Raw genomic sequence first — 57331 nt, 5'->3', positions numbered from 1 at the left:
CCCTCCACCTTGCTGTTTGCACTCACGGCCGGGGTGCTGATCGGTGCGGCCCAGGCCGGCACCACCTATGCGGTGATCTATGGCGTGCTGGGGCGGCAGATTCCACCCGACCGCCGCAGCTGGGCCATGGGCGTAACGGCCGCAGCCGGTTCGTTCGGCCAGTTCTTCATGGTGCCGGTGGAAGGCGGGCTGATTGCACAGTTCGGCTGGTCCAACGCGCTGCTGATCCTGGCCGTGATCGCCCTGGTGATTGCCGCCCTGGCCTTTGGCCTGCGCGAGCCCGGCTTTGGCGGCACGGCAGGCGCTGCACCCCAGCGCGACCAGACCATTGGCCAGGCCCTGGCCGAAGCCTGGACCAACCCCAGCTTTGTGCTGCTGCTGTCGGGCTACTTTGTCTGCGGCTTCCAGGTGATGTTCATCGGCGTGCACATGCCCAGCTACCTGAAAGACTTTGGCATTGCGCCCCAGGTGGCCAGCTATTCCCTGGCGTTGGTGGGCCTGTTCAACATCTTCGGCACCTACATCGCCGGGAATCTGGGCCAGAAAATGCCCAAGCGCTACCTGCTGTCGGGCATCTACGGGCTGCGCTCGGTGGTCATCATTGCCTTCCTTCTGGCCCCGCTGTCGCCCTGGTCCGTCTACCTCTTCTCGGCCGCCATGGGCTTTCTGTGGCTGTCAACCGTACCACTGACCAATGCCACCATCGCCCAGATCTTCGGTGTGCAGCATCTGTCCATGCTGGGCGGTTTTGTGTTCTGCAGCCACCAGGTGGGCAGCTTCCTGGGTGTGTGGCTGGGCGGCTACCTGTATGACCGTAATGGCAATTACGACATGGTCTGGTATCTGGCGATTGCGCTGGGCATCTTTGCCGCCGTCGTCAACCTGCCGGTGCGCGAGCAGGCCCTGGTCCGCAAGTCGGCCGCCGCCTGACCGGTCTCCCACCACCGTTCAGCGCTACCATCGCAGCCATGCACACCCCCGGCACCGCACCGCACTCTGTCCCGCCCCGGCTGCACGGCTGGCGGCGGGCGCTGGTCTGGGCGGCCATTGCCGCGGTGCTGGCAGCAGTGTTTGCCCTGTATCTGCAGCCGGACTTCATGGTCACACTCGCCAACCAGGTCTGGGCCTGCTTCTGAGCCTGGGGGCAGCCCGCCCCGGCGGCATGGCCGGGAGGTCTCATGCCCCGCATCCTCATCACCGGTGCCTCTGACGGCATCGGCGCCGAAATGGCACTCCAGCTGGCACGGCACCACCAGCAGTCGCTGCAGCTGACCCTGGCCGCGCGCAACCTCGACAAACTGCAGTCCGTGGCGGACCAGTGCCAGGCCCATGGCGCCCAGTTGCTGGCCGTGCCCACCGATGTGTCCGACGAGGCGGCCTGCCGCGCCCTGGTGGCACAGAGCGCGCAGCAGTTTGGCGGCCTGGACGTGCTGGTCAACAACGCCGGCGTATCGGCCCACGCCCTGTTCGAAGAAGTGAGTGCCGAGCACCTGGCCTGGTACGAGCAGCTGATGCGCACCAACTTCTGGGGCAGCGTGTGGTGCACCCATGCCGCCTTGCCGCACCTGAAAGCCTCGCACGGCAGCATCGTGGCCGTGTCCTCGCTGGCCGGACTGGTGGGCGTGCCCGGGCGTACGGCCTACAGCGCCAGCAAGTTCGCCCAGGCCGGCTTTTTCGAAGCGCTGCGCGCCGAATTGAAACCGGCCGGCGTCAGCGTGACCACGGCCTACCCCGGCGTGGTGGACACCCGCATCCGTTACCACGGCTACAACGCCCAGGGCCAGGCCGCCGGCGTCAGCAGCCTGAAGGAGGAACATGCCATGCCCGTGGCCGAATGTGCGCGGCTGATCCTGCAAGGCATGGAACGCCGCCAACGCGAGGTGGTCATGACACGCCAAGGAAAACTGGGCCGCTGGGTCAAGCTCATTGCCCCCGGCGTGGTGGAACGCATGGCACTGGCGGCCCTGCAGCGCCCGCTCGGCAGCCATTGACCCTGGTCATCCCAGGCCGTCTGCACCACCTGCCCTCCAGGTACAGGCTGCTATAGTTTTCTACATGATCCACGCCACGCCACCAGCCTCCACACTCCCGCAAGCCCAGCCAGCGCCTTCCCCCTGGATCGAGCGCTGGCGCCATCTGCTGCCGGCCAGCTGCAGCGTGCTGGATGTGGCCTGCGGCAGTGGCCGCCACCTGCGCTGGCTGGCCGCCAATGGACACACCATGACCGGGGTGGACCGCGATGCAGCCGCGCTGGCCGCCCTGCCCGGTCTGGGCGAACTGGTCTGTGCCGATATCGAAAACGGCCCCTGGCCGCTGCCGGGGCGCCGGTTCGGCGCGGTGGTGGTCACCAACTACCTGTGGCGCCCCCTGTGGCCGCAGATCCTGGACAGCGTGGCGCCCGGCGGCGTGCTGCTGTATGAGACCTTCGGCCAGGGCAACGAGGCTTTTGGCAAGCCCTCACGCCCGGACTTTCTGCTGGCCCCCGGCGAGCTGCTGCAGGTCTGCACCGGCTGGCAGGTGGTGGCCTATGAATGCGGCCAGCTGCGCCAGCCCGACCGCGTGGTACAGCGCATCGCCGCCATCCGCCCAGCGGGCAGCGCGCTCCCTGCCCGGCTGACGCCTTAACCCGGTCGCCCGGCCTTCCACCGGTTCGGCGCCTTCAGCACGGGCGGCCTGCGGTCGCCTTGGAACCAGAACCCCACCCCCGCTCGGTCTGCCAAGGTCTGTGGCGCAGGCACACCGCACGCCATAGCAAGGCGTCCCGGCAACACCAGCCCGTCCCCGGGGTTGCTCCTGCGGCCTTTCAAACCCGTCTATCCCGACACTCTCTCTGAACTTCTGCACTCCATGCCCACCTACGCCCTGCTGCTGGCCCACGACGACTACCCCAGTTCCACCACCGCATGGCCGGCCCGCCCGGATGCATCGGGCAGCCCCTGCGACGGCTGGGCCGAATGGTTCGACCACACGCCGCTGCTGTTCAGCCTGCTGATGGGCGATGCCCGGCACCTGCCCACGCTGGTGCCTTGCAGCGCCTACGGGGACAACGAAGGCCTGTCCTCCCTGGCCGCCCCCATGGACGGCGTGAAAGCCCGCTGGCAATGGCTGAAGGCCCAGATGGAGCCACTGCCCGCGCATTGGCCTGAGGCCCAGCGCCGGCAATGGCAGGACATCGACCAGGCCATCACCACCAGCACGCGCCGCTGGCTGCTGCTGGACTGCGCCACGCTGTGCCCACATGACTTTGACGAGCCCGTGTACACCGCCTTTTTGCAGGCCCAGCGCGATCAATGCCTGTTGTGGGACTGCAGCACCGCGGGCCTGCCGGAGGCACTGCACAGCCTGCTGCAATCGCCCGCTGCCCAGCTGGGCTGGTGGAGCCCCTCGGTGGTGGCACGCACCGAACCCGTGGAGCGCGACATCTCCGACGACTGGCCCGCCTGGCTCTCCGAGCACTACGAAGAGCGCTACCACGGGGCCTGGGAGGAAGAACTCGAGGCCTACGTGGTGATGCCTAAATTGCACCCGCACACCGGCCAGGCCTGCCAGTCAGAGCAGGAGCGTGAACACTGGCCCGTGGGCCTGGTCACGCCCTACGGCCGCTGGCTGCTGCATCCGGATGCCGGCGCCAACGGCGCGTTTGCCAGCGGCAACTGCATCAACCTGGTCTACCCGCCGGAGCAACCGGGACAGGCCGAGCGCCATGGCATCCAGGACGCCAATGGACTGTGGCTGCTCACCCCAGACCAGGGCTATGCCGAAGCCTGGGCGCTGACACCGCACCTGATCAAGTCGCAAGCGGCCGACGGCAGCGATGCGCTGCTGCGCCTGTCCGATCTGGCGGTGCTGTACAGCGGCCTGAAAGAGATCGAACTCTCCCACGATGACGGGCTCGTTCGTGCACGCCGCAGCGACGACATCATGCTGCTGCTGGACGCCACCGGCCAGCCGCTGTTCGACAGCACCTTCAGCCACGTGCAGAACTTCAACCCCAAGAATGGCCTGGCGGTGGCCTTCCAGCGCCAGCGCCCAGGCGACCGCAGCAGCCCGTTGCTAGCAGGCGTGGTCCACCGCAGCGGCGTGCTGCGCGTGCCCTGCGCCTTTGCCCAGATCGAGCGCGGCTTCAACGATTCGCCCCCCAAGGTCTTCCCCGGCGGCAAACTGCTGGCCTACAGCCCCGAAGACCAGCCCCATGTCTTCAGCACCAAAGGCCAACTGCTGAGCGCACCCGCGCTGTGGTGCCCGCCGCTGGCCCGCGTCGTCCAGAAGAACGCGCTGCTGGCCTGCATGGGCAGCGGCCCTGAAGCGGAGATGGGCTGGTTTTCCTTGAAAGACTTCAGTTTCACGCCCACCGGCGAAACCTGGGGCGAAGTCACCGAGGCCCTGCGCCGCAACCTGGAAGGTGCCACCAACCCCGAAGTGCGCGTCCTGCGCCGCAGCGATCTGGTGGATGCCGAAGACACGGACTGGATGCAGGACGTGGTCCGCATGCTGTGCCTGGGCGATACCGGCGCGGGCGATGCCCTGGCCGAGCGCTGGCGCGACGCGGTCGCCCACCCGGACCCGGACGACTTTGGCTGGGACACCGAGGACCCGGATTTCGACCCCGACACCCTGGAGCTCTACGGCGACGACAACGACCTGACGCTGTACTGGCAGCATCTGCTGGCCATCGCGCCACAGTTTGCCCAACTGGACTGGAAGGATGCCGACGGCCTGGCCGGCAGCCAGTGGCTGCCCGGCACCCGGGATTGGCAGTGGGACCGCGCCACCCAGGGCGATGGCATGCAGGATGGACTGGACAGCCTGGCCCGGCACCTGGGCACGCAGCAGCTGGCCTTGCTGCAGCTGCGCACCGACAGCGACTGCCTGCGCTTTACCGTGGTACGCCAGGACGATGCAGCCCCTTTGCTGGAGCGGCTGTCCCAGGCCGCTGTCGGCGCCTGGGTCCACGAGGAGTGAAGGTGGAGCGGCCCTGCCGGGGGATGCCTGCAGCGGCCGCACCGCCCGCTCCCCCTGTTCCGCGGGCCGCCCAAGCCCGTGCCGCCTCACGCGCCCACCCCGTGGCACCGGCACGGACGCAACACATTCGACGAAACAAAAAATAATTTATCGTCACATCGGCGAATAATTGCATCAAAATGGCAAAAACAGCGTCATGAGCGTTGCCACCCTGTCTGCCCAGTGCCCTTCACCAGATCCGCTGGGTAGAATGAATTTTTCCCGTTTCACTTTGCGGACATGACCACTTCTTCCGTCGCCCTGCGGGGCAGCATTGTTGCCCTTGTCACTCCCATGCATGAGGACGGTAGCGTCGACTACCCCAGCCTGCGCAAACTCATCGACTGGCATGTGGCCGAAGGCACCAACTGCATCGGCGTGGTCGGCACCACAGGCGAATCGCCCACGGTGAGCGTGGAAGAACACTGCGAAATCATCCGCGTGTCCGTGGAACAGGCCGCAGGCCGTGTGCCCGTGATGGCCGGCTGCGGCGCCAACAGCACGCACGAAGCCATCGAGCTGGCCCGTTACGCCAAGAAGGTCGGCGCCGACAGCCAGCTGCAGGTCGTGCCCTACTACAACAAGCCCACGCAAGAAGGCCAGTACCAGCACTTCAAGGCGATTGCCGAAGCCGTGGGCGATCTGCCCATGATGCTCTACAACGTGCCCGGCCGCTCCGTGGCCGATATGCAGCACGACACCGTGCTGCGCCTGGCGCAGATCGACAGCATCTTCGGCATCAAGGAGGCCACCGGCAACATCGAGCGCGCACAGTGGCTGATCCGCGATGTGCCCGAGGATTTTGGCGTGTACTCCGGCGATGACCCCACTGCCGTCGCGTTGATGCTGCTGGGCGGCCACGGCAATGTGTCCGTCACCGCCAACGTGGCCCCGCGCCTGATGAGCGATCTGTGCAAGGCCGCGCTGGCCGGTGATGTCAAGCGCGCCATGGACATCCAGTTCAAGCTGATGCCCCTGCACAAAAACCTGTTTGTGGAAGCCAACCCCATCCCTGTGAAATGGGCTGTTGCACGCATGGGTCTGTGTGGCGCTACCATGCGCCTTCCCATGACACCGCTGTCCGCAAACAACCACGCCGTAGTGGAAACTTCTTTGCGCGACGCGGGTCTGCTCTAATAGCGGTTTGCGCCGGGTGTTGCCCGGCGCTTTCCCATGTCTTGACCCTCAAGGATTTCCTGCGTGAAAAACATCACACGACTGAGCCTGTTGGGCATTGCCGTCGCTCTGTCGGCTTGCTCTGTGCTGGAGAACGACAAGATCGACTATAAGAGTGCCAAAAAGGGCGTGACCCTGGACGTGCCTCCCGATCTGAACCAGCTCTCTCGCGACACACGCTACAACGTGCCCGGCTCCAGCGTCTCGGCCCGCGAGCTGCAGGCCGGCCAGGCCTCGGTGACACCGCCGCTGGAAAAGGCTGCCGCCCTGACCGTGGGTGACGTCACCATCGAGCGTGACGGCAACCAGCGTTGGCTGGTGGTCAACCGCCCTGCCGACAAGATCTGGGATCCGGTGCGCGATTTCTGGCTGGAAAGTGGCTTCAATATGGCCATTGAAAAGCCCGAACTGGGCATTCTGGAAACCGACTGGGCCGAAAACCGCGCCAAGCTGCCCCAGGACGTGATCCGCTCCACCCTGGGCAAGGTGTTCGACTCGCTGTACTCCACCAGCGAACGTGACCGCTTCCGCACCCGCCTGGAACGCCGCGCCGACGGCAAGACCGAAATCTACGTGACGCACCGCGGCATGCAGGAGGTCTACGCCAACCAGCAGAAGGACAGCACCATCTGGCAGCCACGCGCCGCCGATCCCGAGCTGGAAACCGAATTCCTGCGCCGCATCATGGTGCGCCTGGGCAGCACCGAAGAGCAGTCCAAGGCCGTGATCGCCGCGGGCGGCACCAAGCCCACCGTGGCCCAGTCGGCCCGCGTGACCACGCTCAACGGCCAACCCGCTGTGGAAATCGACGAAGCCTTCGACCGCGCCTGGCGCCGTGTCGGTGTGGCCCTGGACCGCACCGGCTTCACCGTGGAAGACCGTGACCGCAGCAAGGGCCTGTACTTCGTGCGCTACGTGCCGGCCAATCCCGACACGGAAGAAAAGAAGAAGGGCTTCTTCGGCAGCCTGTTCGGCTCCAAGGCCGAAGCCAAGCCCGCCAAGTACCAGATCGCCGTGCGCAGCGAAGGCGCCAAGTCGAGCGTGGTGGTGCTGGGCGAAAACGGCCAGCCCGAGAGCGACGTCAATGCCCAGCGCATCGTGCGCGTCATTGCCGACGACCTGCGCTAATCCCCTCGGGATTCCCCGCCCAAAGGCTGCTTCGGCAGCCTTTTTTCATGGCCTTTTCAGCCCGCAGCGCGGACGGGCCCTCTACTGGCACACCGTGCTCCCCTGCGCCCGTAGCGGCGTGGCCCGGGGCAGAAGCATCCACGCGGCCCTGCTGCCGAACCTGTTCAGCCCTGAACCCCTGATCCTGGCGCTTGCGAGATGGCGCTCCCCCTCTGCGCACGACCGCCATGCAGTGCTGCGCCCGGCGCGCACCGCACTCCGTCCAGCCCCCTGCGGTACGGAGCAGCGCGATGCCATCTTCACCTCGGCCCGGTCCTAGTGTGCAACCTCTTATGGCCTAGAGTACCCACACGGAGTCGGCAGCACTAACGCCGTGAACCGCAGGCGCAGAACCCCTGCCCACCTCAGTCGAGGCTTGCTGACCAGCCACACAGGCTTGCAAGCCACGCGGCGGCCATGACGACGAAGCCCTACCCACAAACAAAAAGCCCGCCAGAGGCGGGCTTTTGGGTGCATTCACCACCACGGTTGTCAGGCCTGGGCCCGCAAGGTGGAGGAGGAGTGCAAATTACTTGGCTGCGGGTTCAGCAGCTTGCTTGGCAGCGTCGGCAGCAGCGTCAGCGGCTTGCTTGGCGGCATCAGCAGCAGCGTCAGCGGCGGGAGCAGCAGCGTCAGCAGCAGGAGCGGCGGGAGCAGCAGCGTCAGCGGCAGGAGCGGCAGGAGCTTCAGCAGCAGGAGCGGGAGCTTCCACAGCAGGAGCGGCGGGAGCAGCAGGAGCTTCTTCCTTCTTGCCGCAAGCAGCCAGAGCAGCAGCAGCGATCACGGTAGCCAGAACGAGAGACTTCTTCATGACAATTTCCTCTTGAGGATGAGTTATTCGGTATGCCGCACCGGCTGACCCCCTCCGGGCCCTGTTGGCTGGTGCTACGCACATGCCCGCCAGGGGCACGCATGCACAGGCATGTACCGTCTCAACGCGTGCCACTCGCAGTCGGTTTACAGGGTTTGCATATTTTTTGAAAAAAACTTTGCCTCCCCTGTAAAACCGCTGCCACCCAGTGGCGCACGCTTTGTCAGCCGGCCAGCAACTGCCGCAGCACATAGGGCAGGATGCCGCCGTGGCGGTAGTAATCCACCTCGATGGGGGTGTCGATGCGAAGCTTCACCACCACGGTCTGCTGGCTGCCATCCGCGCGTGTGATCACCAACTTCGCATCACTTTGCGGTGCCAGATTCGCGGCAGGGATGACGTCGATCCACTCGTCCCCCTTCAGCCCCAGCGTCTGCCAGCTGTCATTGCCCTTGAACTGCAGCGGCAGCACGCCCATGCCCACCAGGTTGGAGCGGTGGATGCGCTCGAAGCTGCGCGCGACCACCGCCTTGATGCCCAGCAGCTGCGTGCCCTTGGCCGCCCAGTCGCGGCTGGAGCCGGTACCGTACTCCTCGCCTGCCAGCACCACCGTGGCCCGACCAGCCGACTGCCACTTCATCGCGGCATCGTAGATGGACATTTTTTCGACCTTGCCGTTGTCGTCGCGGTAGAGCGTCACCCCGCCCTCCTCGCGCGAGCCATCGATCGCCGCCGGAATCATCAGGTTCTTGATGCGCACATTCGCAAACGTGCCGCGCATCATCACCTCGTGGTTGCCACGGCGCGAACCATAGCTGTTGAAGTCGGCCTTTTGCACGCCATGGGCCAGCAGCCATTGGCCGGCAGGAGAGCTTTCCTTGATGGAGCCTGCCGGCGAGATGTGGTCGGTGGTGATGGAGTCGCCAAACAAGGCCATGATGCGCGCACCGCGCACGTCGTAGTCGGGAGCCGACGCGCCCCCCGCGGCAACCCCTAGCTCCAGCGTGAAGTCCTGGAAGAAAGGAGGCTCGGCAATGTAGGTGCTTTGCGGCCAGGTGTAGGTGGAGCCGGTCACGCCCTTGATCTTTTCCCACAGCTTGCCGGGCTCGGTCTTCACTTTTTCATAGTTGGCGCGGAAAGCCTTGCCGTTCATGGCGTACTTCAGCAGCGCATGGATCTCCTCGCTGCTGGGCCAGATATCGCCCAGGTAGATGTCCTTGCCGCCCTTGCCCTTGCCCACCGGTTCGGTCATCAGGTCCTTGCGCACCGTGCCGGCAATCGCATAGGCCACCACCAAGGGCGGGCTGGCCAGGAAGTTGGCCTTGATATTGGGGTGGATGCGCGCCTCGAAGTTGCGGTTGCCCGACAGCACGGCCGCGCACACCAGATTGTTGCGGGTGATGGCGTCGTTCAGCTCCGGCGTCAGATCGCCCGCGTTGCCGATGCAGGTCGTGCAGCCATAGCCCGCCAGCGCAAAACCCAGCTTTTCCAGGTAGGGCAGCAGACCGGTTTCGGTCAGGTACTCCGTCACCACACGGGAGCCGGGCGCCAGCGAGGTCTTGATGTGCGGCTTGACCTTGAGCCCGGCCTGCACCGCCTTCTTGGCCAGCAGGCCGGCCGCCAGCAGCACGCTGGGGTTGGAGGTGTTGGTGCAGCTGGTAATGGCGGCAATCAGCACATCGCCGTTGCCGATGCGAAGCACCTTGTCGTCGCTGCCGGGCAGTGCACACACCGCCGTGGTCACGGCATTGTCATGCGTGGTTTCCAGCGTGGGGCGGTTGCCAACCATCTCCACCACGGCACGCGGCGCACCCGGCTTGGGCGGCGGCGCATCGGTGGCCAGCTCTCCTTCACCACAGCCTACGCGGTAGCGCAGCCCCAGCTGATCGGCCGGCTGGTTGAAGCCGTTGGCCGCCACCGAGGCCGTGAACAAGGCATCGAACTTGCCGGCCACATCGCCGATTTCGATACGGTCCTGCGGGCGCTTGGGACCGGCCAGGCTGGGTGCCACCGTGCTCAGGTCCAGGGAGACCACGCGCGAATAGTCGATGTCCCCCGCCCGGGGCACGCCGAACAGCCCCTGGGCGCGGAAATAGGCTTCGAACGCCTCGATCTCGCTTTTCTTACGGCCCGTACCCTGGAAGTAGTCCAGCGTCTTTTCATCCACCGGGAAGAAGCCCATGGTGGCGCCGTATTCCGGCGCCATATTGCCGATGGTGGCGCGGTCCGGCAGCGTCAGGCTGGCCGTGCCTTCGCCAAAGAACTCCACAAACTGGCCCACCACCTTTTCCTTGCGCAACATTTCGGTGACGGTGAGCACCAGATCGGTGGCGGTCACGCCTTCACGCAGCCGCCCCGTGAGCTCGAAGCCCACCACATCGGGCGTCAGAAAGTACACCGGCTGGCCCAGCATGGCGGCCTCGGCTTCGATACCGCCCACGCCCCAACCCACCACGCCAATGCCGTTGATCATGGTGGTGTGGCTGTCCGTGCCCACCAGGGTGTCGGGGTAGTAGACCCCATCGCCCGTGCGGTGCACACCGCGCGCCAGGTATTCCAGATTCACCTGGTGGACGATGCCGAAGCCCGGTGGCACCACGCCAAAGGTGTCAAAGGCCTGCATGCCCCATTTCATGAACTGGTAGCGCTCCTGGTTGCGCTGGAATTCCAGTTTCATGTTCAGGTCCAGCGCCTTGGGGGTGCCGAAATAGTCGACCATGATGGAGTGGTCGACCACCAGATCCACCGGCACCAGAGGCTCGATGGACTTGGGCTTCTTGCCCAGCTGGGCGGCGGTGGAGCGCATGGCCGCCAGATCGGCCAGCAATGGCACGCCGGTGAAATCCTGCAGCACCACCCGCGAGACCACAAAGGGAATCTCATCGGTGCGGACGGCCTGGGGCTTCCACTGCGCCAGCTGGGCCACATGTTCGGACGTGACCTTGTTGCCGTCGCAGTTGCGCAGCACCGATTCCAGCACGATGCGGATGGACACCGGCAGGCGTTGCACGCTGGGGTATTTCTGCGCCAGCGCTGGCAGTGAGAAGAATTTCCCTTCCTTGCCCGAGGCGGTGCGGAAGTTGTGGAGGGTGGAAGCGAATGCGTGTTTCATCGGGGGTTCTCCGTCCATACAAAAGCCATTTCCCCTGCATTCTGCGTCGCACCCTCTGACGCGTCTATCGGACAAAGACCACGCGGCAGGCCATCGGGCACAAAAAAACCCGCCGAAGCGGGTTTTGGGGCAAGGGCCGGCGCATGTCCGGCCTGTGCGCGGTGCATTACACCTTTTCAGCGACTGCCGCGTACTCGGCGATTTCGTTGAAGTTCATGTAGCGGTAGACGGAGGCCTTGTCGGCATCGATCACGCCCATTTCCTTCAGGTACTCTTCCTTCGAAGGCAGCTTGCCCAGGCGCGATGCGATCGCAGCCAGCTCGGCCGAGCCCAGGAACACATTGGTGTTCTTGCCCAGACGGTTGGGGAAGTTGCGGGTCGACGTGGAGATCACGGTAGCGCCTTCGCGCACCTGGGCCTGGTTGCCCATGCACAGCGAGCAGCCCGGCATTTCGGTGCGTGCACCGGCCGTGCCGAATGCGGCGTAGTGGCCTTCCTTGATCAGCTCGCTCTGGTCCATCTTGGTGGGAGGAGCCACCCACAGCTTGACGGGAATGTCGCGCTGGCCGCCCAGCAGCTTGGCTGCGGCGCGGAAGTGACCGATGTTGGTCATGCAGGAACCGATGAAGGCTTCATCGATCTTGGTGCCGGCCACGTCGGACAGGGTCTTGGCGTCATCGGGATCGTTCGGGCAGCAAACAATGGGTTCCTTGATGTCGGCCAGATCGATTTCAATGATGTGGGCGTACTCGGCGTCCTTGTCGGCTTCCAGCAGATCGGGCTTGGCCAGCCAGGCTTCGACCTTCTCGATACGGCGTTGCAGCGTGTTGGCGTCGGCGTAACCGTCGGCGATCATGTTCTTCATCAGAACGATGTTCGAGGTCAGGTATTCCTTGATCGGCTCGGGGTTCAGCTTGATCGTGCAACCTGCGGCAGAACGCTCTGCGGAGGCGTCGGACAGCTCGAACGCTTGCTCGACCTTCAGGTTGGGCAGGCCTTCGATCTCCAGGATACGACCCGAGAATTCGTTGATCTTGCCAGCCTTGGCCACGGTCAGCAGACCTTGCTTGATGGCGTACAGGGGGATCGCATGCACCAGATCACGCAGGGTCACGCCGGGCTGCATTTCGCCCTTGAAGCGCACCAGCACCGACTCAGGCATGTCCAGGGGCATCACGCCGGTTGCCGCACCGAAGGCCACCAGGCCGGAACCTGCCGGGAAGGAGATGCCGATGGGGAAGCGGGTGTGCGAGTCGCCACCGGTGCCGACGGTGTCAGGCAGCAGCAGGCGGTTGAGCCAGCTGTGGATCACGCCGTCACCAGGACGCAGGGCCACGCCACCGCGGTTGCTGATGAACTGGGGCAGTTCGCGGTGGGTCTTCACGTCCACGGGCTTGGGGTACGCGGCGGTGTGGCAGAAGGACTGCATCACCATGTCGGCCGAGAAGCCCAGGCAGGCCAGGTCCTTCAGCTCGTCACGGGTCATGGGGCCGGTGGTGTCTTGCGAGCCCACGGTGGTCATGCGGGGTTCGCAGTAGGTACCGGGACGCACGCCCTGGCCTTCCGGCAGACCCACGGCGCGACCCACCATCTTCTGGGCCAGCGTGAAGCCGGCGTTCGAAGCAGCAGGAGCCTGGGGCAGGCGGAACACCGTGGAGGCGGTCAGGCCCAGGAACTCACGGGCCTTGGCCGTCAGCGAACGGCCGATGATCAGGTTGATACGGCCGCCGGCGCGCACTTCGTCGAACAGCACGTCGCTCTTGAGCTGGAACTCGGCCACCGTGTCGCCGTTCTTGGTGATCTTGCCGTCGTAGGGCAGCACGTCGATCACGTCACCCATTTCCAGCTTGGAAACGTCCACTTCGATCGGCAGCGAGCCCGAGTCTTCCTGCGTATTGAAGAAGATGGGGGCGATCTTGCCGCCCAGCGTCACGCCACCGAAGCGCTTGTTGGGGACAAAGGGAATGTCCTGGCCGGTGGCCCAGACGATGGAATTGGTTGCCGACTTGCGCGAAGAACCGGTACCCACCACGTCGCCGACGTAGGCCACCAGGTTGCCCTTGGCCTTCAGCTCGTCGATGAACTTCATCGGGCCGCGCTTGCCGTCTTCTTCCGGCTTGAACTTCGCGTCAGGACGCGTGTTCTTCAGCATGGCCAGGTAGTGCAGCGGAATGTCGGGGCGGCTCCAGGCGTCCGGAGCGGGCGACAGGTCGTCGGTGTTGGTCTCACCGGGCACCTTGAAGACGGTGACGGTGATCTTCTTTTCCACTTCGGGACGCGAAGTGAACCACTCGGCATCCGCCCAGCTTTGCATCACTTCCTTGGCCTTGGCATTGCCCGCCTTGGCCTTGGTGGCCACGTCGTTGAAGAAGTCGAACATCAGCAGCGTCTTCTTCAGGGCGTCGGCAGCCACACCGGCGACTTCGGCGTCGTCCAGCAGCTCGATCAGGGGGTGGACGTTGTAGCCGCCCACCATGGTGCCCAGCAGCTCGGTGGCCTTGGACTTGGAGATGAGGCCCACCTTCAGGTCACCGTGTGCCACGGCGGCCAGGAAGGAAGCCTTGACCTTGGCCGCATCGTCCACTCCGGGCGGCACGCGGTGGGTCAGCAGATCCAGCAGGAAGGCATCCTCGCCAGCAGGCGGGTTCTTGATCAGCTCGATCAGCTCAGCGACCTGCTTGGCATCCAGAGGCAGCGGGGGGATGCCCAGTGCGGCACGTTCTGCCACATGGTCACGGTAGGCTTTCAACATGGGTTCTCTCTCCAATGGTTTTGTAAGTGGGGTCAGCCTCTTGGCAGCCCACCGCCGGCTTTATTTGCCGGCTGCGGGGTTTTCCAGAAGGCTAGGAGGGGGGTTTCGCTTGATGGCTTCAGCCACCTGGGTTTGCTCGCTGCTCATGCACTCGTCCGCCAGGCGCTGGCCTTGCTTCTGGTTCATGAGCATGGATTTATTGGCGATCTGCAGCCACACGGCGCCAGCCTGCTTGTCTTCCAGGCGCACCACGCCGGTGGATGTGGCCACAGGGGACATGTGGTACTTGAAGCCATTGCCGTCCACGTGGAAGTAACCCGGGTTGTTGCCGTCCTTGGTCACGTTCACGTGCTGGCCCAATTCGCAGCCAATGCGGCCGGTGTGCACACGGTCCGCCAGGCTCAGGGCTTCGGGCGACAGGGCCGAGGCGGCCACAGCCGTGGCGGCACCCGCGCCGGCCGCAGCGGCTACAGCGCCCTTGGTGGCAGCAGGCTTCTTGGCGGTGGTGGTTTTCTTCGCGGTGGAGGCCTTGGCGGCCGGTGCAGCCTTCTTGGCGGCAGCGGGCTTGGCCTGGACGGTGGCAGCAGCGGGCTGTACCAGCATCAGTGCGGGTACGAGGGCGATGACGGAGGCAATGAGGGTTTTCATTTCAGCTCCTGGATTTCCATGTGTTGTTTGCTACGGTTTTAAGATCCGGTAGGGCCAAACCAGTGGCTTGCGGCCACAGGGATGTGCTGCCCTGTCCGGTGTGCACGCTCCAGCAGCTGCCAGTAATACCGGTAGCTGGCGCGGTCGTGCAGCACGCCGTGGTGGCTGATGGGAGCCCAGTCAGCGTTGGCGGCGGCGGCAAGAATATCCGCAGCGAGCGCCACTTCGTCGCTCGCGGGCATGAAAGCCGCCAGAATCGGACGAATTTGCGCCGGGTGGATACTCCAGACCCGGGTATAGCCGAAATCATTGAAAGCTTTTGTTGCAGCCGCCTGCATCACTGCGGGGTTTTTGAACTCGGTGACCACACAGTGCGAAGGCACTTTGCCGTGGGCGTGGCAGGCCGCCGCAATCTCCAGCTTGGCGCGCACCACCAGCGGATGCTGAAACTGCCCTTCCACGCCCATGGCGCTGGAGGGAATGGCGCCCCCATGGGCCGAGACAAAGTCCATCAGCCCGAAGGAAATGCTTTGCACCGCCGGATGGGCGGCAATCTCGAAGGCCCGGTGCACGGCAGCCGGCGATTCGATCAGCACATGCAGCGGTACCTGTTGGTCGGTGGCGCGCTGCAGGGCTTTTTCAGCCAGGAGCACATCCTCCACCGACTCCACCTTGGGCACCATGATGTGGCACAGCCGGTCACCCGCCTCACCGGCAATGATGTCCATGTCCTGCTGAAAGGCCGCATGGTCCACGGCATGCACGCGGGCCGCCACCCGGGCACCGGGCGCCGCATTGCGGGCCAGCCCGGCCACCAGCCTGGCGTGCTGCAGCTCCTGGCCGACCGGGGCGCCATCTTCGCAGTCCAGCGTGACATCGAACACGCAGGCGCCGAACTCCGCCATCATCTCGGCCTGCAGCTGCAGGCTTTTGCGCATGCGCTCTTCCACGCCACTGTAGTGGTCGCACACAGGCAGGCGCTGCGTACCGCCCGCCTGGGCGTCCAGCAAGACCTGCGCGGGGTGGACAGTCGGATTCGTCATGCTTGGCGTTGGGCAACAAGAAACAGGCGCGGGAAGGCCAGCAGGCGCTTGCCGTCCGCGCGCACGGGATAGGCCGCATCCACGCGGCGCTCGTATTCCGTCAGAAATGCGGCTTGCAGCGCCTGGGGCAGGCCTTCCACAAAAGGCTTCAAACCGGTGCCACGCACCCATTGCACGATGGCGGCAGCGGACTCCATGGGGTGCTGGTACACGGTGTGCCACACATCCACGGAGGCGGTCTGCGCGCCGTGCGCAGCCAGTAAATCGTAATAAGCCCCAATGGGCAGAATGTCGGTACGCAACTTGTCTGCATCGCCGATGTACGGGGCAAACTCGGGCAGACGCGCCACTTCGCGCATCAGCCGGTGCGTGGGTTCCTGACGGTTGTCCGGCATCTGGATCGCCAACACGCCACCGGGCGCCAGCAGCGAGAGCAGACGGGGAATCAGGGTTTCATGCAAGCCCACCCACTGCAGGGAGGCATTGGCATAGATCAGGTCCGGTGCAGGAGCGCCTGCCTCCGGTGCCCAGGTGGCGATATCACCCAGGGCAAATTGCGCCTGCGGCAGCTGCGTGCGTGCAGTGGCCAGCATGGCGTCGGAATTGTCGATGCCCAGCGCCTGGGCATCGACAAAGCGCTGCACCAGCAGCTCGGTGGAATTGCCCGGCCCGCAACCCAGGTCCACCACATGGCGAACATGGGCAGGGTCGCTTGGCACCCGCGCCAGCAGCTCGGCCGCAGGACGCGTGCGTTCATTGGCGAAGCGCAGATACAGCGCGGGGTTCCAGTCTTGCATGCCGGTGACTCGCTGGTGGCTTACAGCAGGTGCTTGACGCCGTCTTGCTCGCCTTGCAGCTCAGCCAGGGTCTTGTCGATGCACTCTTGCGAGAAAGCATCGATTTCCAGACCTTCGACGATCTTGTATTCGCCGTTTTCGGTGGTCACGGGGAAACCGAACACCACACCGGCGGGAATACCGTACTGGCCTTGCGAAGGCACGCCCATGGTGACCCATTCGCCGTTGGAGCCCAGGGCCCAGTCACGCATGTGGTCGATGGCGGCGTTGGCAGCCGAAGCAGCCGACGACAGGCCACGGGCAGCGATGATGGCAGCGCCACGCTTGCCCACGGTGGGCAGGAACACGTCCTTGTTCCACACCTGGTCGTTGACCATGTCCTTGACCGACTTGCCGTCCACGGTGGCGAAGCGGTAGTCAGCGTACATGGTGGGCGAGTGGTTGCCCCAGACGGTCAGCTTGCGGATGTCGCCCACCTTGAAACCGGCCTTGGCAGCCAGTTGCGAAGCAGCGCGGTTGTGGTCCAGACGCAGCATGGCGGTGAAGTTCTTGGCCGGCAGATCCGGAGCCGACTTCATGGCGATGTAGGCGTTGGTGTTGGCGGGGTTGCCGACCACCAGCACCTTCACATTGCGCGAAGCCACAGCGTTCAGGGCCTTGCCCTGGGCGGTGAAGATCTGGGCGTTGGCAGCCAGCAGGTCGGCACGTTCCATGCCGGGGCCGCGAGGACGGGCACCGACCAGCAGAGCGTAGTCGGTATCCTTGAAGGCTTCCTTCGGGTCGCTGTGGGCTTCGATGCCGGCCAGCAGAGGGAAGGCGCAGTCTTCCAGCTCCATGATCACGCCCTTCAGAGCGTTTTGAGCCTTTTCGTCGGGGATTTCCAGCAGTTGCAGAATAACGGGTTGATCTTTACCCAGCATTTCGCCAGAGGCGATGCGGAACAACAGGGCGTAACCGATTTGGCCAGCTGCGCCGGTGACGGCGACACGGACGGGCTTCTTGCTCATGTAAGAACTCCAAGTATGGATAAAACAGTTGTCGGCGCAGGAAGCACCAGCATCCATGACCAGCCGCCCATGCTCCGCAAACAGGGCGAAAGTGTACCGCCGATTTGAATCCTTGGTCAATTTGTCTTATGTCTTATATAAGATATGATCGGGGCTTTGTTGCGGACCCGTTCCGCCTGTTTTTCCCGCCCGGAGATTGCTGACCGCTCCCATACCCTGCACCATGGCATCCACCCCGACCACCGCCCCCGAGTTCCCCCACCACAGCGTCTCCAGCTCGGGCGCATCCACTCCCTCCTTCAGCCCGCTGTACCAGCAGATCAAGGGGCTGATCCTGCAAAGCCTGCAGGCTGGCGAGTGGCGTCCCGGCGAGCTGATCCCCAGCGAAATGGAGCTGGCAGCACGCTTCAAGGTGAGCCAGGGCACAGTGCGCAAGGCCATTGACGAGCTGGCCGCCGAAAATCTGGTCATGCGCCGCCAGGGCAAGGGCACGTTTGTGGCCACCCACGCCGCGCAGCAGGTCCAGTATCGCTTTCTGAAGCTGCACCCGGACACCGGCGATCTGCAAAAGGAAGGCCGCGCCCAGCGCAGCATCCTTGAATGCAAGCGCGTGCGCGCCAGCGCCGAAGTGGCCCGCCTGCTGCAACTCAAGAGCGGCGACGCCGTCATCCAGGCCCGCCGCGTGCTCACGCTAAGTGGCACGCCCACCATCGTGGAAGACATCTGGTTGCCCGGTCACGCCTTCAAGGGCCTCAGCGCCGAGCAGATGGGCAGCTACCAGGGCCCGACCTATGCCATGTTCGAGCTGGAGTTCGGCGTGCGCATGGTCCGTGCCGACGAAAAGATCCGCGCCGTGCTGCCCGATGAAGAGCAGGCACAGCTGCTGCAAGTAAGCACTTCCACACCCTTGTTGAGCGTGGAGCGCGTAGCCTATACCTACAACGACACCCCCATGGAGTTACGACGCGGTATCTACCGCACTGACACGCACCACTACCGCAACGAATTGAGCTGATCTGCAGCTTCCGCCTCGGAGATACCGCACAATCCCGGATTCCCAGGCACCCGAAACTGCGGCATTGCAATAGAATTTTGGATCGTTTGCATCCGAGCGATTACAACGCAGTTACATCTCGAAAGCACCCCGCCATGACTGAGTTAGCAAAAAAGCGGCCAGAGTTCCGCAACATCCACGCCCTCCAGGACCTCCCAACCTATCGCTTGCCTCCGGCTGGCTGGGTTTCCATCTTGCACCGCATCAGCGGCCTGCTGATGTTCCTGCTGCTGCCGTTCATCCTCTGGATGTTCGACAAGTCGCTGTCCTCCGAGTTCTCCTTTGAAATCTTCAAGGCGGCCTTCAACGTCGGCATCGGCTTCGTGCCGGGCTGGTTCATCAAGCTGGTCACGCTGGCCATCATCTGGGCTTCGCTGCACCACCTGATCGCCGGTCTGCGCCACCTGTGGATGGACGTGTCGCACTCGGCCGTTTCCAAGGAATTCGGCAAGTCTTCCGCCGTGACCGTGCTGGTCATCAGCATCGCCCTGACCGTGGTCCTGGGTGCCAAGCTGTTCGGCCTGTACTGATCCCACGTTAGAAGGAAAACAACATGTCCGTGAATTACGGCTCCAAGCGCACCGTGGTCGGTGCCCATTACGGTATCCGCGACTGGCTGGTGCAACGCGTCACTGCGGTCCTGATCGTGCTGTTCACCGTGGTCGTGCTGGCCCAGCTGGTGTTCAGCCAAGGCCCCATCGGCTACGACCTGTGGGCCGGCATCTTTGCCGCCCAGTGGATGAAGTTCGTCACCTTCGGCGTGATCATTGCGCTGGCCTGGCACGTCTGGATCGGTGTGCGCGATATCTGGATGGACTACGTCAAGCCCGTGGGCCTGCGCCTGGCGCTGCAGGTTTTCACCATTGTCTGGCTGGTCGGCTGTGCTGGCTGGGGCTTCCAAGTCCTGTGGCGTCTGTGACTTGCGCCCTCCCCTCACGATTGAAGGTTAAGAATGAGCTACTCCAAAGCGAATATCACCAAGCGCAAGTTTGACGTTGTCATCGTCGGTGCCGGCGGCTCCGGTCTGCGCGCTGCCCTGGAACTGTCCCGCGCCGGCCTGTCCGTCGCCTCGCTGTCCAAGGTGTTCCCCACCCGTTCGCACACCGTGGCTGCACAAGGCGGCGTGTCGGCTTCCCTGGGCAATATGTCCGAGGACAACTGGCACTATCACTTCTACGACACCATCAAGGGTTCCGACTGGCTGGGCGACCAGGACGCCATCGAGTTCATGTGCCGCGAAGCACCGAACGTCGTGATCGAGCTGGAACACTTCGGCATGCCGTTCGACCGCAACCCCGACGGCACCATCTACCAGCGTCCCTTCGGCGGCCACACCGCCAACTACGGCGAAAAGCCCGTGCAACGCGCCTGCGCTGCCGCTGACCGTACCGGTCACGCCATGCTGCACACGCTGTACCAGCAGAACGTCAAGTCCAAGACCAACTTCTTCGTGGAGTGGATGGCCCTGGACCTGATCCGCAACCCCCAGGGCGATGTGGTCGGCGTGACCGCCCTCGAACTGGAAACCGGCGACCTGTACGAGCTGCACGCCAAGGCCGTGCTGCTGGCCACCGGCGGTGCCGGCCGTATCTTCCAGGCATCCACCAATGCCTTCATCAACACCGGTGACGGCCTGGGCATGGCCGCGCGCGCTGGCATCCCGCTGCAGGACATGGAATTCTGGCAATTCCACCCCACCGGCGTGGCCGGTGCCGGCGTGCTGCTGACCGAAGGCTGCCGCGGCGAAGGCGCCATCCTGCTGAACAGCGAAGGCGAGCGCTTCATGGAGCGTTACGCTCCCACGCTGAAGGATCTGGCTCCCCGTGACTTCGTGTCGCGTTCGATGGACCAGGAAATCAAGGAAGGTCGCGGCTGCGGTCCCAACAAGGACTACATCCTGATGAAGCTGGACCACCTGGGTGCCGACACCATCCGCAAGCGCCTGCCTTCCGTGGAAGAAATCGGCCACAACTTCGCCAACGTGGACATCACCAAGGAACCCATTCCCGTGGTGCCCACCATCCACTACCAGATGGGTGGCATCCCCACCAACATCAACGGCCAGGTCGTCACCTGGGACGGTCAGCAAAACCAGGTCGTCAACGGTCTGTACGCTGTGGGCGAATGCTCCTGCGTGTCGGTGCACGGCGCCAACCGCCTGGGCACCAACTCGCTGCTGGACCTGCTGGTCTTCGGCAAGTCTGCTGGCAAGCACATCGTCAACTTCGTCAACAACTTCGGCCCCCACCACAGCGTGCCCGCAGACGGTGCTGACCGCACGCTGGAGCGCCTCAACCAGCTGGACAACTCCAAGGACGGCGTCTACGCCCAGGACATCGCTGGCGACATCCGCACCGCGATGCAGACGCATGCCGGCGTGTTCCGCACGCAAAAGAGCATGGACGAAGGCGTGACCAAGATCAACGCCATCCGTGACCAGGTCGGCTCCGTGACCCTGAAGGACAAGTCCAAGGTCTGGAACACCGCCCGCATGGAAGCGCTGGAAGTGGACAACCTGATCGAAGTGGCCCAGGCCACCATGACATCGGCTGCTGCCCGCAAGGAATGCCGTGGTGCACACACCGTGTACGACTACGAGCACCCTGCCGACCACGCCGAGTTCCCGCTGGGCCGCAACGACAAGGAATGGCTCAAGCACACCCTGTGGGACAGCGCCACCAACGGCCTGTCGTACAAGCCCGTGAACCTGAAGCCCCTGACCGTGGACAGCGTGCCTCCCAAGGTCCGCACGTTCTAATCCAGCAGCCCACGAGAGAATCCAAAAATGAAGCGTACTTTCAAAATCTACCGCTACGATCCGGACAAAGACGCCAAGCCCTACATGCAAACCGTGCAAGTGGAGCTGGACGGTCACGAACGCATGCTGCTGGACGCCCTGGTCAAGCTGAAGGCGATGGACCCCTCCATCTCCTTCCGTCGCTCCTGCCGTGAAGGCGTGTGCGGCTCGGACGCCATGAACATCAACGGCAAGAACGGTCTGGCCTGCCTGACGAACATGAACACCCTCAAGGGCGACATCGTTCTGAAGCCCCTGCCCGGCCTGCCGGTCATCCGCGACCTGATCGTGGACATGACCCAGTTCTTCAAGCAGTACCACTCGATCAAGCCGTACCTGCAAAGCGACATCTACACGACGACCAGCAAGGAACGCCTGCAGTCGCCCGAAGAGCGCGAAGAGCTGAACGGTCTGTACGAGTGCATTCTGTGCGCCAGCTGCTCGACCAGCTGCCCCTCGTTCTGGTGGAACCCCGACAAGTTCGTGGGCCCGGCCGGTCTGCTGCAGGCTTACCGCTTCATCGCGGACAGCCGCGACACCGCCACCGGCGAGCGCCTGGACAACCTGGAAGATCCATACCGCCTCTTCCGCTGCCACACCATCATGAACTGCGTGGACGTGTGCCCCAAGCACCTGAACCCCACGAAGGCCATTGGCAAGATCAAGGAACTGATGGTCCGCCGGGCTATCTGATCCATGAACGAGATGGACGCAATCCTCGAAGAACGGGAGCGCGACTTGCTGCGGTGGCGAAGCCGCCGCGGCCTGGTCGAGAACGATCTTTACATCGAGAAGTTTTTTGCCACTTACGGCAGCCAGTTGACGCGGAGACACGCAACTGGTCTGTCTGCCTTGATGGACTTGGCAGACAACGATCTGATGGATCTCTTCCTGCGCCGCAAGGAGCCGGAAGGGGCCTTAGACACCCCTGAAGTTAGAGAAGTGCTACAGATGGTGCGCAAGCCCCTCTGATCTGCACAACTTGCAAAAAAGGCCGGCCCAGATCCGGCCACTCCGAGAAGGAAGTTGGAAATGAAACTCGCTGACAACAAAGCAACGCTGTCTTTCAGCAATGGCGCACCCAGCGTCGAATTGCCGGTCTACCAGGGCAACATCGGCCCGGACGTGATCGACATTCGCAAGCTGTACGGCCAATCGGGCATGTTCACCTATGACCCCGGCTTCCTCTCGACCGCGGCGTGCCAGTCGGCCATCACCTACATCGACGGTGACAAGGGTGAACTGCTGTACCGTGGCTACCCCATCGAACAGCTGGCCAAGAACTGCAACTTCCTGGAAACCTGCTACCTGCTGCTGTACGGAGAGCTGCCCAACGAAACCCAGAAGGCTGACTTCGAGAACCGCGTGACCCAGCACACGATGGTCAACGAACAGATGCAGTTCTTCCTGCGCGGTTTCCGTCGTGACGCACACCCCATGGCTGTGCTGACCGGTCTGGTGGGCGGCATGTCGGCCTTCTACCACGACAGCACCGACATCACCAACCCCGAGCACCGCGAAATCGCTGCGATCCGCCTGATCGCCAAGCTGCCTACGCTGGTCTCCATGGCCTACAAGTACGGCGTGGGCCAGCCCTACATGTACCCGAAGAACGACCTGTCCTACGCAGGCAACTTCATGCGCATGATGTTCGGCAACCCTTGCGAAGAGTACAAGGTCAACCCCGTGGTGGAACGTGCGCTGGACCGCATCTTCATCCTGCACGCTGACCACGAGCAAAACGCTTCGACCTCCACCGTGCGCCTGTGCGGTTCGTCCGGCACCAACCCCTTCGCCGCCATCTCCGCTGGCGTGGCCTGCCTGTGGGGCCCTGCCCACGGCGGCGCCAACGAAGCCTGCCTGAACATGCTGGAACACATCCAGGCCAACGGCGGCATCTCCAAGGTCGGCGAGTTCATGGAACAGGTCAAGGACAAGAACAGCGGCGTGAAGCTGATGGGCTTTGGCCACCGCGTGTACAAGAACTACGACCCCCGCGCCAAGCTGATGCAGGAAACCTGCAACGAAATCCTGCAAGAGCTGGGCCTGGAAAAGGATCCGCTGTTCGCACTGGCCAAGCAGCTGGAAAAGATCGCCCTGGAAGACGACTACTTCGTGCAGCGCAAGCTCTACCCGAACGTGGACTTCTACTCCGGCATCGTGCAACGTGCCATCGGCATCCCCGTCAAGCTGTTCACCGGCATCTTCGCTCTGGCCCGCACCGTGGGCTGGATCGCTCAGCTGAACGAACAGATGGCTGACCCCGAGTACAAGATCGGCCGTCCCCGCCAGCTGTACACCGGTGCTGTCGCCCGCGACGTCAAGCCCATCACCCAGCGTTGATGCATGCGCCGCAAGGCGCATTCCACCGACATGGCAAAAGCCCGCACGCCTTGCGCTTGCGGGCTTTTTTCATGGTGCCCAGCACCAGCTGATGCATCCATCCGGGCTGGGCCCCTAGAACCGGGAGTGCCAGCAGGCGCACGCATACTTCCACAGCCTCCGGTTCGGCAGCGGCAGTTCAGCCGTAGCGCAGGCCTTCAATCCAGCCGGATCGAAGGGCGCAGGCGGGAATTCATCATGTCCACCAGCCACAGGAAACCGCCGCGCCAGAAGCCGTACAACCGCGCCTGGTGCGAACGGTACAGCCACAGGTGGCTGAGCATGGCCAGCCGCCCGCGGATGGTGCCGCCGTTGAACAGTCCGAATTTGCCCAGCGACCCATAGGCGTCGTAATTGGCCAGCGACACCAGCGCGCCCATGTCGCGGTAGGCAAAGCGCTCGCTGCTGCCGGCCTGCGGGTCGCGCAGCACCTGGGGCAAGGTGTCGATCAGGTAGCGCGCCTGCTGGTGCGCCACCTGGGCCGTCGGCGGCAGGGGCTGGCTCTGCCCCGGCAGCGTGAAGCTGGCGCAATCCCCCACCGCATAGATATCGGGGTCGTCGGTGCGCAAGTGGTCGTTGACCACCAGCTGGTGGCCGCGCGTGGTCTGCAGGCCCAGGGTCGACAGGAATTCCGGTGCCTTCACGCCCGCCGCCCACACCCGCAGACCGGCGTTCACCGTTCGGCCATCGCCCAGCACCAGGCCGTCGGCCATGGCTTTCTGCACCCGCTCGTTGACCAGCACGGTCACGCCCAGGGCTTCCAGACGGCGCTTGGTCGCAGCCGAGATGTCTTCGGTAAAGCTGGGCAGCAAACGCGGCCCGGCTTCGACCAGCACAATGCCAAAGCGTGCCGCTTCCCCGATGGCGCCATAGGCGCGGGCGCTTTCTGCCAGCTGCACCAGCTCGGCCGCCAGTTCCACCCCGGTGGCACCACCGCCCACGATTGCCACCTGCAGGCCCTCGCCCTGGGTCATGCTGCGCACCATGCGCAAACGGATTTCCTGGTTGAAGGCATCGGCCTTGCGGCGCGTGTCGATCATGAAACAGTGCTCCAGCACCCCGTCCGTGCCAAAGTCATTCGCACCGCTGCCAATGGCCAGTACCAGCTTGTCATAGGCAATGCGCCGACCCGGCACCACTTCGCGGCCATCGGGCGCGGTGATCGGCGCCAGCAGCACCTCCTTGCTCACACGGTCCAGGGCACACATCTCGCCGGGCTGGTAGGCAAAGCCCGCATCGGCCGCCTGGGCCAGGTAGGTGGTCTGCTGCTGGGCCAGATCGCGCGTGCCCGCCGCAATGGTGTGCAGCATGGGCTTCCAGACGTGGGCGGAATCGCTGTCGATCAGCGTCACGCTGGCGATCAGGCCGTCATCGCGGCGCTTGCCCAGCGCCGAGGCGATTTCCAGGCCCGCCACGCCGCCGCCTACGACGACGATCCGGGCCGGCTGCGATGCGGTGCTGCGTTCTTCGCCCATGGCGACTTCCTTTGTGGTGTTGGCAGAAAAAAAGAGAGAGGGCACAAGGCTGCCACCATTCCACTGGTATCTCTCCCCGCAGTCCACCAGCAGCCCTGTGCGCAAGCGGCGCATTGTGCACCAATATTCATAGCATTAAATTCAATACCAATAACGGTTTCAACTATGTTTTATATCTAATAGAAGACTGAAAATTTAGTAACCACCTGGTAACTGCCACCGCTTTTTCAGGGCTTTCATGGCCTGACGGCCGGTGCAGAAGGCACCACCGGTCCGACCTTCTGAGGCAGTGCACCGCGCGCATCCGGCACATATCCAGCGCACATCCAGCGCACCGCTGCCTGCGCAAAGCCACCGCATGGTCCACACCATTGCGCCCCTGCGGTCTGCGCCCCACCGCACAGATGCCGATAATGGGAAGCATCTGCAGCCTGCCCGCTGCCCCCTGCAGCACCTTCGGTGCTGCCCACACCATGCGCAAAAAACTTCCTCCCATCCACGACGCCGCCGGCATTGCCAAGTCCCGCGAAGCCGGCATGCTGGCCGCCCGCGTGCTGGAAATGCTCACCCCCCATGTACAGCCCGGCGTGAGCACCGACTACCTGGACGGGCTGTGCCACGACTTCATCGTGGACGAGCTGCGGTGCATCCCCGCCAACATCGGCTACTACGGCTACCCCAAGACGGTGTGCACCTCGGTCAACCACGTGGTCTGCCACGGCATTCCGTCCCCAAAGGAAATCCTCAAGGACGGTGACATCGTCAACGTCGACGTGGCGCTGATCCAGGACGGCTGGTTTGGCGACACCAGCCGCATGTACACCGTGGGCCAGGTCTCGGCCCTGGGCCGCCGCCTGATCGACACCACCTACGAAGCCATGGTGGCCGGCATCCGCGCCGTCAAGCCCGGTGCCACGCTGGGCGACATCGGCCACGCCATCCAGACCGTGGCCCACCGCGAGCAGTTCACCATCGTGCGCGACTACTGCGGCCACGGCATCGGCCAGACCTACCACGACGAACCCCAGGTGCTGCACTACGGCCAGCGCGGCCAGGGCATGACGCTGCAGGAAGGCATGATCTTCACCATCGAGCCCATGGTCAACGCCGGCAAGCCGGCCACCAAGGAGCTGGACGACGGCTGGACCGTGGTCACCCGCGACCGCTCCCTGTCCGCCCAGTGGGAGCACATGGTGGCCGTGACCGCCACCGGCTACGAGGTGCTGACCCCCTGGCCCGAAGGCACCGGCGCCTACCCGGCACCCTGAGCAGGGTGCTGCAAGGCCACCCCGGCCGGTGCGCACCGACCGGAAGCAGACGTCCAACAAGAGCCTGACCCGCCCCAGGCCATTGCCCGCCTCCCGACACGCCGGTGGTTCGGTTGGCGCTACAGTCGCCGGCATGAGCAATTACTGGTTTCTGGGCATCGCCATCGTCTGCGAAGTGGCTGCCACCTCGCTTCTCAAAAGCACCGAAGGCTTCAGCCGCCTGGGGCCCAGCCTGATCGTGGGTCTGGGCTATGTGCTGTCGTTCTACTTTCTGTCGCTCACGCTGCGCACCGTGCCCACGGGCGTGGCCTACGCCATTTGGTCGGGTGCGGGCATCGTGCTGGTCTCGGGCATTGCCTGGGTGTTTCTGAACCAGAAGCTCGATGCCGCGGCCCTGATCGGCATGGGCCTGATCCTCAGCGGTGTGCTGGTGATCAATCTGTTTTCCAAGACCGCCGGCCACTGAGCCGCCACGTACCTGGTATTCGCCTTCGCACCGGGGCGAGGTCCACGGATTCAGCCCTGGGATGCAATCTGCTCGGCCAGCCAGTCCCGGAACACCTGCACCTTGTGCGAGTGGCGCTGCAGCTGCGGGCGCACCAGGTAGTAGGAAGCGCCGGTGCGCACCGGCAGACCAAACGGCGCCACCAGCTTGCCACTGCGCAGATCGTCCACCAGCAAGGCGGTTTGGCCGATGGCAATCCCCAGGCCATCGGCCGCGGCCTGCCAGGTCAGCACCGAGCTGCTGAAGCGCATGCTCTCCACGCTGTCGATCTCCGCCTCGTACCGGCATTGCCGGGCCCAGGTCTGCCAGTCTTTCTGCCGGTAGTGCGAGACCAGCAGCCGCGTGCGCAGCAGGGCCTGCGGATAGGCGGACTCGGGCGCATTGGTGCGAAAGAACGCCGGGCTGCACACCGGCTCGATCACGTCTTCAAACAGAAAGTCCGTGTCCGTCCCCGGCCACGCTCCGTTGCCCATCTGGATGGCCATGTCCACCGGGTCGCGGTCAAAGTCCACGTCCTTGACCGAATTGGTGATGACCACCGCAATGTCGCTGTAGCGGGTATGGAAATCGTGCAGGCGCGGAATCAACCACTTGGCCGCAAACGTGGTGTAGGTCTGGATGCGCAGGGTCCGGTCCGAGCCGCTGCGCATGATGTCGCCCGTGGCCTTGCCTATGCTTTCGAAGGCCGGCGCAATGGCATCGCCGTAGCGCTGGCCGGCCTGCGTCAGGCTGATGCCGTGGCGCTCGCGCCGGAACAGCTCCACCCCCAGGTATTCCTGCAACACGTGCAGCTGCTTGCTGACCGCCGACTGGCTGATGTGCAGCTCTTTCGCGGCCAGGGTCAGATTGCAGGTGCGCGCCACCACCTCAAACACTTTCAGCGGATTGAGCGGAGGAATCTTCAGGGCCATGCGCGCCATTCTAGAAGCCTGTGTGGCGCCGCGCTGTCGCGCAGGCCCGGCCTGGCGTCACGTCTGCAACCAGCGAACCACCAGGGTGTTCACCGCCTCCGCGCTTTCGTATTGCACCCAATGGCCGGCGCCGGGCACGATGGTCCAGTCCCGTTCGGGGCGGTCCTGTTTCAGGGCTTCGGCCGCCACCATGGGCACGGCCGTCACATCGGCCTCGCCCCACACCAGCAGAATCGGCCTGGCATAGTCCTGCAGCACCGCCTGCAGGCGGCTGCTGCGCGACATAGCCTTGCTGCGAAACCGCGTGGCTTCGCAGCAATGGCGATGGATGTGCAGGGCCAGCGCATCGGCCGCAGCCGCCTTGGAAAGCATGAACACCGCCAGGTTCTGGTGCAGTGCCGCCATGCGCTCGGCCGGGTCGCTGACCCGCCAATCCAGCAGCGCCTCGGTTTCCCGGCGCGGGCCGCCATGGCCGGCCGTTCCCAGCAGCACCAGCCGCTGTACCTGCGGCAGGCGTGCGGCCAGCATGCCGGCCACCGCCCCCCCAAAGGAGAACCCGGCCAGGTGCAGCGGCTGCGCCCCCGCCAGCTGCACCACGCTGTCGCTCAGCGCATCCAGCAATGCCGCCGGCCGCTGCCCGTCATGGGCGGGCAGGGCAAAGTCCTCGGAGGCACCAAAGCCCGGCAGATCCGGCACCAGCACCCGGTAGTGGCGGGCAAAGCACTCGATGTTGCGGACCCAGTGCATCCAGGACCCATGGCCGCCATGCAGCAGCACCAGGGGCTGGCCCTGGCCCCATTCGCGCCAATGCAGCGTGATGCCGCCGGCCTGCACCCGGTGGTGGCGGGCACCGGCTTCCAGCGCCGCCAGCCGCTGCGCGGCGCTGTCCTCGCCGTCCATGCTGCGCCGGCCTTATCGGGCCTGGAGCACCAGGGCATCCACCGCCAGTACCCCCTGCCCCTCGGGCATCACCATCAGCGGATTCACTTCCGCATCCAGCACCCCATGTTCGGGCTGCAGCGCCAGTTGCGACAGATCGGAAATGGCCTGGGCCAGCGCTTCCAGATCGCCCCTGGCCTTGCCGCGCAAACCCGATACGGTCTGCAGCAGCTTGACCTCGGCAATCATCTCGCGCGCGGTGTCCACACTGACCGGCGCCAGCCGGATGCTGCGGTCACGCATCACCTCGGCCCAGATGCCACCGGCGGCCAGCATGACGATGGGGCCGGCATCGGGGTCGATGCGGTAGCCCAGCAGCACCTCGGTCAGGCCCTTGCGCATGGGCTGCACCAGCACCTCGTTGCAGGCCACCCCGGGCGCCCTGGCCGCCAGGTTGGCGCGCAGCGTGGCAAATGCCTGTACCAGCTGCTCCGGATTCTGGATCCCCAGCACCACACCGCCGACTTCGGTCTTGTGCGGGATCTCGGGCGAGCACACCTTGGCCACGACCGGAAAGTCGAACGACAGCGGCCCGGGCTGGCCATCCAGCGCAAAGGTGGCCGCGGGCGCATGCGGTACCTGCAGGCGGTCCAGCAACTGGTAGGCCTGTGCCTCGCTCAGTGCAGCACCCGTGCCCGGTGCTGCCGCCACGGCCTGGCCCGGGGTGTGCGGCACACGGCGGGCCAGCACGGCCGCAATCGCATCGGCACAGCTTTCCGGTGTGCGAAAGCAGGGCATGCCAGCCTGGGTCAGGGCCGCCAGGGCCTGGGGCGCATCCGGCACCAACATGGTCACCAGCGGCTTGGCGTGGCCGGCGCTGTCCATGATGGGCTTGACCGCCAGATCGGGCTGAAAGCGCGCCGAGGAACCCACCACCGCCACCACCATGTCGAACTCCGGTGCCTCCAGCATGATGTCCAGCACGCTCTTCATCACCTCGTAGCGGGTGCCCGCCAAGGTCAGGTCCAGCACCCGGCCGGCACTGCCCGGCACCTGGGCCGCCTTGAGCTTGGCCAGGGTCGCATCCGACACGGGCTGCACCGTGATGCCGCGCAGCCCCAGCTGGTCCACCACCATGGCGGCGCCACCGCCGGTGGTGGTCACCACGCCGATGCGTTTGCCGGCCATGGAATGGGACTGCAGCGGTACTTTCTGTGCCAGGGGAAAGACTTCGAACAGCGTCTCCAGCATGTCTACCCGCACGATGCCCAGGTCTTTCAGGAAGGCATCGGCAATATCGTCCTCGCCCGCCAGTGCGCCGGTGTGGGTGGTCGCCATTTCCGCTGCAGCGCTGGAACGGCCCAGCTTGTACGCGATCACCGGCTTGCCGCGGCGCGCGGCTTCGCGGGCAAATGCCTGCAGCTGGTCGCCATGGCGCAGGCTCTCCAGAAAGAGCGCATAGCCTTCGATGGCCGGATCGTCCAAGGTCGCCGCGCAGATCTCGCCCACGCTCAGATCCACTTCGCTGCCCACCGACACCAGCCCTGCAAACCCCACGCCACGCGCCTTGCCGCGCGACACCAGGGCCCCGATCATGCTGCCGCTGTGCGAGGCAACAAATACCTTGCCTTTGGGCATATCGGGCTCGGCAAATGCGGCATTCGCGGTCAGCACCAGACCGTTGTGCGGATTGACCACACCCAGGCTGCTGGGCCCCAGAATGCGCAGCGTGGAATTGCGGGCAATGGCACGCAGTTCCGCTTCCCGCTGGACGCCTTCGGCGCCCGACTCCGAAAAGCCGCTGGCCAGAATGGTCACCAGCGGCACGCCCAGGCGCGCGCACTCCCGGACCGTGTCGATCACGGTCTCGGTGGGCGACAGCACGAACACATGGTCCGGCACCTGCGGCAAGGCCGCCAGGCTGGGCCAGGCCTGCTCGCCTTGCACGTGCGCCCGGTTGGGATTGATCGGATAGATCGTCCCTGCGAAGCCTGAGCGGCGCAGAAACTGCAGCGGACGGCCGCCCGTTTTCTTGACGTCATCCGATGCGCCCACCAAAGCAATGCTTCGGGGATACAGCAGGGTCTGGCAGACGGAGGGCATAGCGGCGAGGGATGCGGTCATGGCGTGGATTACTTCTCGATCTTGAATTTCTTGAACTGCTCGGACCAGTGGCCCACCTCGGTCTGCAACTGGGCCTTGAACTCGCTGGGCGAATTACCGATCAGCACGGCGCCCTGCGGAATCAGCACCTCCTTGAACTCCTTGGACTTGACCGCTTTCATGACCGCGGCAGACAGCTTGTCGACAATGGCCTTGGGCGTTCCCGCAGGCGCCAGCAGACCGTTCCACGAGTCGGACACCATGTCGGGCAAGCCAACCTCACTGAAGGTCGGAACCTGGGGCAGACCCGGCAGGCGGTTGGGGCCGGCCACCGCCAGAGGCCGTACTTTGCCCGCTTCCAAGTTGGGCATGGCACCGGTGGATGTCATAAAAGCGACATCGACTACGCCCGCAATCAGGTCGTTCAGCACACCCGATCCGCCGGAATACGGCACGTGCAGCATCTTGACCCCCGTCAGTTGCTCCAGTCGCAGCGTCGCCATGTGCTGCGAGCCGCCCGCACCCGTGGTGCCATAGCTCAGCTCTCCCGGTTTTTTCCGGGCCAGCTCCTCGAACTCCTTGTAGGTTTTCACATTCAGCTTGGGGCTGGCGGCCAGCACCCCTGGCGCCGACGAGACTTTGGAGACGGGCTCGAAGCTCTTGAGCGGATCGAACTTCTGCTTGGGGAACACGTATTTGTTCATCGTCAACGGTGCGGCCGCCAGCAGCAAGGTGTAGCCATCGGCCGGTGCAGCAGCCACCATTTCCGAGGCGATGTTGCTGGTCGCACCCACCTTGTTTTCCACGATGAAAGCCCCCTTCAGCTCGTCCTGCAAAGCCTTGGCCACCAGACGCGCCACCACATCGGTAGGGCCTCCGGCCTGAAAGCCGACGATGATCTTGACGGGTTTGGCCGGATAGGCGTCCGACGCCAGTGCGGTGCTGGACAGGGCGAGGCCTGCCATGGCCGCAGCTGCGGCCACCCATGTACGACGTTGCATGGTTTGTCTCCTTGTTATGCGATGCCGGCGCTTATTGCTTGGGAGCACGTTGCGAGAACGTGCGACCAAATACGCCTTCGGCAATGCGGTTCTTCAGCACTTCGATCGAACCGCCGGCGATCATCCAGCCACGGGTGCGGCGCACGCAGTACTCGACCAGTGCTTCCTGGCTGAAACCCATGCCCCCCATGACCTGCATGGCCTCGTTCGACGCTTCCCAGCCGGCCAGATTGCAGGCCAGCTTGGCCATGGCCGTGCTTTGCGCGCTGGGCAGGCCATGCTCGCCTTCCAGTGCGGCCTTGTAGAGCAACAGCTGCGCCTGCTCCAGCTTCATCCACATCTCGGCAAATTTCCACTGCAGGCCCTGGAACTCGCACAGCTCGCGGCCGAACTGCTTGCGCACCATGGCGTGCTCACGTGCCAGGTTGAAGGCGTGACGGCCCAGGGCCAGCGCACGCGAGGCATTGCCCAGACGCTCCACGTTGAAGCCGGAGATCTGCTTCTTGAAGCCCCCGGCGCCCAGCAGCAGATTGGCCTTGGGAATGCGGCAGTTCTCGAAGTACAGCTGCGACCACTGCTCGCCGTTCATGAAGTTCGACGGCTGGCCCACGTCGAAGCCGGGGGTGCCACGCTCCACCAGCACCGAACCGATACCGTCCACACCGGGGCCGAAGCGCACATAGATCAGGAACAGCTCCGCCTCGGGACTGTGGGTCGAAAACACCTTGCTGCCGTTGATGACGTAGTGCTCACCGTCCAGCACGGCCGAGGTCTTGAGTTCGGTCACTGCCGAGCCGGCATCCGGCTCGGTCATACCCAAAGAAATGAGCTTTTTTCCAGCCAGCAGATCCGGCAGAAAGCGCGCTTTCTGCTCGGGCGTGGCGTACTCCACAAAGGTACGGATCGGGCCGAAGTTGCCGGCCTGCACAATGTCCGCGCTCTTGGGGCAGACCAGCGCCACCTGCTGGATGGCCAGCACGGCGTGCATCAGCGAGCCGCCCTGGCCGCCGTCTTCTTCCGGAAAGGCGATCCCCAGCAAGCCTTGCTCCGCCAGCATCTGCGCGGTCTCCCAGGGATAGTGGGAGGCATGTGCGCGCTCCAGCGCGCCGGCGGCCAGCTTGTCTTGGGCGAAGCGGGCCACGCTGTCGGCGAATGCCTGGTGTTCTTCGGAAAGGGTGAAATCCATGGTGCGATCGGGCAGGGTTGAACAATGGCCCGAATGATCTGCCCGCCCGCTCCTGGCAAGGTCTTCCAATTGCGCCGCAAGATATGAGTTAAGGAAATGACTGATACCTGGCTGCCGGCCTATCCTGCAGATTCCGGGGGCCATTGCCCTCTACCCTCTCTCCCACACTCCCCCTCTCCATCGTGTCTGCCACCATGTACGTCAGTGAAACCCTGGGCCAGTTCGGTGCCCGCTTTCCGACCCAGCCCGTCAGCCCCTCCGTGCTGCACCACGCCAAGCGTGCCGTCGTGGATTGGTATGCGGCCCTGATTGCCGGCTACCCCATGCACCCCACGCCCTTGCTCGAAGCCGCCATGGCGGACGACCTGGACCGGGGACCGGCGCGGCTGGCTCTGGGCCGCCCGGCCACGGTCAAGGCGGCCGCCTTGATCCAGGGCACGGCCTCCCACACGGCAGAAGTCGACGACATCTTCAAGCACGCCATCTACCATCCGGGCGCCCCGACGATTTCGGCCGCCCTGGCAGTAGGCCAGCAGGTGGATGCCACCGGCCGTGAATTCCTGCAGGCGGTCATCGTCGGCTACGAAATCTCGACCCGCATCGGCCAGATCCTGGGACGTGCGCATTACCAGTACTGGCACAACACCGGCACCGTGGGCACATTCGGCGCGGCTGCGGCAGCTGCCTGTCTGCTCCGGCTGGATGCCACGCAGTTCACCCATGCGCTGTGCACCTCGGCCACATTCGCCGCAGGGCTGCAGCAGGCCTTTCAGATGGACTCCATGTCCAAGCCCTTGCATTCCGGCCGCGCGGCCGAAGCCGGTGTGGCGGCTGCATTGATGGCCCGGCAGGGCGTCACCGGCTCGCTGGACGTGCTGGAAGGCAAGATGGGGATGGGCGTGGCCATGGGCAACGCACCCGACTGGGCGCCGGTGCTGGCCGATCTGGGCGAGGTCTTCAACATCACGGAAATGACCTTCAAGAACCACGCCTGCTGCGGCCACACCTTCGCGCCCATTGACGGCGCACTGGAGTTGCAGCGCACCCAGGGTTTTACTTCCGCAGAGATTGCCCACATCGAGGTGGCCACCTATGGCCCGGCGCTGGCGGTCGCCGGCAACCCCGCACCGCGTACCGCTGCCGAAGCCCGCTTCAGCATTCCCTACGTGGTCAGCACCGCCCTGCGGTGCGGCAGCGTGCGCCTGGCCGCTTTCGATGCGGCGCAGCTGCACCACCCCGACACCCGCGCCCTGATGGAGAAGGTGAGCTTGACGGTGCACCCCGATCTGGACCGCCAGTTCCCGGGGCAACGTGCGGCCCAGGTCACCATCCGCCTGCACAGCGGCCAGACACTGCGCTTTCTGCAGCCCACCCGCAAAGGCGATCCGGACATGCCGCTCACCGATGCCGATCTGCAGAGCAAGCTGGAAGAGCTGGCCACCGCCACCCTGGGGGCAGAGCGGCTGCAGGCTATATCGTCCCGGCTGTGGCAGCTGGAAACGGCACCGGATCTGCACTTTCTCTGATCCACGGGCCCGGCGCCAGCATCCCAAGGCTGGCCCGCACATGCCGCGCTTACCGCAGGCAGAAAAAAAGGGGCTGTCAGCCCCTTTGTGCACAGCCACCGGCGCAGCGGCCGCTGGGGTCAGAACCCCTGCAACTGCCCCCACTCGGCAAACTCGGCCCGGGTGGCACGCATGGTGTTGATCGGCGCCGTCGTGTCTTCGTAGCCCAGGGCAATGCCAAAGGCCACCAGATAGCCTTCCGGCACCGCGAGATGCTGCTTGACCACGGCGTCGTAACGGCGCCAGAAACCCTGGGCGCAGGTGGCCAGGCCTTCTTCGGTGGCACGCAGCATGAACGCCTGCAGATAGATGCCCAGGTCGATCCACTGCACCGGGCCCATGCGCTCTTCGGTGAACATGATCACGCCCACGGGCGCGCCAAAGAACTGGGCATTCTTGGCCAGCTGCTTCAGGCGACCGGCCTTGTCCTCGCGCGGCACACCGATGCTGGCGTACAGGTCTTCACCGTTGGCAAAGCGGCGGGTGCGGTAGGGTTCCCACAGATTGGGCGGGTACGACACATGCTGGGGGTTTTCTTCGCCAGGGGTCTTGGCCACATCGGCGAGCATGGCTTGCAGCGGCTGGCCGGAGATGGCGGCCACGCGCCAGGGCTGCATATTGCCACCGGAAGCGGCTGCGGCGGCATCTTGCATGATGCGCTGCACCAGATCGGCTGCGGGCACTTGCTCGGTGAAGGCGCGCACCGAACGGCGTTCGCGCAGGGCTTGGGTCACATCCATGGATAGCGGTCCTGTTGCAGGTCAAAGGTGGAACAAAACGCCAAGCGTACAAGAGCTTGGCACCTGCCAGCGCCACCTAGGTGACGCCGATCCAGTAACATTTCGGCCCCCAGTGGTCCGGCAAGGCCGGCCACCACGGCATGCGCCCAGCGAAAAGTGCCGCAGACGCCCGAAAAAAAAGGGCCTGCAAGGGCCCTTTCTTCAACGTGCGCTTTGCAAAGCGCTTATGGCATCCATGGCGGGCTTACTTGCCCAGGATCTGCTTGATCTTCTCGGTCTCGAAATGCTGGCCGCGCTCGGCTTCGGACGGCACGCAGTCGCGCGCCGACATCTGCACCGACAGTTTCTCTACCACTTCCCACAGCTTGGCCAGTTGCTCTTCGTGGCAGGCCGCACCATCGACCAGGCCACGCATGGCCTGGGACAGCGGGTCGTCTTCCTGCGTCACGCCATAGGCGGTGAAGACCCCCTCCTGGCTGGCGCAGTCCGCCGCAGCAGGCGACGGTGCCGCACTGGCAGGCTGGACCACGGGCGGCAGGTCCACGGCATCGGTCACATCGGCGCTGGCGCCTTCCTTGGACGGAATGATCCGCGCCGGAATGCCCACGGCCGTGGCACCGGCGGGCACCGGCTTGATGACCACGGCGTTGCTGCCGATCTTGGCGTTGTCGCCCACCTCAAAGCCGCCCAGCACCTTGGCGCCGGCGGCCACCACCACGTTCTTGCCCAGCGTGGGATGGCGCTTGCTCCCCTTGTACAGCGAGGTGCCGCCCAGCGTGACGCCGTGGTAGATGGTGCAGCCGTCGCCCACCACCGCGGTTTCGCCGATCACCACGCCCATGCCGTGATCGATGAACACGCGCTCGCCGATCACCGCACCGGGGTGGATTTCAATGCCCGTGAGCCAGCGGCCCAGGTGCGAGATGAAACGCCCCAGCCACTTGAGCCCATGCGTCCAGCACCAGTGCGCCAGGCGCTGCAGCCAGATGGCGTGCAGGCCGGGGTAACAGGTGACGACTTCCCAGGTGCTGCGGGCCGCGGGGTCGCGGTCAAGGATGCACTGGATGTCGGAGCGCAGGCGGGAAAGCATCAGGTGTTACAACGTGGAAGAAAAGGTCGCCAGTCTAGCGGCTTGCCGCCTCGCTCATCAGCATGCGTTTGGCGACACCGCGCAGGATGTGGATTTCCTCCTGCGTCAGCTGGGCGCGGTTGAACATCTGGTTGAGGCGCGGCATCAGCTTCTTGGGCGCAGCCGGGTCCAGAAAACCTATGTGCGTCAATGCCTCTTCCCAATGCTGCAGCATGCCGCCCACCTGCGCCACATCGGCACGCTGCGGCTGGGGGGTGTGCTCCACCACCGGGAAACCGCCCAGTGCCTGGCGCCATTCATAGGCCACCACCTGGATGGCCGCGCCCAGATTCAGCGAGCCGAACTGCGGATTGGACGGAATCGAGAGCGCCACATCGCTGCGGTAGACATCCTCGTTGCTCATGCCAAAGCGCTCGCAGCCGAACAGCAGGCCCACGCCGGTCTGGTTGCACGTGGCGGGAGGCGCGGATTCAGCTGCAACGGCTGCATCGGAAGCCAGATCCTGATCCGCCTGTGCCACATCTGCCGGGCGCACATCCAGCTCGCCCCTCATCAGCATCTCGAAATGCTGGCGCGGCGTGCGCGTGGGTGGCCCGAAGTCGCGCGGCGTCATGGCCGTGGCACACAGGTGGCTGATGCCGTCCAGGGCTTCGTCCAGTGTGTCCACGATGCGGGCATTGCCCAGCACATCCAGGGCGCCGCTGGCGCGCTGGATGGTTTCTTCCTTGCGCAGCACATTGGCCCAGCGCGGCCGCACCAGCACCAGATCGTCAAAGCCCATGGTCTTCATGGCCCGGGCGGCAGCGCCCACATTGCCGGCATGGCTGGTTTCTATCAGTACAAAACGGGTTTTCATGAAAATGTCATGCCCGGCGCGAAACCGCGGGCAGCAAAAATTGGCGAAGCCAGTTAGAATCTCGCCCCTATTGTCGCTGTCCGCATCGCCGGATGTGCGCAGAGCGCGGTAACCCGGTCATTGCACCGGGTCCAGCCGCCTGAAAAAGTTCTTCATCCGCCGCGGGCGGTGTGTCATGCTGGTGGTTGTCTGAGAGAAGTTGCGTTAAGTACAGCATGCGCGCGCCTGTGGTTTAGCACCCAACGCTTACACAATCTATGTCGACCAACCTGCATCCCATGCTCAACGTGGCCATCAAGGCCGCCCGCGCCGCTGGCGCTGTCATCAACCGTGCCGCCCTTGATGTGGAGAACGTGCGCGTGGCGCAAAAGCAGGTCAACGACTTTGTGACCGAAGTGGACCAGGCGTCCGAGCGCATCATTATCGAGACCCTGCTGGGCGCCTACCCCCAGCACGGCATCCTGGCCGAAGAATCCGGCAGCGAATACGGCAACAAGAACTCCGACCACATCTGGATCATCGATCCCCTGGACGGCACCACCAACTTCATCCACGGCTTCCCCGTGTACTGCGTCAGCATCGCGCTGTCGTACAAGGGCAAGATCGAGCACGCCGTGGTGTATGACCCCAGCCGCAACGACCTGTTCACCGCCACCCGTGGCCGTGGTGCCTTCCTGAACGAACGCCGCATCCGCGTGTCCAAGCGCACCCAGCTGAAGGACTGCCTGGTCTCCACCGGCTTCCCCTTCCGTCCCGGTGACAACCTGCGCCATTACCTGCGCATGTTCGCCGACGTGACCGAGCGCGTGGCCGGCGTGCGCCGCCCTGGCTCTGCCGCGCTGGACCTGGCCTATGTGGCCGCCGGCTTTACCGACGGTTTCTTTGAAACCGGCCTGTCCAGCTGGGACATCGCCGCCGGCAGCCTGCTGGTGACCGAAGCCGGTGGTCTGGTGGGCAACTTCACCGGTGAAGCCGACTTCCTGGAGCAGCGTGAACTGCTGGCTGGCAACCCCCGCGCCTATGGCCAGCTGGTCGGCATCCTGGGCAAGTACAGCAAGTTTGCCGGTGTGGACGACAAGATGGGCGTGCAAGCCGCGCTGAAACAGGACACCGCTGGCGAAGGCACGCCCGAAGCCTGATACCGGACTCCTGCGCCCCTGGCTGCCCCGTGCAGCCACACCCAAGCCGCCGCTGCCTTCCCGGGCCCGGCGGCTTTTGCATGCCCGCATGCTGCAGTGCACATATGGAAAAAACCCTCGACCTTGTCAGCCGGCATGCCGCATGATGGCCGGGCACGCAGCGCCGCTTTCGACCGCGCTGCCCCTAGGGAGGCCTGCAGTGGATTACAAGGACTACTACAAGACTTTGGGCGTGGCCAAAGACGCCGGCGCCGACGAAATCAAGAAAGCGTTCCGCAAGCTGGCGCGCAAATACCACCCGGATGTCAGCAAGGAAGCCGATGCCCAGCAGCGCATGGCCGAGGTCAACGAGGCCTACAACGTGCTGTCCGACCCGGAAAAGCGCAAAGCCTATGACGAACTGGGCGACCCCAGCCAGTACCAGGGCGCGCAAGGCCAGGGCTTTACCCCGCCCCCGGGCTGGAGCCACCAGGAATTCCACTTCCGCGACAGCGATGGCGCCGGCGGCATGGGCGGCATGCACGGCGAGGACTACAGCAGCTTTTTCGAAGAGCTGTTTGGCCAGGCCCAGCGCCAGCAACACCAGCAGCGCCGCCAGCGCCAGCAGGCCGGCCCGCCACCCGACGTCCGCGGCCGGGACCAGCACTCCGTCATCGAGCTGGATGTGCCCGACAGCTACGCCGGTGGCATGCACCGCCTGCAGCTGCGCGGCGTGCAGCTGGACGCCCAGGGCCACGCCCATGAAACCGTGCGCGAGCTGCAGGTCACCATCCCCAAGGGGGTGCGCGAAGGCCAGATGATCCGCCTGGCAGGCCAGGGCAGCCCTGGCCTGGGCCAGGGCGAACCCGGCGACCTGCTGCTGGAAGTGCGTTTTCGCGCCGACAAGCGCTGGCACACCGAAGGCAAGGACGTGTACCAGCAGCTGCCGCTGATGCCCTGGGAGGCAGCGCTGGGCGGTCCGGTGGAGTTCACCACCCTGGCCGGCCCGCTGGAGATCAATGTCCCCGCCGGCAGCCAGCCCGGACGCAAGCTGCGCATCAAGGGCAAGGGCCTGCCCAGCAGCACGCCGGGGGACCTGTACCTGGTGCTGCAGTTGCAGGTGCCCAAAGCCCACACCGATGCCCAGCGTGCCGCCTACGAAGCGCTGGCCGCCGCCTATGCGGATCTGCGCACCCGCACCGGAGATGCCCCATGACCATCCCCTTCTATACCCCGCCCGAACTGCTGGACGCCCAGGCCCTGAGCCTGGTGCAGCTGGCCCAGGCCTGCCGCACCGACACCGCCTGGGTGGTCCAGCGCGTGACTACCGGTGTGCTGGAATGCGACCCGGCCGCCGATGACCAGACACCGCAGCAATGGCGCTTCAGCACCCAGACGGTGATCCGCGCGCGGCGCATTGCCGATCTGGAACGCATGTTCGACGCCGACCCCGAGCTGGCCGCCATGACGGCCGACCTAATGGAAGAAGTGCGCCAGCTGCGCCAGCGCCTGGAAAGCCTGGGCCACTGAGCAGCCCGTCCGCCGCCCCAAGCCTTGCCGGGGCAGCCTCGCAAGGCCCTGGTGCGTCGGCATGAACTGCGCCCCGCCGCAAAGAGCCGCCGGCCCATCCGGGATAATTGCCAGCTGATCCCTGCCGGCGCGGGGTGCTGCGGCCCCAACGCCGCCGCCTTGCGCCGCGCAGCACACAAGGAATTGACTTTGCAGAGCCCGGCTACCTCCACCACCATCGCATCCCCCGAAGCCACCCCGGCGAACGAACCGGGCGCCCCCAGCGCCAGCGGATCGCCGCTGGACGCCCCGCTAGCGGCCCATACGCCCATGATGCAGCAGTACGTCCAGATCAAGGCCCACTATCCGGACACGCTGGTGCTCTACCGCATGGGCGACTTCTATGAGGTCTTCTGGGGCGATGCCGAAAAAGCCGCACGCCTGCTGGACATCACGCTGACCACCCGCGGTCAGTCCGCCGGTTTTCCGGTCGCCATGGCGGGCGTGCCTTTTCATGCGCTGGAAAGCTATCTGGGCCGCCTGATCAAGATGGGCGAATCGGTGGCGATTTGCGAACAGGTGGGTGAAGTCGGTGCCAGCAAAGGCCCGGTGGAACGCAAGGTGGTGCGCGTGGTCACCCCCGGCACCATCACCGACAGCGAGCTGCTGAACGACAAGCAGGAAGCCATGCTGCTGGCCCTGCACACCGCCGGGCGCCAGCGCTGCGGCCTGGCCTGGCTGAGCGTGACGCAGGGCCGCATCCACATGGCCGAATGCGGCGCCGACGAACTGGGTGCATGGCTGGCGCGCATCAGCCCCAGCGAGGTGCTGTACAGCGCCGGCGTGACCGAGCGTTTCGAGAAGAACTTGTACGCCCTGCGCCAGTCCAGCACCTTCACCGCACCGCTGACCCCCCGGCCGGATTGGCAGTTCGACAGCGGCCTGGGCAAGCGCAAGCTGCTGGAGCAGCTGGGCAGCGCCAACCTGAACGCCTGGAACGCCGAAGACCTGCCACTGGCCCATGCCGCCTGCGCCGCGCTGCTCAGCTATGCCGAACACACCCAGGGCCGCGCCCTGCCGCATCTGCACAGCATCCAGGTGCAGCGCGACGATGAGCTGATTGCGCTGCCGCCGGCCACCTGCCGCAACCTGGAGCTGGTCAAGACACTGCGCGGCGAAGACGCGCCCACGCTGTTTTCGCTGCTGGACACCTGCATGACCGGCATGGGCAGCCGCCTGCTGAAGAACTGGCTGCTGGAGCCCCGCCGCGACCGCAGCCATGCCACCGCCCGCCTGCAGGCCACGCAGGTGCTGCGCGGCCAGGGCAGCGGCACGGCGCCCTGGCAGACGCTGCGCGACGCCCTCAAGGGCGTGAGCGATGTGGAGCGCATCACCGCCCGCACCGCGCTGCGCCAGGTGCGCCCGCGCGAGCTGGTGGCCCTGGGCAAGACGCTGCAGAAAGCGCAGCTGCTGGCCCGCTCCGGGACGGCGCCCTCGGCCTATCTGAATCAGATCTTTGCAGACCTGCAGCCCCCGGAAGGCTGCGCCGAACTGCTGGAGCGCGCCATCCAGGAAGAGCCTGCCGCCCTGGTGCGTGACGGCGGCGTGATCGCCACCGGCTTTGACGCCGAACTGGACGAGCTGCGCAGCATCCAGGACAACTGCGACGGCTTTCTGTTGGAGCTCGAAGCCAAGGAAAAGCTGCTGACCAGCATTCCCAATCTGCGCGTGCAGTTCAACAAGGTCCACGGCTTCTACATCGAGATCACCAACAGCTACCGCGACCAGGTACCGGAACGCTACCGCCGCCGCCAGACGCTGAAGAACGCCGAGCGTTACATCACGCCCGAGCTCAAGGCCTTTGAAGACAAGGCCCTGTCCGCCCAGGAGCGCGCGCTGCAGCGCGAGAAGTTCCTGTACGAACAGCTGCTGGACCAGCTGCAGCCCCATGTGCCTGGCCTTACCCGCGTGGCCCAGGCCATTGCGGCACTGGATGTGCTGTGCACGCTGGCCGAGCGCAGCCTGACCCTGAACTGGTGCGCCCCCGAGTTCAGCAGCCTGCCCTGCATCGAGATCGAAGCCGGCCGCCACCCGGTGGTGGAAGCGCGCATGGCCGAAACCTCGAGCGGCAGCTTCATCCCCAACCACACGCAGCTGAACACCAACACGCGCATGCAGATCATCACCGGCCCGAACATGGGCGGTAAGTCGACCTATATGCGCCAGGTGGCCCTGATCACGCTGCTGGCCAGCATGGGCAGCCATGTGCCCGCCACGCGCTGCCTGCTGGGGCCCATCGATGCCATCCACACCCGCATCGGTGCGGCGGACGATCTGGCCAACGCCCAGTCCACCTTCATGATGGAGATGACCGAGGCCGCGCAGATTCTGCATGCCGCTACCCCCCACAGCCTGGTGCTGATGGACGAAATCGGCCGGGGCACCAGCACCTTCGACGGCCTGGCCCTGGCCAGCGGCATTGCCTCGCAGTTGCACGACAAGACCAAGGCCTTCACGCTGTTTGCCACCCATTATTTCGAGCTAACCGACCTGCCCGCCAAGGCCAGGGCGGCCATCAATGTGCACGTGGGTGCCGCCGAGGCCGGCACGGACATTGTGTTTCTGCATGAAATCCAGCCCGGACCGGCCAGCCGCAGCTACGGTATCCATGTCGCCAAGCTGGCCGGCATGCCTGCCGGGGTGCTGAACCACGCCCGCCACGCGCTGGCCACGCTGGAGGAACGCGCCAGCGAGGACCGCCTGCAAGTGGACCTGTTCGAAGCGCCTGCGGCGGCCGAGTCCGGCCCCAGCGCCGGACCGGTGGATGCGGCCCTGGCCCAGATCAATCCGGACGCCCTCAGCCCCCGCGAAGCGCTGGAGGCGCTGTACCAGCTGAAAAAGCTCTCGCAGCAGGTATGACCCGCTGACTCCCATCCGCCAGCGCCCGCTGCCTGCGGGCGCTGTGCCGGGGTATATCCGCCATTGGCGCTGACCGGCTGCATTTCGCGGCGCTGCAGCCGCAACTGGTCGCATCCCGCTGGCAGGGCACCGGTGCGGGCGGTAATCTGCAGCCATTCCCCACCGCAGGCCCCGTGCCTTGAAGGATGCCCTGACCATGCCGACGCCCGCCACACCGCACTCCCCCGCCACCCTGGATCGCCTGGCCCGCCGCCGGGTCCGCGCCAAGCTGGGCTGGTGGAGCCACGCCACCGTCTACCTGCTCGTCAACCTGGGGCTGCTGGCTCTGAGCTGGCACCAGGGCCGGCACTGGGCCGTGTTCCCGGCCCTGGGCTGGGGCCTGGGTCTGGCACTGCATGGCCTGGCCGTATTCTGGATGCAGCCCGGCAGCGCCGGGATGGAACGCCTGGTCGCCCGCGAACGGGCACGGCTGCAAGCCCAACACCCGCAAGGCTGAGCCCGCATGCAGCCCTGTGCCACCCCGCCCACCCCATCCACCGCGGCCTCCCCCCTGTTTGCGCCCTTGCTGCGCCATGCGCCGCTGGTGCTGGCCTTGTGCCTGGGCATCACCATGCTGCGCAGCGCCCTGGTGCCTGCCGACTGGTTGCCCAACCTGTGGTGCTCGCTGGCCATCGGCATCCCCAGCTGGCTGGTGATCGACGCCGGGCGGCTGTGGCTCAGCCGCGGCCAGCCCTACCCCTGGCCAGCGGGCTGGCGCGGCCCTGCACTGGTCATGCTGGGCATGGCGGTGGGGCTGCTGGTGGGGGACATCACGACACGCCTGGTCCTCGGCCACCCGCTGCTGCAGGGCGACATGCTGGTGTCCACCCTGGTGACCACCGCGGCGGCCAATGGCATTGCCTCGCTGCTGTTCTACCTGGGCGGCAAGGCCCATGCGCTGGAAAACCAGGTGACCGCCGTCCAGCGCGACGCGGCCGAAGCCCGGCTCAAGCTGCTGGAAAGCCAGCTGGAGCCGCACATGCTGTTCAACACCCTGGCCAATCTGCGGGTGCTGATCGCGGCCGATCCGGCGCGCGCACAGACCATGCTGGACCAGCTGATCGCCTATCTGCGCGCTACCCTGGGCGCTGCCCGCCAGCCCTGGCACACGCTGGAAGCCGAATTCGCCCGGCTGGACGACTATCTGGCACTGATGGCCGTGCGCATGGGCCCGCGCCTGCACTACCAGCTGCAACTGCCGCCTGCGCTGGCTGGTGTCCCCGTGGCACCGCTGCTGCTGCAGCCTCTGGTGGAGAACGCCATCCGCCATGGGTTGGAACCCCAGCCGGGCCCGGGCCAGATCACGGTACAGGCCTTGCAACTGGGCCAGGGAGCCGCCGCCCGGCTGCAGCTGCAGGTGACGGACAACGGCGCCGGCCTGCCGAAGGACTTTCCCCCGCAGGCAGGCCATGCGCCCACCCCGCCCGATCGCCACTTTGGCCTGCAGCAGGTGCGGGAGCGGCTGGCCAGCCTGTACGGCAGTGCGGCCACCCTGGAATTGCGCACTCTTCCCGCAGGCGGCACCCGCGCTACCATCGTCTTTCCCTTGCCCAGCACCGCTGCTTGACCATGCCCCTGCGCGCCCTGATTGCCGAAGACGAGCCCCTGCTGGCCCTGGGGCTGCAGCACGCCCTGGCCGAGGCATGGCCCGAACTGGACACTTCGGCCCTGGCGCTGGATGGCATCACCGCCGTGCAGCAGGCCCTGGCGCTGCAGCCCGACGTGCTGTTCTTCGACATCCGCATGCCGGGCCAGAGCGGGCTGGAAGCGGCCGCCGAACTGGCCGACGCCTGGCCGCCCGATCGCCCTTTTCCCGCACTGGTCTTTATCACCGCCTACGACCAGTACGCCGTGCAGGCCTTCGAGGCCCAGGCGGCAGACTATCTGCTCAAGCCCGTGCAACCCGAAAGGCTGCGGCGCACGGTACAGCGACTGCAGCAGCGGCTGACCGTACCCGCAGCCCCCTCCCAGATGGATGCCACGCTGGCCCAGCTGCGGGCGCTGCTGGACCTGCCCGCCCCAGCCCCTGCGCGGCTGCAGATGCTGCAAGCCGGCCAGGGCACGCAGATCCACATGGTGGCCGTGGCCGAGGTGCTGTACCTGGAAGCGGCCGACAAATACGTGCGCGTGTGCACCGCCAGCCAGGAATACCTGGTGCGCACCCCGCTCAAGGAACTGCTGCCCTGTCTGGACCCGGAACAGTTCTGGCAGGTGCACCGCGGCACGGTGGTGCGCGCCGACGCCATTGCCAGCGCCAGCCGGGATGCCAGCGGCCGCCTGAGCCTGCAGCTGCGCCAGCGCCCGGAGCGCCTGGCGGTCAGCCGCCTCTACGCCCACCGCTTCAGGGCCATGTAAGCAGCCGCCAGCCCGGACACCCGCCGTGCGGGCCCGTCGCAGGCTTTCCCCACGCAGCCCCCCAACTTTGCGGGCGCACTACACTTGGGCCTTTCGCCGTTTCACTTTTCCACCATGACCTATTGCGTCGCCGTCAAACTCAACGCCGGGCTCGTTTTTCTGTCCGACTCCCGCACCAATGCCGGACTGGACCAGATCAGCTCGTTCCGCAAGATGATGGTCTACGAGAAGACGGGCGACCGCTTCATGGTCCTGCTGTCGGCGGGCAATCTGTCGATCTCGCAATCGGTGCGTGAAATCCTGCAGACCCAGCACATCCGCGACGAGCAGACCGGTGAGATCCTGACCATCTGGAACGTCACCAGCATGTTCGATGCCGCCCGCGTGCTGGGCGCCGCCGTGCGCCATGTGTACGACCGCGATGGTGTGGCCCTCAAGCGCGCCGGCGTGGACTTCAACGTCTCCATGGTGTTTGGCGGCCAGATCAAGGGCGAAGGCCTGCGCCTGTTCCAGGTGTATGCGGCCGGCAACTTCATCGAAGCCACGTACGAGACTCCCTACTTCCAGATCGGCGAATCCAAGTACGGCAAGCCGGTACTGGACCGCGTGATCACCCCCGACACCCCGCTGGACGAAGCCGCCAAATGCGTGCTGGTGTCCATGGACAGCACGCTCAAGTCCAATCTGTCGGTGGGCCTGCCGCTGGACCTGGTGCTGTACGAGACCGGCAGCTTCCGCTCGGACAAGGTGGTGTGCATCGACGAGTACAACCCCTACTACCGCATGCTGCACGAAAGCTGGGGCGAACGCCTGCGCCATGTCTTCGACAGCATCGAAGACCCGGCCTGGGAAGGCGAGAAAACCACCACCCCGCTGCGCGTGCACAGCACCCGTGCCCCGCAGCTGAAGAAGATCACCGCACCGTCCGAAAAGCTGGTGTAAGCCACCTGGCCTACAGTGCCTGCCATGCTGCCCGTCATCTTCTCGCACGCCAACAGCTTTCCGGCCGGTACCTATTCACTGCTGTTCCAGTTGCTGGAGCAGCGAGGCATGGCGGTGCAGGCACTGGACCGTCTGGGCCACGACCCCCGCTTTCCCGTCAGCGACAACTGGCCGCACCTGGTGGAGCAGCTGGCGGAATTCGTGCGCAGCCAGACGCCCAGCGGCAGTGAGCCCCCCTACCTGGTGGGACATTCGCTGGGCGGTTTCGTCAGCGTGATGACTGCCGCCAAATACCCGGAACTGGCCCGCGGCGTGCTGATGCTGGATTCGCCGCTGATCAGCGGCTGGCGTGCCACCACGCTGGGCGTGGCCAAGCGCACCCAGCTGGTGGGCAGCGTCTCGCCCGGCAAGGTCAGTGCCCGGCGCCGGGCGCAGTGGCCAACGATGGACGAGGCGCAAAGCTATTTCCACAGCAAGCGCCTGTTCACGCGCTGGCACCCCCAGGTGCTGCAGGACTACCTGACCCACGGGCTGGCGCACGGCGACGACGGGCAGCTGCGCCTGCACTTCACCCGGGAAGTGGAAACCACCATCTACAACACCTTGCCGCACAACCTGGGCAGTTGGCTGTCGCGCAACCCGCTGCGCTGCCCGGTCGCCTTCATCGGCGGACGCTCCTCGCGCGAGATGAAGCAGGTCGGCATGGACCTGACCCAGCGCATCACCCAGGGGCGCATCAGCATCCAGGACGGCACGCACCTGTTTCCCATGGAGCAGCCGGAATCCACGGCGGCCTCCATTGAGGCGGCCTTGCTCAACCTCGAATTCGTGCGCGCCCGCGCCAGCCACTGAGCCGCTTTGGCGGCACCGCGTTCCGCCCCCTTATTGCGGCAGGTCTTCCAGGTCCAGCACGCTGTCCCAAGGCAGCCCCTGCAGATCATCAAAGTGAGCCACCAGCACCCATTGCGTGCCCTGGGCACGTTGTGCCAGCGCCTGGCGGAGATAGGCAATGGAAGGCCGGTCCAGCCCGGCGACCGGCTCATCGATCAGCACCAGATCCGCGCCGCTGGACAGCGCTGCCGCCATCCACAGCTTGCGGGCCGTGCCGGTGGACAGCGCATGCCAGGGCTTGGCCACATCCGCCTGCAGCTGCCACTGTGCGGTGTGCGCCTGCCATTGCGCCACGTTCCAGCGCGGATAGGCCCGGGCCTGCTGGGCCGCCCACTGCAGGGGAGTGCCGGTGGTGGCGCCCTGCTGCTCCGGAAAACGGGGATCGACCCAGAACACATCGCCCGGCACCGGCGCCCGGTCGGACCACGCCACCTTCCCTGCACGTGGCGGCTGTGCCCCGGCCAGCGCGCGCAGCAGGCTGCTTTTGCCGGCACCGTCGCCACCGCGCAGCAAATGCAGACCCGGCGTCCAGACATGGCTCCAGTCCCGGCACAGCTGCCATGCGCCATGGCCCAATTGCAGGCCCTGCACATGCAGGTGGCGGGAGGACGGGAAATCAAGTGGAGAAGGCATGGACACACAACAAAGGCAACAGAAGCAGGAGCCGCCACCACCGGGCCGGCATGAACGTGCGAAGGCGCGAACACAGCGCCAGGGCAACGGCACATTCTAGAAAACAGACGGCCGCCTGCTCCACAATAACAGCCGTCTCCCCCACCACCGAACACCATGCCCACCGCCCTGGACTACCTGATTTTTGACTACAGCGAAGACGAAGAAGCGTGCGCCACCTGGGATGCCATGGCCACCGTCACCGCCGACCGCTGGCCGGCCCTGCAGGCGGAAGTGCTGCAGGTGCTGCACTGGGCCGAGCAACAGTTTCCCCGCCAACGTGGCGCACTCGACGAAGGCGCCACCTGGGACTTCGACATCAGCCTGGGCGACAGCACCGGCCGCGATCTGCGTTCAATGGTACAGGGCCAGCCGCTGGCGCTGCAGCATGCCGCCCTGCCTGCCACTGGCACCTTGACCTTGACCCTGACACTCACCGGCCGCGCCACCTTTGCGGACGCACTGCTGCAGGCCTTCAACATAGAGTAAGTGCACACATTTACATTATTAAATTGACCCACAAGCCGCAGCCGTGCTTGACAAGCCAATCTGAAAACATGCGGACAGCTTCAATAGCGCATTAACACTGCTATCAAAACAGAAGCATGGCACTCTGACCGTCGGTACAACTGAGGCCGATTTAACGCAACCCCCTCACGCATACAGTCTCAGCAAGAGGATCCAAATGCTCTGATGTATGCCAAAGTGGCCTGCTTGTGAGAACAATAGGGTGGCAAAAAAAGCCGTCTGTCGTTAATATCGAGTGTTTCAAGACGAAACGCGGGTAAACGACAATGGTTGCATATCAACAACAAAACATAGAAGTCACTGGCGGCGACAAGGCACAAAAAACCACGCATGCCAAGAAAAGCACAAGCAAGTTTTTGTTGATCGGTATCACCGTGGCAACTGTCCTGCTGATCGCGTCCTTCACTTCTGCTGAAAGAGAAGTACCAGCCAATGCCAGCATCGACCACGGACCAGCGGCAACATCCGCGCCCAAGACCATGCCCAGCGTCGAAGCTCTAGACGCCTGCAGAATGCTGATTCGACGCGCCGCCTACGACTCCAATCTGGCAAACGTACCCTACATTGAGGGTGCCGAAACCAGCACAGAATTCACTTTCACCTGGGACTCCACCACCGTACTGGCCAGTGCTCCCAGTGGTGCCAATGACCCAGGTGTTACGGCCTCCTGCAGCGTCAACAAGGTCACGCGGGCATTCACAAAGCTCAGCATCAACGGACAAAACATCGCGCTGAAATAGTCCGCGCTCGTCACCAATGTTCTTCAGAACCCACCATCCCGGTGGGTTTTTTGTTTTTAGCGCCAACCTGCTGGCACTGGTCAGAGCCAGACAATGCTCTCACCGGCGTTCACACCCCCCCCTTTTTGGTGAGCACATCAATGTGATATGGGGTGCATGCAGACATCAAAGTGTCGCAGCGGCAAACACTGGAGAAAGCGGTCAACATCTACGCCGCCCGCACAGGGCCCTGGGCCTTTGCACATGTGCGGCTCATGGCTCATCCACAGCCATCAATGTGGCGTAAATAGGATAACAATCAGGGATCGATATCTCGGAATCCGCATGAACACTGGCATTTCCATTCTGATGGTCTGCATGGGCAACATCTGCCGCAGCCCCACGGCCCATGGTGTGATGCGCGCCCGCATTGCAGCGCGGGGCTGGCAGGATCTGGTGCGGGTGGATTCCTGCGGCACCCATGCCTACCATGTGGGCGAGCCGGCCGACCAGCGCGCCCGGCAGCATGCGCAGCGCCGGGGCTACGACCTGTCGGACCTGCGTGCACGCCAGGTGCAGCCCGAAGACTTTCGCCGCCACGACCTGATTCTGGCCATGGACCACGAGAACATGGCCCGTCTGGAACAGCAATGCCCGCCCGCCTTGCAGCACAAGCTGCAGCTGCTGACCCATTACTGCAGCCGCCACCGCAGTGCCACCGTGCCCGACCCCTACTACGGCGGCAGCACCGGCTTTGAAAAAGTGCTGGACCTGGTGGAAGACGCCTGTGAAGGCGTGCTGGACCACCTGGCCCGCCTGCACCCGCAGCTGCCGCGGCCCGAATCGGCCCCTGGCGACAGTGCCAAATGACCTGCATCAAGCCCTCGTATTAACCCTTATTGCTACTTATTTGATAGCTACAAACATACGCTTCACCTAGGGAATTCACCGTCACACTGCCGTCAGAAACGGCGGAAAGTGCTCCGTAGAATCGCGCCTTCGTAAGTGTCAGCCAACCTTGTTTGCCCGACGGGAGGGGACATGGTCAGGCGCTCTACGCTTCGCCAATATACGGAGACAACATGCAGGCTTTACTCAAGCTTTCAAGAGGAATAGACCGGCTCAACGCGCTGGTCGGCAGATACGTCATCTGGCTCATCCTGGGCGCCACCATCATCAGTGCCCTCAACGCCATCGTGCGCAAGGTGCTGCACACCAGCTCCAATGCCTTCCTGGAAGTGCAGTGGTACCTGTTTGCGGCCTCCTTCCTGCTCGCCGCCGGCTACACGCTGCTGGAGAAGGAACACGTCAAGGTGGACGTGATCAACTCCAAGCTTTCGCTGCGCACCCGCGTGTGGATCGACGTGATCGGTTTCGCGCTGTTCCTGACCCCCATGTGCCTGATCGTGCTGTACTACGGCACGCCCTTCTTCCTGCAGGCGCTGCGCACCGGTGAAATGTCCAGCAACGCCGGCGGCCTGATCCGCTGGCCGGTCTATCTGATGATGCCGCTGGGCTTTGGCCTGCTGCTGCTGCAAGGCATCTCCGAATTCATCAAGCGCATTGCCTTCCTGGCCGGGCTGATTGACGATCCCACGGTCAAGATCGTGGAGAAAAGCGCGGAAGAAGAACTGGCAGAAGCCATCCGCAAAGCCGAAGAAGAAGCTGAGCGCACCGGCGCCAAGCGTGCCTGAGCGAGGGAGACACAGCGATGGAATTCATTGCCAACAATATGGCCCCGATCATGTTCGCGGGGCTGATCTGTTTCTTGCTGATCGGCTTCCCCGTGGCCTTCAGCCTGGGCGCCTGCGGCCTGTTCTTTGCCGTGGTCGGCATCGAGCTGGGCGTGCTGCCCGAAGCCCTGATGCAGGCACTGCCGCTGCGCATCTACGGCATCATGCAAAACGAAACGCTGCTTGCGATTCCCTTCTTCACCCTGATGGGGTTGATTCTGGAGCGCAGCGGCATGGCCGAGGATTTGCTCGACACCGTGGGCCAGCTGTTTGGCCCCATCCGCGGTGGCGTAGCGATTGCCGTGATTCTGGTGGGCGCCATGCTGGCCGCCACCACCGGTGTGGTGGCCGCATCGGTGATCTCCATGGGCCTGATCTCGCTGCCCATCATGCTGCGCTACGGTTATGACCGCCGCATCGCATCGGGGGTGATTGCTGCTTCCGGCACGCTGGCGCAGATCATCCCGCCTTCCCTGGTGCTGATCGTGCTGGCCGACCAGCTGGGTCGCAGCGTGGGTGACCTGTACAAGGGTGCCTTCGTCCCCGGCTTCATGCTGGTGGGCATGTACATGCTGCTGATCTTTGCACTGGCCATCTTCAAGCCTGCCATGGTGCCGGCCCTGCCGCCCGAAGCGCGCAGCCTGAAGGAAAAGGACGGCTCCAGCGGCCTGCCTTCGCTGCTGGCCCTGACCGTGCTGTGCGTGGGCGTGTCCCTGTTCGCCGCCCACCACATGGAAACCATCCACACCTGGTTCACCGGCGAAGTGGTGGAGAAGGTCGCCACCGACGAGACCATCGTCTTCGCCATGTGCTTTGGCGTGGCCCTGGCCTTTGTGGCCGCGTCCATCAACCGCATCACCCGCATGGGCCTGCTGTCGCATGTGGCCGAGAAGGTCACCTTCGTGCTGATCCCTCCGCTGCTGCTGATCTTCCTGGTGCTGGGCACCATCTTCCTGGGCATTGCCACGCCCACCGAAGGCGGCGCCATGGGCGCAATGGGCGCCATCATCCTGGCCCTGCTGCGCAAGCGCCTGGACTACAAGCTGCTGCGCCAGGCCCTGGTCGGCACCACCAAGCTGTCGTGCTTTGTGCTGTTCATCCTGATCGGCGCCACCGTGTTCGGCCTGACCTTCCAGGGCGTGGACGGCCCGCTGTGGGTGGAACACCTGCTGGCCGGCCTGCCTGGCGGCCAGCTGGGCTTCCTGATCGTCGTGAACATCATGGTGTTCGTGCTGGCCTTCTTCCTGGACTTCTTCGAGCTGTCCTTCATCGTGGTGCCGCTGCTGGCCCCGGTGGCCGACAAGCTGGGCATCGACCTGGTGTGGTTCGGCGTGCTGCTGGCAGTGAACATGCAGACCTCGTTCATGCACCCGCCTTTCGGCTTCGCGCTGTTCTTCCTGCGCTCGGTGGCCCCTGAAAAGGAATACACCGACAAGGTCACCAAGAAGCGCACTGCCCCAGTGACCACCACGCAGATCTACATGGGTGCCATCCCCTTCCTGTGCATCCAGCTGCTGATGGTGGGCCTGATCATTGCCTTCCCCGGCATTGTCTCCAGCGGTCTGGACGAAAAGCAGAATTACGACCTGGACAAGGTGCGCGAACAGATGGAAGCCGATATGCCGGCACCCATCGACTTCGAGAACCCCACGCTGGAAGGCAGCGCCCCCGATGCCGCTGCAGCCCCCGCCGCTCCGGCCGAGGACGACCCCATGAAAGCCATGGAAGACGCGATGAAGAACGAGCAGCCCAAATAAGCTGCAGCGTTTCGCACACCACCAGCCCCTGCGCTTCGGCCCAGGGGCTTTTTTGTGGGCGACGCCGCAGTGCTCGCATTCCGCACGAACACCCTCCCACGACATGGCACATCATGCTTGCGAGCAAAGCCACCCCGTACACCTTGCCCAATCTATTGAATTTGCTACTGTTTTAGACGCACCAGTACCACCTGAAGCCCCCACAGGCCGCGTGCTGGCTGTCAAGCATTTCCGGCCTGCAACCCGGTCATCTGCGTCCAATTCTTGCCTGCCGCATACAATGGTTAAGGGTGCCCGCCACATGCGGTGGTGACGGCAGGTGAATCTTCATGCGCAGGTCGGGCCGCCGGCGCACGCCCTGCCGAAAGTCCGTCCACCGTGCACTCCCGTGACCCCATGGGCCAGGCGCGCCTGTCCGCGCCCCCTGCCCAGATCCACCCTGATTTCCCCACGCCCTCGGCCCGCATCCCCCGGATGCAGCAGGCCACCGACAGCGCGCTCCGCCACCTCGGCCGCGTCCTGCACATCGAGGCCATGAGCGGCATCGTGCTGCTGCTGGCCGCCACCGTGGCACTGCTGTGGGCCAACTCGCCCTGGGCGCAAAGCTATGTCGACACCTGGCATGCGCCTTTGGCCTTGACCATCGGACCCTGGTCCGTCACCACCGATCTGCATTTCTTCGTGAACGATGTGCTGATGACCATCTTCTTTCTGGTCGTGGGCATGGAAATCCGCCGCGAAATCCACAACGGCGCACTCTCCAGCCTGGGCCAGGCCAGCCTGCCGGTGATGGCAGCCATCGGCGGCGTGGCCGTGCCTGCGCTGATCTATGTGGCGTTGGCCGCCGGTGACAAACAGCTGCTCAACGGCTGGGCCATCCCCACGGCCACCGACATTGCCTTTGCCGTGGGCGTGCTGGCACTGCTGGGCAAGTCTGTTCCAGGACCGCTGCGCATCTTTCTGCTGGCCCTGGCCATCATCGACGACATCATGGCCGTGCTGATCATTGCCTTCTTCTACTCGGGCGGGCTGGACTACAGCGGCTTTGGCATCGCCTTCCTCGGCCTGTTGCTGGTGCTGCTGTTCAACCGCATGGGCGTGGCCAGCGCCTGGCTGTACCTGCTGCCCGGCGCCGTGCTGTGGTGGGGCCTGCTGAAAACCGGTGCCCACCCCACCCTGGCCGGCGTGGTGCTGGGGCTGATGACCCCCGTGGCCCTGCGCCCGGCCTCCAGCCACCAGCTGGAAGTGGCACAGCAAGCGCTGTCGCGCGTGCAGGTTCAGGCCCAGGCTGGGAGTGTGGATGTGCAGCTGCTGCACCACGAACTGCGCGTGGCCACCACGGCACAGCGCGATCTGCTGGCCCCCGTGTTCCGCCTGCCCCCGCTGCTGCACCCCTGGGTGGCGTTTGGCGTGATGCCGATCTTTGCCCTGGCCAATGCCGGCGTGCAGTTCGGCGGCGTGGACCTGACCGCCTCCGGCCCCGCCACCGTGGCGCTGGGGGTGGCCGCGGCCCTGGTCCTGGGCAAGCCCATCGGGGTATTCCTGGCCACCTGGCTGGCCGTCAGAACCGGTCTGTGTCGTATGCCCCAGGGCGTGACCTGGCCAGGCGTGGTGCTGGTGGGCATGCTGGCCGGTATCGGCTTCACCATGGCCATCTTTGTCGGAGGGCTGGCCTTTGCCGATCCGCAGCTGCTGGCCGCCGCCAAGATGGGCATTCTGGGCGCATCGGCCACGGCCGCGGTACTGGGCCTGCTGTATGGCTGGGCCGTGCGCCAGCGCCTGCAGCACTGACCGCAGCGGGAGTTACCGCACTCCCGCCTTGCCACAAAAAAAACCGGGCCATGGCCCGGTTTTTTTTGTGTGCAGCGCACAGCGTGCTCACATCTTCTGCGCCGACATGAAGTTGTCGAAACGCGACTCGGCAAAGCGGAACCACAGGATCTGGTCGCGCTGGAAGTTGCGGTAGTCGGCGTAGATCTTCTTCCAGTCCGGATTGCTGTTGTCCAGGCTGGCGTACAGCTCCATGGTGGCCTTGAACGACGCATCCATCACGGTCTGCGGGAACGGTAGCACCTTGGCCTTGGCGGCCACCAGCTGCTTCAGCGCGCCGGGGTTGCGGGCGTCGTAGCGGGCCTGGGTGGTCACGTGGGCTTCGTAGGCAGCCGACTTGACCAGGGCTTTCTGCTCGTTGGTCAGGCTGTTGAAGGCCTTGTCGTTGATGTAGAAGGACAGGTTCAGCGAACCTTCCCACCAGCCCGGGTAGTAATAGAACGGCGCCACCTTGTTCAGACCCAGCTTCAGGTCGTCGTACGGGCCGATCCACTCGGCCGCATCGATGGTGCCCTTTTCCAGCGACTGGTAGATTTCACCGGCCGGGATGTTCTGCGGCACGGCACCCAGCTTTTCCAGCACCTTGCCGGCAAAGCCGCCCACGCGGAACTTCAGACCCTTGATGTCTTCGGTGCTCTTCACTTCCTTGCGGAACCAGCCACCCATCTGCGCGCCGGTGTTGCCACCCGGCAGCGGCACGATGTTGTACTTGGCGTAGAACTCGGTCATCAGCTTGGAGCCATTGCCATCCACCATCCAGGAGGTCAGCTGGCGCGAGTTCATGCCAAAGGGAATGGCACCGCCGATGGCAAACACCTCGTTCTTGCCGAAGAAGTAGTAAGGCGCGGTGTGGGCCATTTCCACGGTGCCGTTCTGCACACCGTCCACCACGTTGAAAGCGGGCATCAGCTCGCCGGCCTGGTGCACGGAGACTTCGAACTTGCCACCCGACATGGCCTTGATGGACTGGGCAAACACTTCGGCCGAGCCGTAGATGGTGTCCAGCGACTTGGGGAAGCTCGACGCAATGCGCCAGCGCACCACGGGTTGTGCATGCACGGCCGGGGCTGCGGCGGCAGCCAGCACGCCGGCAATGCCGGCATTCTTCAATACGGAACGACGATCCATCTACCTCTCCTTGTGTTGTCGCAAGTTACGGGAAATTGATCCGCTTCTGCGGCGGATTCAGGGAACAAAAAAGCCGGCCATCATCCGATGTGCATCGGATGGCAATGCCGGCTCGCAGTGCATGCTGCAACCTTCTCCTGGCGGAACGGGTTGCAGCATGGAACGCCGATCAAAGCTTGATCGACGCCATGTAGCTGTTGTAGCGGAACTCCGAGAAGCGTTCCCACAGCAGTTGGTCGCGCTGGAAGGCGCGCATGTCCTGGTGGATCTTCTTGAACTCGGGCGACTTGGCTTCGTGCTCGGCAAAAACTTCCATCGAGGCCTTGTAGCCGGCGTCCATCACGTCCTTGGGGAAGGCCTTGAGGACGGTCTTGTCGGCCACCAGCTTCTTGAGGGCAACGGGGTTGAAGGCGTCGTACTTGGACGTCATGTCACGGGCCGCCACACGGGTGGCCGCATCCACAATCGCCTTGTTCTCGGCCGACAGCGCTGCGTAGGCCTTGGCGTTGACGAAGAACTCCAGCTCCGCGCCACCTTCCCACCAGCCGGGGTAGTAGTAGTAGGGAGCAACCTTGTTGAAGCCCAGCTTCTGGTCGTCGTAGGGGCCCACGAACTCGGTGGCGTCCAGCGTGCCCTTTTCCAGGGCCTGGTACACATCGCCGGCAGGCATGTTCTGCGAGACCACGCCCAGTTTGGCCATGGCTTCACCGAACAGGCCGCCGCCCAGGCGCATCTTCAGCCCCTTCAGGTCGGCGACGGACTTGATTTCCTTGCGGTACCAGCCGCCCATCTGGGTGCCGGTGTTGCCTGCACTGTAGCTCTTGATGTTGTAGTTGGCGCAGAAGGCATCGAACAGCTTGCGGCCGTTGCCGTGCTCCATCCAGGCATCCATCTGGCGTGCGGTCAGCCCGAAAGGCACAGCGCAGCCAAAGGCGAAGATGGAGTTCTTGCCGGTGAAGTAATAAGGCGCGGTCTGTGCCATTTCGATGGTGCTGTTTTCCAGCGCATCCACCACGCCGAAGGCGGGCATCAGTTCACCAGCGGCATGCACCGAGACTTCGAACTTGCCGCCCGACAGGGCCTTGACCGTTTGAGAGAATTTTTCCGCGCTACCAAAGATGGTGTCCAGCGACTTGGGGAAGCTCGAAGCCAGGCGCCAACGCACAGCCGCTTGGGCATGCACGGCGGGGGCTGCACCGGCAGCCAATACGCCAGCCAAGCCAGCCTGTTTGATAAGGGAACGACGGTCCATTTTCTCTCCTAATATTGCACTTTCGGCTACACACACTGCAGCACACCGGCTACAGCAGCGGAGCGTGCGGCATTGTAGGAATGGAAAAACGCCAGACCCGCGCGGGTTAACCCCGAAACCAGGGGATAGCCCGCACCCGTCTTCAGTGTTGTGTCAGCGTCATGCATGCGGCGCGCCAGCGCCGGTCTGCGAAACAATGGCGCAAAAAAAGCCGCCCCGAAGGCGGCTTGGTGCGTGATGCCGGCAGGCAGCGCAGCTGGGCGTCATGGCGCCATGAAGCGCGCCCGGATGGAAGCCTCCAAACCCGCAGCGTCCAGGCCTTGCAAGGCCAGCAGCTTGGCGGGGTCGCCATGCTCGATGAACTGGTCGGGCAGTCCCAGGTGCAGCAGCGGCTTGGTGATGCCGGCGGCAGCCAGCGCCTCACCCACGGCGGAGCCGGCTCCGCCCATGACGCAGCCCTCTTCCACGGTGACGATCGCATCGTGCTCGGCCGCCACCTGGCGCAGCAGGTCCTCGTCCAGCGGCTTGGCCCAGCGCATATTGACCACGGTGGCATCCAGCGCCTCGCCCGCGGCCAGGGCGGGATACAGCAGGCTGCCAAAAGCCAGGATGG

Annotated in this window: 52 protein-coding genes (2 of these 52 cut by a window edge); 32 read left to right on the top strand and 20 right to left on the bottom strand. The window is 64.7% G+C overall.

What is annotated here, in order from left to right; genetic code table 11:
- The 7 genes from QM470_RS12430 to bamC all read left to right on the top strand — a co-directional run.
- Positions 1-930: the 3' portion of an MFS transporter gene (locus QM470_RS12430; RefSeq protein ID WP_283339574.1), read on the top strand. It extends 264 nt beyond the left edge of the window; 930 of the gene's 1194 nt are visible here — the last part of the coding sequence; the start codon falls outside the window, past its left edge; it ends in the stop codon at positions 928-930.
- Positions 931-968: 38 nt separating this feature from the next.
- Positions 969-1136: a hypothetical protein gene (locus QM470_RS12425; protein ID WP_280011023.1), complete on the top strand. Its 168-nt coding sequence runs from the start codon at positions 969-971 to the stop codon at positions 1134-1136.
- Positions 1137-1178: 42 nt separating this feature from the next.
- Positions 1179-1991 carry an SDR family oxidoreductase gene (locus tag QM470_RS12420; RefSeq protein WP_283339486.1) on the top strand — a complete coding sequence of 271 codons (813 nt, stop codon included), beginning with the start codon at positions 1179-1181 and terminating at the stop codon, positions 1989-1991.
- Between the two features lie 64 nt (positions 1992-2055).
- Positions 2056-2625 carry a class I SAM-dependent methyltransferase gene (locus QM470_RS12415; RefSeq protein WP_283339485.1) on the top strand — a complete coding sequence of 190 codons (570 nt, stop codon included), beginning with the start codon at positions 2056-2058 and terminating at the stop codon, positions 2623-2625.
- A gap of 222 nt (positions 2626-2847) precedes the next feature.
- A complete protein-coding gene (locus QM470_RS12410; RefSeq protein ID WP_283339484.1) occupies positions 2848-4962 on the top strand; it encodes a DUF6630 family protein in 2115 nt (704 codons plus the stop codon).
- A gap of 279 nt (positions 4963-5241) precedes the next feature.
- On the top strand, positions 5242-6138 hold the full coding sequence (gene dapA, locus QM470_RS12405) for a 4-hydroxy-tetrahydrodipicolinate synthase (RefSeq protein ID WP_066539171.1): 897 nt from the start codon (positions 5242-5244) through the stop codon (positions 6136-6138).
- Positions 6139-6201: 63 nt separating this feature from the next.
- On the top strand, positions 6202-7305 hold the full coding sequence (gene bamC / locus QM470_RS12400; RefSeq protein ID WP_283339483.1) for an NlpB/DapX family lipoprotein: 1104 nt from the start codon (positions 6202-6204) through the stop codon (positions 7303-7305).
- A gap of 568 nt (positions 7306-7873) precedes the next feature.
- On the opposite strand, the gene QM470_RS12395 is transcribed toward bamC, so the two are convergent.
- The 7 genes from QM470_RS12395 to QM470_RS12365 all read right to left on the bottom strand — a co-directional run bounded on the left by QM470_RS12395 (position 7874) and on the right by QM470_RS12365 (position 17514).
- Positions 7874-8155 (bottom strand): hypothetical protein, encoded by a 282-nt coding sequence (locus tag QM470_RS12395; RefSeq protein WP_283339482.1) that lies wholly within the window; start codon positions 8153-8155, stop codon positions 7874-7876.
- A 223-nt stretch (positions 8156-8378) separates the two neighbouring features.
- On the bottom strand, positions 8379-11267 hold the full coding sequence (locus QM470_RS12390; protein WP_283339481.1) for an aconitate hydratase: 2889 nt from the start codon (positions 11265-11267) through the stop codon (positions 8379-8381).
- A 166-nt stretch (positions 11268-11433) separates the two neighbouring features.
- Positions 11434-14019 carry a bifunctional aconitate hydratase 2/2-methylisocitrate dehydratase gene (gene acnB / locus QM470_RS12385; RefSeq protein WP_280011016.1) on the bottom strand — a complete coding sequence of 862 codons (2586 nt, stop codon included), beginning with the start codon at positions 14017-14019 and terminating at the stop codon, positions 11434-11436.
- 60 nt (positions 14020-14079) lie between these two features.
- A complete protein-coding gene (locus QM470_RS12380) occupies positions 14080-14667 on the bottom strand; it encodes a hypothetical protein (protein WP_283339480.1) in 588 nt (195 codons plus the stop codon).
- 38 nt (positions 14668-14705) lie between these two features.
- A complete protein-coding gene (locus QM470_RS12375) occupies positions 14706-15710 on the bottom strand; it encodes an HpcH/HpaI aldolase/citrate lyase family protein (protein WP_283339479.1) in 1005 nt (334 codons plus the stop codon).
- Entirely contained in the window at positions 15707-16507 is an 801-nt protein-coding gene (tam, locus tag QM470_RS12370) for a trans-aconitate 2-methyltransferase (protein WP_283339478.1), read from the bottom strand. The genes QM470_RS12375 and tam overlap by 4 nt, the downstream gene beginning before the upstream one ends.
- A gap of 20 nt (positions 16508-16527) precedes the next feature.
- The gene (locus tag QM470_RS12365; RefSeq protein ID WP_066539187.1) at positions 16528-17514 is read right to left on the bottom strand and encodes a malate dehydrogenase; all 987 of its coding nucleotides are present in this window, start codon (positions 17512-17514) and stop codon (positions 16528-16530) included.
- A 223-nt stretch (positions 17515-17737) separates the two neighbouring features.
- Between QM470_RS12365 and QM470_RS12360 the strand changes: the two genes are divergently transcribed.
- The 7 genes from QM470_RS12360 to QM470_RS12330 all read left to right on the top strand — a co-directional run bounded on the left by QM470_RS12360 (position 17738) and on the right by QM470_RS12330 (position 23708).
- Entirely contained in the window at positions 17738-18529 is a 792-nt protein-coding gene (locus QM470_RS12360) for a GntR family transcriptional regulator (RefSeq protein WP_066539189.1), read from the top strand.
- A 134-nt stretch (positions 18530-18663) separates the two neighbouring features.
- Positions 18664-19098: a succinate dehydrogenase, cytochrome b556 subunit gene (sdhC, locus tag QM470_RS12355; protein WP_066539192.1), complete on the top strand. Its 435-nt coding sequence runs from the start codon at positions 18664-18666 to the stop codon at positions 19096-19098.
- Positions 19099-19121: 23 nt separating this feature from the next.
- Entirely contained in the window at positions 19122-19487 is a 366-nt protein-coding gene (gene sdhD / locus QM470_RS12350) for a succinate dehydrogenase, hydrophobic membrane anchor protein (RefSeq protein WP_066539194.1), read from the top strand.
- 33 nt (positions 19488-19520) lie between these two features.
- A complete protein-coding gene (gene sdhA / locus QM470_RS12345) occupies positions 19521-21326 on the top strand; it encodes a succinate dehydrogenase flavoprotein subunit (RefSeq protein WP_280011010.1) in 1806 nt (601 codons plus the stop codon).
- Positions 21327-21353: 27 nt separating this feature from the next.
- Positions 21354-22058 carry a succinate dehydrogenase iron-sulfur subunit gene (locus tag QM470_RS12340; RefSeq protein WP_066539199.1) on the top strand — a complete coding sequence of 235 codons (705 nt, stop codon included), beginning with the start codon at positions 21354-21356 and terminating at the stop codon, positions 22056-22058.
- Between the two features lie 3 nt (positions 22059-22061).
- Complete coding sequence (locus QM470_RS12335) at positions 22062-22337, top strand: FAD assembly factor SdhE (RefSeq protein ID WP_066539202.1); 276 nt, start codon at positions 22062-22064, stop codon at positions 22335-22337.
- A 60-nt stretch (positions 22338-22397) separates the two neighbouring features.
- The gene (locus tag QM470_RS12330; protein ID WP_283339477.1) at positions 22398-23708 is read left to right on the top strand and encodes a citrate synthase; all 1311 of its coding nucleotides are present in this window, start codon (positions 22398-22400) and stop codon (positions 23706-23708) included.
- 197 nt (positions 23709-23905) lie between these two features.
- Here the strand turns inward: QM470_RS12330 and QM470_RS12325 are convergent, their stop codons facing one another.
- Entirely contained in the window at positions 23906-25222 is a 1317-nt protein-coding gene (locus QM470_RS12325) for an NAD(P)/FAD-dependent oxidoreductase (RefSeq protein WP_283339476.1), read from the bottom strand.
- 473 nt (positions 25223-25695) lie between these two features.
- Between QM470_RS12325 and map the strand changes: the two genes are divergently transcribed.
- Together map and QM470_RS12315 are read left to right on the top strand one after the other, a co-directional pair.
- Positions 25696-26490 (top strand): type I methionyl aminopeptidase, encoded by a 795-nt coding sequence (map, locus tag QM470_RS12320; RefSeq protein WP_283339475.1) that lies wholly within the window; start codon positions 25696-25698, stop codon positions 26488-26490.
- A 133-nt stretch (positions 26491-26623) separates the two neighbouring features.
- The gene (locus tag QM470_RS12315) at positions 26624-26956 is read left to right on the top strand and encodes an SMR family transporter (protein WP_280011007.1); all 333 of its coding nucleotides are present in this window, start codon (positions 26624-26626) and stop codon (positions 26954-26956) included.
- A gap of 50 nt (positions 26957-27006) precedes the next feature.
- On the opposite strand, the gene QM470_RS12310 is transcribed toward QM470_RS12315, so the two are convergent.
- Genes QM470_RS12310 through QM470_RS12290 form a run of 5 tightly spaced genes read right to left on the bottom strand, consistent with a single transcriptional unit; the run spans position 27007 to position 33075 of the window.
- Positions 27007-27906: a LysR substrate-binding domain-containing protein gene (locus tag QM470_RS12310; RefSeq protein ID WP_066539519.1), complete on the bottom strand. Its 900-nt coding sequence runs from the start codon at positions 27904-27906 to the stop codon at positions 27007-27009.
- A gap of 57 nt (positions 27907-27963) precedes the next feature.
- Positions 27964-28806, bottom strand: coding sequence for an alpha/beta fold hydrolase (locus QM470_RS12305; protein ID WP_283339474.1), 843 nt, complete (start codon positions 28804-28806; stop codon positions 27964-27966).
- A gap of 12 nt (positions 28807-28818) precedes the next feature.
- The gene (locus QM470_RS12300; RefSeq protein ID WP_283339473.1) at positions 28819-30909 is read right to left on the bottom strand and encodes an acetate--CoA ligase family protein; all 2091 of its coding nucleotides are present in this window, start codon (positions 30907-30909) and stop codon (positions 28819-28821) included.
- Between the two features lie 8 nt (positions 30910-30917).
- A complete protein-coding gene (locus QM470_RS12295) occupies positions 30918-31889 on the bottom strand; it encodes a Bug family tripartite tricarboxylate transporter substrate binding protein (RefSeq protein WP_192334353.1) in 972 nt (323 codons plus the stop codon).
- 31 nt (positions 31890-31920) lie between these two features.
- Entirely contained in the window at positions 31921-33075 is a 1155-nt protein-coding gene (locus tag QM470_RS12290) for an acyl-CoA dehydrogenase family protein (RefSeq protein ID WP_192334351.1), read from the bottom strand.
- 194 nt (positions 33076-33269) lie between these two features.
- Here QM470_RS12290 and QM470_RS12285 point away from each other — a divergent pair, with 194 nt between their 5' ends.
- Positions 33270-34601 (top strand): MmgE/PrpD family protein, encoded by a 1332-nt coding sequence (locus QM470_RS12285; protein ID WP_283339472.1) that lies wholly within the window; start codon positions 33270-33272, stop codon positions 34599-34601.
- Between the two features lie 119 nt (positions 34602-34720).
- Here QM470_RS12285 and QM470_RS12280 read toward each other — a convergent pair whose 3' ends face one another.
- The 3 genes from QM470_RS12280 to QM470_RS12270 form a co-directional block, all read right to left on the bottom strand.
- Positions 34721-35380 (bottom strand): nitroreductase, encoded by a 660-nt coding sequence (locus tag QM470_RS12280; RefSeq protein WP_218332698.1) that lies wholly within the window; start codon positions 35378-35380, stop codon positions 34721-34723.
- A 244-nt stretch (positions 35381-35624) separates the two neighbouring features.
- Positions 35625-36470, bottom strand: coding sequence for a serine O-acetyltransferase (cysE, locus tag QM470_RS12275; RefSeq protein WP_280011002.1), 846 nt, complete (start codon positions 36468-36470; stop codon positions 35625-35627).
- A 34-nt stretch (positions 36471-36504) separates the two neighbouring features.
- Entirely contained in the window at positions 36505-37326 is an 822-nt protein-coding gene (locus QM470_RS12270) for an RNA methyltransferase (RefSeq protein WP_283339471.1), read from the bottom strand.
- Between the two features lie 257 nt (positions 37327-37583).
- Between QM470_RS12270 and QM470_RS12265 the strand changes: the two genes are divergently transcribed.
- From QM470_RS12265 to QM470_RS12225, 9 genes are all read left to right on the top strand, one after another.
- Positions 37584-38465, top strand: coding sequence for an inositol monophosphatase family protein (locus QM470_RS12265; protein ID WP_283339470.1), 882 nt, complete (start codon positions 37584-37586; stop codon positions 38463-38465).
- 199 nt (positions 38466-38664) lie between these two features.
- Positions 38665-39660, top strand: a complete 996-nt coding sequence (locus QM470_RS12260; RefSeq protein WP_283339469.1) for a DnaJ C-terminal domain-containing protein — start codon at positions 38665-38667, stop codon at positions 39658-39660.
- Positions 39657-39974 carry a chaperone modulator CbpM gene (locus tag QM470_RS12255; RefSeq protein WP_283339468.1) on the top strand — a complete coding sequence of 106 codons (318 nt, stop codon included), beginning with the start codon at positions 39657-39659 and terminating at the stop codon, positions 39972-39974. The genes QM470_RS12260 and QM470_RS12255 overlap by 4 nt, the downstream gene beginning before the upstream one ends.
- Before the next feature lie 309 nt (positions 39975-40283).
- The gene (gene mutS, locus QM470_RS12250) at positions 40284-42872 is read left to right on the top strand and encodes a DNA mismatch repair protein MutS (RefSeq protein ID WP_283339573.1); all 2589 of its coding nucleotides are present in this window, start codon (positions 40284-40286) and stop codon (positions 42870-42872) included.
- Positions 42873-43068: 196 nt separating this feature from the next.
- On the top strand, positions 43069-43368 hold the full coding sequence (locus QM470_RS12245; RefSeq protein WP_283339467.1) for a 2TM domain-containing protein: 300 nt from the start codon (positions 43069-43071) through the stop codon (positions 43366-43368).
- Between the two features lie 6 nt (positions 43369-43374).
- Complete coding sequence (locus QM470_RS12240) at positions 43375-44478, top strand: sensor histidine kinase (protein ID WP_283339466.1); 1104 nt, start codon at positions 43375-43377, stop codon at positions 44476-44478.
- The gene (locus QM470_RS12235; RefSeq protein ID WP_502846838.1) at positions 44475-45266 is read left to right on the top strand and encodes a LytR/AlgR family response regulator transcription factor; all 792 of its coding nucleotides are present in this window, start codon (positions 44475-44477) and stop codon (positions 45264-45266) included. The genes QM470_RS12240 and QM470_RS12235 overlap by 4 nt, the downstream gene beginning before the upstream one ends.
- A gap of 114 nt (positions 45267-45380) precedes the next feature.
- Positions 45381-46208 (top strand): proteasome-type protease, encoded by an 828-nt coding sequence (locus QM470_RS12230; protein WP_066539228.1) that lies wholly within the window; start codon positions 45381-45383, stop codon positions 46206-46208.
- Positions 46209-46232: 24 nt separating this feature from the next.
- Positions 46233-47060 (top strand): alpha/beta fold hydrolase, encoded by an 828-nt coding sequence (locus QM470_RS12225; protein ID WP_283339464.1) that lies wholly within the window; start codon positions 46233-46235, stop codon positions 47058-47060.
- A 30-nt stretch (positions 47061-47090) separates the two neighbouring features.
- Here QM470_RS12225 and QM470_RS12220 read toward each other — a convergent pair whose 3' ends face one another.
- Positions 47091-47732, bottom strand: coding sequence for an ABC transporter ATP-binding protein (locus tag QM470_RS12220; protein ID WP_283339463.1), 642 nt, complete (start codon positions 47730-47732; stop codon positions 47091-47093).
- A 156-nt stretch (positions 47733-47888) separates the two neighbouring features.
- Here QM470_RS12220 and QM470_RS12215 point away from each other — a divergent pair, with 156 nt between their 5' ends.
- The 6 genes from QM470_RS12215 to nhaA all read left to right on the top strand — a co-directional run bounded on the left by QM470_RS12215 (position 47889) and on the right by nhaA (position 54299).
- Positions 47889-48260, top strand: coding sequence for a hypothetical protein (locus tag QM470_RS12215; RefSeq protein ID WP_283339462.1), 372 nt, complete (start codon positions 47889-47891; stop codon positions 48258-48260).
- A gap of 305 nt (positions 48261-48565) precedes the next feature.
- Entirely contained in the window at positions 48566-49039 is a 474-nt protein-coding gene (locus QM470_RS12210; RefSeq protein WP_283339461.1) for a hypothetical protein, read from the top strand.
- A 324-nt stretch (positions 49040-49363) separates the two neighbouring features.
- Entirely contained in the window at positions 49364-49888 is a 525-nt protein-coding gene (locus QM470_RS12205; protein WP_283339460.1) for a low molecular weight protein-tyrosine-phosphatase, read from the top strand.
- Between the two features lie 212 nt (positions 49889-50100).
- Positions 50101-50712 (top strand): TRAP transporter small permease subunit, encoded by a 612-nt coding sequence (locus QM470_RS12200; protein ID WP_066539239.1) that lies wholly within the window; start codon positions 50101-50103, stop codon positions 50710-50712.
- Between the two features lie 17 nt (positions 50713-50729).
- The gene (locus QM470_RS12195) at positions 50730-52508 is read left to right on the top strand and encodes a TRAP transporter large permease (protein ID WP_283339459.1); all 1779 of its coding nucleotides are present in this window, start codon (positions 50730-50732) and stop codon (positions 52506-52508) included.
- A gap of 474 nt (positions 52509-52982) precedes the next feature.
- The gene (nhaA, locus tag QM470_RS12190) at positions 52983-54299 is read left to right on the top strand and encodes a Na+/H+ antiporter NhaA (RefSeq protein WP_283339572.1); all 1317 of its coding nucleotides are present in this window, start codon (positions 52983-52985) and stop codon (positions 54297-54299) included.
- An 87-nt stretch (positions 54300-54386) separates the two neighbouring features.
- Here nhaA and QM470_RS12185 read toward each other — a convergent pair whose 3' ends face one another.
- From QM470_RS12185 to dxs, 3 genes are all read right to left on the bottom strand, one after another.
- On the bottom strand, positions 54387-55466 hold the full coding sequence (locus tag QM470_RS12185) for a TRAP transporter substrate-binding protein (protein WP_066539245.1): 1080 nt from the start codon (positions 55464-55466) through the stop codon (positions 54387-54389).
- A gap of 169 nt (positions 55467-55635) precedes the next feature.
- Positions 55636-56718 carry a TRAP transporter substrate-binding protein gene (locus QM470_RS12180; RefSeq protein ID WP_283339458.1) on the bottom strand — a complete coding sequence of 361 codons (1083 nt, stop codon included), beginning with the start codon at positions 56716-56718 and terminating at the stop codon, positions 55636-55638.
- Between the two features lie 263 nt (positions 56719-56981).
- Positions 56982-57331: the 3' end of a 1-deoxy-D-xylulose-5-phosphate synthase gene (gene dxs / locus QM470_RS12175; protein WP_283339457.1), read on the bottom strand. It continues 1519 nt past the right edge of the window; 350 of the gene's 1869 nt are visible here — the last part of the coding sequence; the start codon falls outside the window, past its right edge — the gene reads right to left on this strand; its stop codon occupies positions 56982-56984.

It is taken from the genome of Comamonas sp. 17RB (genome assembly GCF_030056555.1).
In the GTDB taxonomy this organism is placed as follows: Bacteria; Pseudomonadota; Gammaproteobacteria; order Burkholderiales; family Burkholderiaceae_C; genus Comamonas; species Comamonas terrigena.
Note: the sequence above shows the minus strand (reverse complement) of the source record. Positions and strands in the feature narration are given on the sequence as shown.

Coding starts and splice junctions, on each gene's coding strand:
- QM470_RS12425 (WP_280011023.1), top strand. CDS start 969: ATGCACACCCCCGGCACCGCACCGCACTCTGTCCCGCCCCGGCTGCAC.
- QM470_RS12420 (WP_283339486.1), top strand. CDS start 1,179: ATGCCCCGCATCCTCATCACCGGTGCCTCTGACGGCATCGGCGCCGAA.
- QM470_RS12415 (WP_283339485.1), top strand. CDS start 2,056: ATGATCCACGCCACGCCACCAGCCTCCACACTCCCGCAAGCCCAGCCA.
- QM470_RS12410 (WP_283339484.1), top strand. CDS start 2,848: ATGCCCACCTACGCCCTGCTGCTGGCCCACGACGACTACCCCAGTTCC.
- dapA (WP_066539171.1), top strand. CDS start 5,242: ATGACCACTTCTTCCGTCGCCCTGCGGGGCAGCATTGTTGCCCTTGTC.
- QM470_RS12395 (WP_283339482.1), bottom strand. CDS start 8,155: ATGAAGAAGTCTCTCGTTCTGGCTACCGTGATCGCTGCTGCTGCTCTG.
- QM470_RS12390 (WP_283339481.1), bottom strand. CDS start 11,267: ATGAAACACGCATTCGCTTCCACCCTCCACAACTTCCGCACCGCCTCG.
- acnB (WP_280011016.1), bottom strand. CDS start 14,019: ATGTTGAAAGCCTACCGTGACCATGTGGCAGAACGTGCCGCACTGGGC.
- QM470_RS12380 (WP_283339480.1), bottom strand. CDS start 14,667: ATGAAAACCCTCATTGCCTCCGTCATCGCCCTCGTACCCGCACTGATG.
- QM470_RS12375 (WP_283339479.1), bottom strand. CDS start 15,710: ATGACGAATCCGACTGTCCACCCCGCGCAGGTCTTGCTGGACGCCCAG.
- tam (WP_283339478.1), bottom strand. CDS start 16,507: ATGCAAGACTGGAACCCCGCGCTGTATCTGCGCTTCGCCAATGAACGC.
- QM470_RS12365 (WP_066539187.1), bottom strand. CDS start 17,514: ATGAGCAAGAAGCCCGTCCGTGTCGCCGTCACCGGCGCAGCTGGCCAA.
- QM470_RS12360 (WP_066539189.1), top strand. CDS start 17,738: ATGGCATCCACCCCGACCACCGCCCCCGAGTTCCCCCACCACAGCGTC.
- sdhC (WP_066539192.1), top strand. CDS start 18,664: ATGACTGAGTTAGCAAAAAAGCGGCCAGAGTTCCGCAACATCCACGCC.
- sdhD (WP_066539194.1), top strand. CDS start 19,122: ATGTCCGTGAATTACGGCTCCAAGCGCACCGTGGTCGGTGCCCATTAC.
- sdhA (WP_280011010.1), top strand. CDS start 19,521: ATGAGCTACTCCAAAGCGAATATCACCAAGCGCAAGTTTGACGTTGTC.
- QM470_RS12340 (WP_066539199.1), top strand. CDS start 21,354: ATGAAGCGTACTTTCAAAATCTACCGCTACGATCCGGACAAAGACGCC.
- QM470_RS12335 (WP_066539202.1), top strand. CDS start 22,062: ATGAACGAGATGGACGCAATCCTCGAAGAACGGGAGCGCGACTTGCTG.
- QM470_RS12330 (WP_283339477.1), top strand. CDS start 22,398: ATGAAACTCGCTGACAACAAAGCAACGCTGTCTTTCAGCAATGGCGCA.
- QM470_RS12325 (WP_283339476.1), bottom strand. CDS start 25,222: ATGGGCGAAGAACGCAGCACCGCATCGCAGCCGGCCCGGATCGTCGTC.
- map (WP_283339475.1), top strand. CDS start 25,696: ATGCGCAAAAAACTTCCTCCCATCCACGACGCCGCCGGCATTGCCAAG.
- QM470_RS12315 (WP_280011007.1), top strand. CDS start 26,624: ATGAGCAATTACTGGTTTCTGGGCATCGCCATCGTCTGCGAAGTGGCT.
- QM470_RS12310 (WP_066539519.1), bottom strand. CDS start 27,906: ATGGCCCTGAAGATTCCTCCGCTCAATCCGCTGAAAGTGTTTGAGGTG.
- QM470_RS12305 (WP_283339474.1), bottom strand. CDS start 28,806: ATGGACGGCGAGGACAGCGCCGCGCAGCGGCTGGCGGCGCTGGAAGCC.
- QM470_RS12300 (WP_283339473.1), bottom strand. CDS start 30,909: ATGACCGCATCCCTCGCCGCTATGCCCTCCGTCTGCCAGACCCTGCTG.
- QM470_RS12295 (WP_192334353.1), bottom strand. CDS start 31,889: ATGCAACGTCGTACATGGGTGGCCGCAGCTGCGGCCATGGCAGGCCTC.
- QM470_RS12290 (WP_192334351.1), bottom strand. CDS start 33,075: ATGGATTTCACCCTTTCCGAAGAACACCAGGCATTCGCCGACAGCGTG.
- QM470_RS12285 (WP_283339472.1), top strand. CDS start 33,270: ATGTACGTCAGTGAAACCCTGGGCCAGTTCGGTGCCCGCTTTCCGACC.
- QM470_RS12280 (WP_218332698.1), bottom strand. CDS start 35,380: ATGGATGTGACCCAAGCCCTGCGCGAACGCCGTTCGGTGCGCGCCTTC.
- cysE (WP_280011002.1), bottom strand. CDS start 36,470: ATGCTTTCCCGCCTGCGCTCCGACATCCAGTGCATCCTTGACCGCGAC.
- QM470_RS12270 (WP_283339471.1), bottom strand. CDS start 37,326: ATGAAAACCCGTTTTGTACTGATAGAAACCAGCCATGCCGGCAATGTG.
- QM470_RS12265 (WP_283339470.1), top strand. CDS start 37,584: ATGTCGACCAACCTGCATCCCATGCTCAACGTGGCCATCAAGGCCGCC.
- QM470_RS12255 (WP_283339468.1), top strand. CDS start 39,657: ATGACCATCCCCTTCTATACCCCGCCCGAACTGCTGGACGCCCAGGCC.
- mutS (WP_283339573.1), top strand. CDS start 40,284: ATGATGCAGCAGTACGTCCAGATCAAGGCCCACTATCCGGACACGCTG.
- QM470_RS12245 (WP_283339467.1), top strand. CDS start 43,069: ATGCCGACGCCCGCCACACCGCACTCCCCCGCCACCCTGGATCGCCTG.
- QM470_RS12240 (WP_283339466.1), top strand. CDS start 43,375: ATGCAGCCCTGTGCCACCCCGCCCACCCCATCCACCGCGGCCTCCCCC.
- QM470_RS12230 (WP_066539228.1), top strand. CDS start 45,381: ATGACCTATTGCGTCGCCGTCAAACTCAACGCCGGGCTCGTTTTTCTG.
- QM470_RS12225 (WP_283339464.1), top strand. CDS start 46,233: ATGCTGCCCGTCATCTTCTCGCACGCCAACAGCTTTCCGGCCGGTACC.
- QM470_RS12220 (WP_283339463.1), bottom strand. CDS start 47,732: ATGCCTTCTCCACTTGATTTCCCGTCCTCCCGCCACCTGCATGTGCAG.
- QM470_RS12215 (WP_283339462.1), top strand. CDS start 47,889: ATGCCCACCGCCCTGGACTACCTGATTTTTGACTACAGCGAAGACGAA.
- QM470_RS12210 (WP_283339461.1), top strand. CDS start 48,566: ATGGTTGCATATCAACAACAAAACATAGAAGTCACTGGCGGCGACAAG.
- QM470_RS12205 (WP_283339460.1), top strand. CDS start 49,364: ATGAACACTGGCATTTCCATTCTGATGGTCTGCATGGGCAACATCTGC.
- QM470_RS12200 (WP_066539239.1), top strand. CDS start 50,101: ATGCAGGCTTTACTCAAGCTTTCAAGAGGAATAGACCGGCTCAACGCG.
- QM470_RS12195 (WP_283339459.1), top strand. CDS start 50,730: ATGGAATTCATTGCCAACAATATGGCCCCGATCATGTTCGCGGGGCTG.
- nhaA (WP_283339572.1), top strand. CDS start 52,983: ATGCAGCAGGCCACCGACAGCGCGCTCCGCCACCTCGGCCGCGTCCTG.
- QM470_RS12185 (WP_066539245.1), bottom strand. CDS start 55,466: ATGGATCGTCGTTCCGTATTGAAGAATGCCGGCATTGCCGGCGTGCTG.
- QM470_RS12180 (WP_283339458.1), bottom strand. CDS start 56,718: ATGGACCGTCGTTCCCTTATCAAACAGGCTGGCTTGGCTGGCGTATTG.